The following is a 48,538-nucleotide window of genomic DNA, read 5'->3' on the forward strand; positions in this document are numbered from 1 at the left end:
AGATATCCGAGCGCGGCTACGTTCATGCCGAAGTTGCAAGTCCATACTACGCCGGAGTCGACGAACATGGCCTCGTACAAGACTTCGGTAGGTACGTCGTGGAATATGTTGCAGCTGCTTTCGGCAGTGTCCCTCTGGTCTTGCCAGTTGTACATCACTTCCTTGCGCTTGCCTACCGATACCTTCGGCTCCTTGCTGTCAAGCACCGCCATGTGGGACTTTATCAAGTCTGGCTCCGGTATGCAGTCGCCATCTATGAACACGACGGCGTCGATGTCGCCGTGCTTGATGATGTAGTCAACGGCGCAGTTCCTCACATGTCCGGTGAGGAACCAATCGACTCCGTGGGTCATCGTCGGACGGCCTACATAGTCTGGTTTCTGGCAGATTGGATAGTATTCGATAAGCGGGTCGTGACCGATAATCGTCCGCGCTTCCACGATTTCCTTAACAGTCGGTCGATCGGCCATGTACAGTACGTGACACGGCTTCACCGACATCGCATGTATAGCGGCCTTCATTTCGGCCAGATACTTATTCTGACCTCTTGCTGGTATCGCTAGTAGCAGATTCATCGTTTACCTCGTTGGATGAAATATCCTCGACTGGGTATTCGTCGTCGGCCAGTGACGGCCCACGGAAGAACGACCAGTCGTTCGGATCACGAGGCAAATTTAGCAAAATGTTCATCATATTGCAAACAATATATACTATTCACCTCGTTTTGTCAAGAGGGAAATAGCTATTTGTGGCTATTTTCCTCTTCCAAGTCCATCTTCGCCGTATTCATAAGGATTGAATACAGCTGTTCGTCGAGGCAGAACTTGTCCTTGTTCAGTTCAACGGACTTGACGATGTTGCCGTCCTTGTTGCGCTTACCAGCGGCCTTCCAGTCCTCGTACATTTCCACGAGGGCGTAGAGGTTCATCCCGGCCACGCCGTTCTTGTAGAACTGCGGATGGTGGTCGTTGTGGGCGTAATGGTGCTCAAGGGTCTCCGACAGCTCTTCGAGAGACTTGGCGTACTCTGGGGAGCCGTAGGTCATGTCCTTGAGTTTCAGCGTGGCACGGTCAAATCCAGCCTTCTCTGGCTGTTGGAGCTTCGACAAGTCGTGTGCCGCCGCCCTGAAGGTAATCTTGTTGCAGAAGTGCTGGATGTTCCTGGCTACTTGCTGGCGGTGTTCTTCGGTTGCTGCTGTAGAGTCGATCACGTCGTCCTCGGTTGTAGGCTGATTGCTAATGTTTATACAATCCTCGTACACGCCGAAGCAGTAAATCGAGATAGAGTTTTCCGGAAGTACGGCTTGTTCACCAGCTCGGTTGGTAATGGTGAAGGTCTTCGCGTCGTTTCTGATGTACAGATAGTCGGAGAACCAGAATTTGAAGTAGGTGTCGCGAGTCAGGTCGATCTTGTTGTCGCCGACATGGATGAAGCGCACTTCGTCTGCATCGTATTTATGGATAGGAGACTGGAGCTTGTACAACCACGACGACATTGCGGCGATGCCCAAGTGGTGCGGCATCTTCTCGAAGGCTTTCGCGTAGGTCTGGCCTATGCTTCCTTTTTCATAGTACATGTCGCCGTTGAATTCGTTGGAGACGAATACGTTGCCTTCTTCGTCTATGTACACAAGTTTTCCACGTGTCATTTGTTATCTCTCTGGTTGTTTTCTGATTGTTCAAAGTTATCGCAAAGGTCGTTTAACATGTCTTTAATAACGTCATTCACGATCTTTGGGATATCGATGCCAAACACGCGCTTTGCGACCAAGTGTATCAGCAACACTTCAGCCGAAAGTCCTACTGCATATAGGATAAATAACAATATCAGCATCGATTCCTCTAGTAATACCAGACGGCATAACAGCTCGTCTTGCCGTCCTTCTCGGTCGGAGGCTCGCTGTCGTAGTCGTCGAATCCGTGCTCAAAATTACTTGTTTCTTCAACGAGTGTCGCATAGGAGATCGGAGCATCCTCCTGTTCCATCCAGCAGATGAGGTTGGATACGCCCCAGTAGTTGGATTCACACTCATCCTTGACGCGCTGCGGCATTTCGTCCACGACGTACTTGCCGTCGAGAGAACCGTCGTAGAACGGCTCGATCTCCTTCGGATGGCGAAGGAACCAGAGCACGGTCTCCTTGCTCAGTTCTACGGAGTCTTTCTGACAACCTAGTACATGGTTGAGGAAGTACTTGTCGTATCCGATGTACGCCGTATCTGCGTCGATCAGCGTCGCGTCATGTCGGCCCTTGTAGCCGAATCCGTCGGCAAACAGCTCGCCATTGACAAAACGGGCGAACGCCTCGTTGTCGGCGCACACAAAGCAGTGTGCCGACGAGGAGTTCGTCTCGAAGGTATTTGGTCTTACAGTGCGCATTATTGGTTTCCGAAGTATCCGAACGCCACTACGCCGTTCAGCGAGTCATAGAATGTCTCGTAGTGGTAATGGTCAGAAATGTAGTAGTTATGCACGTTGCCGATGGAGTCGCTGATGAACGACTGGCGGATGTTGGCAATGACCCATTCCTCGTCAGTGTAATCAGCACGGCAATCCTCGTCTACATAGCTCCATTCGCCAGTACCCATAAGAGCTTTCTTGTAAGTCTCGAACGAAGGAATCTGCCCACAGAGCTTCTTGTTGAAGTAGTTCTCCAGAGCCGCGCCCCAAGTAGAACGGTCTCTCTGATAGATCGAGATGAACTGTTCATAGAGTTCTTCCGCAGTCTGCAAGGTTTCCCAATGCAAGAACAGCTCCATGTTCTGGAACTTCTCGTAGTCAGCTACGGTACACATGCACATCGCATGGGTAGACGAGGAGTTCGTCTCGAAAGTACCAAGTCGTACAGTCTTCATACAAACCCCTTAGCATCCGCCATAGTAGCCGAACGCGACGACTTCGGTGCCCTTGATGGTAGTGCGCTTCTCGAAAGTCTCGTACTCGTCGAAGCCAAGACGGTTGAACGGCTGGAAGCTTTCGTCGCGGAGCCAGTCGGACACGTAGTCGGTCTCTTCGCTCTTCTTGTCCCAGTCGTCGGTAGCGATGATGCGGATAACTTCAGAGAAGGCGGCAACGTCCATCGGCTGACGGTTGTGCTCTTCGCACCATTGAAGGTAGTCGCTCCAGGTAGAATAGCTGTCGTCGCGGAACTTTTCGAACAGTTCTTCTGCCGAAATGAGCTTTCCGCCACTGTACACGTATTTGCCAGCCTTGTAGGCTTCGTAGGTCTCCGGATCCGTGATGCAGATCGCGTGGGTCGCGGAAGAGTTTGTCTCGAATACATTCGTTCTGATGGTTTTCATGTTAACCCCAACCATATTTGCCGAAGGCTACGACATTCACGCCTTCGATCGTTTGTTCATAGGAGAACCATTCCTTCTCGTCATCGTCCTTCCATTCATCGCAAGTCTGCATTCCGTTGTCGGACAGCCATTGACCAATAAGTTCGAACACTTCGCGATTGAGGTGAGTGTTCTCGCCAAACTTGTCTGTAATCTCTTTTTTGAAGCTTTCAGTAAGCTGGTATCGGTCGTGTGAGTAGCATTGCCGCGCTACCTTGTAATTCTGGATAACGAACTCGAATTCCTCGGCAGTCAGCTTTTCGGTGTGGTTCTCCGCGAGGTACTTCTCGTACTCTTCACTGTTGAAATCGCCGTCTTGGTCGCCTTCGAGGAACATCTTGTACAGATCGGACGCGGAGAACAAGTCCTCGTGTTCAGTGCTGTACATGCCTTTGCCGTTCTCGAAGTCATCCCATCGAGATGCGGCAACCATGGTTAATGAGTGTGTCGATGACGAGTTCGTCTCGAACACACACGGTCTGACAGTTTTCATCGCTAGTCCTCCAGCCAGTCGTTGAAGCTCGCGTCGCTTGGCATGCGCCAGTCGGCACGAGGAGAAAGGGACAGAGTACCAACCTTCGGGCCGTCAGGTACGCAGCTGCGCTTGAACTGCTGCGTGAAGAAGCGGCGGAGGAAGGTCTTGAGGGCCGTCGTCAGCTCGTCTTCGCTGAAGTCGTCCTTGAAAGCATACTTGGCGAGGTAGAGGATCTTGTCCGGCGTCGCACCGTACTTTACGAAGTGGTACAGATAGAAGTCGTGAAGGATGTAGTCGCCGAGGATGGATTCGGTCTTCTGCGTGACGTTTCCGTCCTTGTCGGTCGGAAGAAGCTCTGGGGAGACCGGAGTATCGAGGATGTCCCTGAGCACTTTGGTCAGTTCGGCATTGTCGCATACCAAATCGGCATAGAATCTGACCAAGTAACGGACAAGCGTCTTGGGGATGTCGCAGTTGACGGAATACATGGACATGTGGTCGGCATTGTAGGTACACCAGCCGAGTGCGATTTCAGACAAGTCGCCAGTGCCGATGACGATGCCGTGTTCCTTGTTGGCCACGTCCATCAAGATCTGCGTACGTTCACGCGCTTGCACGTTTTCGTAGGTCACGTCGGCAATGTTGGGATCGTGTCCGATGTCCTTGAAGTGCTGGAAGCAAGCGTCCGTAATGTCGATGGTACGGAGTTCCACGCCGAGATATTCGGCCATTTTTTCCGCATTGCCCTTGGTGCGCTTGGTAGTTCCGAAACCGGGCATGGTGATGGCGAGAATGTCCTTCACTGGACGGTTCAAGAGCTTGTAAGTCTGGTAGATCACCAGCAATGCCAACGTTGAATCAAGACCGCCAGAGAGTCCAATGACGGCTCGTTTGGTGTTGGATGCCTCAAGGCGCTTGGCAAGGGCAGCGCACTGGATGTTAAAGATTTCGCAGCACACTTCGTTGCGGTGGTCACGAGTACTCGGTACGAACGGAGTCTTGGCAACGTAACGATGCTTGAGTTCGTCAGACGTCATGATGAACGGAGCTCTGGCTGCACGGATGTCATACGGAGTAGAAATGAAGTCCTGGAAGTCGCCTTCGGAGATGCGCTGCATGGTGAGGCGCTTCACGTCGATATCGGCGTAGATGATTTCGCTATCGCGAGAGAAGCGGTTTTCTTCGGCGAGCTTGCTGCCGTTTTCGGCGATGATCAAGTGGCCGCTGCAGACCATGTCGGTCGTGGATTCGTGGACACCAGCGGATGCGTACACGTAGCCAGCCATGCAACGTGCGGACTGGTTGAGTACAAGGTTACGACGGTAGTCGGCCTTGCCTACGAGTGCGTCGCTTGCGGACAAGTTCACGATGACTTGTGCGCCAGACAGAGCAAGGTAGCCACTGGGCGGATTCGGCACCCAGAGGTCTTCGCAGAGTTCACAGCCGATGACGAGGTCTTCGTCGGTCTTGATGAGGTTGGTGACCGGGACTTTAGCCCATCCGCAAAGCTTGCACACCTTCGGAATGCCACGGAGGAGTTCACGACCGCTGCTGAAGTAGCGCTTCTCGTAGAACTCGCGCTGGTTCGGAAGGTAGACCTTCGGAGTCACGGCGACGATAGCGCCGCTTTCGATGAACACCGCGCAGTTGTAGAGACGGCCTTCGATGCGTACGGGTGCGCCGACGGCAACGATGATCTTCTGGCATTCGTTCATGGTGAACACTTTGATGCGTTCGAGCGCTTCCTCGGCCTTATTGAGGAGCTGTTCTTGATGGAACAAGTCGTTGCAAGTGTAGCCAGTGATGCACAGCTCAGGGAACACGATCATGGTGGCTTGCTCGTTGTACGCCTTGTTGATGCATTCGAGAATCTGGTCGGTGTTGTACTTTGTGTCGGCCACCTTCATCTTTGGGCAAGCTGCAGCAAAGCGGTAAAAGCCGTGTTTGTTCATGGGGATAGTTTCGTTCATGTGTGTACCTTAGTAGAAAAACACGTACGGACGACCGCCGATTACGGTCGGGTGCGCGGATGGTTTGTGGGTGGAACGAGGCTCGCTGCACTCGTTCTTCTTTTCAAGTTCGATCTTGGAACGGTATTTCTCGATACAAGCGTCATCGAGGAGGCAAGAATGCGCACGGTCGGCCTCGGCAGCAAGCCATAGGGACAGACCGATGAACACTACCAGCACAATCAAGAAGACAATATTGAGTTTCCAGAAATCTCGATCCATATTGAATCCTAATCGTGGTTGTCGTTGTCGAGAATGACTTCACCGCCGCCGAACACGAAGCCGTAGAGTTCTTCCGGATCGTCACGCACCATCTTTGCGAGGTACATGCAGTCGTCGGATTCGTGAGGTGCGCTCTGGTGGTCGATGTATCCGGATACGTGCGCCGTAGGGAGCTTGCTGCTGTCTCCTCTGTCCCACGGATCCACTTCAAACCAGATGGCATGCTGATTGCATTCGGCATCCAGCTTGTAGTTGACGGTTACGCCGTGCGTGGCGAACACTCGCTTGACTTCTTCCAAGACACGTTCGCACTCGTCCTTGTCTGGACAGATGTCGGCATACGCGATGAGAGCATAGTCGAGAAGCTGTTCAGGCGTAACGAGGGCTTCGCCTACTGGGCCCCAGCCGTACTCACCGTCGCAGCCGACTTCGATGACGTAGTTGTCCTTGTTGCCGGGTGTGATAGTGTTGAACGTGATGGTGTGCATCGACGATGAATTTGTCTCGAATACTTTGTTACGGATAGTCTTCATATTGACCTACGTATGGAAGAAAGAAAGTGTACTCTTGTTGACGAGCAAGTCCTTGCCGTCGTAATCTTTATCGTCGCCCAGATCGGTAGAGTACATGCCTTCGGTCGACTTCTTGTAGTCATCCCAGATAAGGTTGCAAGCAAGACCGACTTGACGGGAAATCACGACGACCTTCTCGTCAATGTAGCCTTGGTGGAGGCGGCAGAACTCCTTGAACTCGGACGGACGCCTGGTTTCGTAGTAATTGTTGAGACTACGGAAGCAGCATTCGTAGTTATTGTCCTCGTCCAAGACAACGTAATCGACTTCCTCGTTGACCAGCTGATGGTAAGGGATACGGTGTCCCTTGTCGTCTACGACATACACGTCGATACCCTTGGGCATCGTAAGCGCCATGTTGGCGTAGGCATATCTGAGGTCGTTGAGGACTTGCGTCATCGAGTCTGGAAACTTGCTTGCGCAGTGTACGGCCATCGTGCAGAGATATTCGATGATATCCTTCACGTCGCTCGTGCATGTGCCATTGCCACCGCAAGTCCAGTAGTGCTTGACCTCGACTTCGAGGATACCGTCGGCATTCAGCTTGGGAAATTCTTCCGGCGAGCGCAACTCTTCGGAGAAGGTGATGCTATGCTCGGAGCTGGAGTTCGTCTCAAAGACATGTTTTCTGATGGTATGCATTATTCACCCTTGTAGAAAGAAAGTGCCATGATTTCAGTGCCGTTTACCGTAGTAGTGGCAGTAGTCCAGTCGCAGCTGTAGCCAGCGGTGCAGTAGTCCCTTTCGAGAGTGTAGAGCATGCTATTGTACAGCATTTCGTCGATCTCCGTGGTCAACGTAGGAATGTGGTGCCAGTCCTCGACCCACTTGCAGAAATCTTCACAAGACGGCATGCGCTTGGCGACTTCTTGTTCGTCGAGAACCAAGTCCTTGGTTTGCTCCTTGACACGTTCAGTGAAGAACGAGTAAAGGTCAGCGATGGGAACCATCTTCTTGTCCTTGACGTTGTACACTGTACGGCGCTTGACGAAGTCCTCGTATTCCTTCGGCGTGACGAAGGTGACGCAATGCGTCGACGAGGAGTTCGTCTCGAACACGGATTGACGGATAGTACGCATTATCAGTTTTCCCTATAGAGCGACAGAGCGAACAAGTCTTCGTCGCCCTTCTGTTTGACTTGGTCTTCGCAGAATCCGGACACCAGGAATTCCGCCTCGGAATGCAGATAGCGGAGGTTCCGACGGATGCAACTTACGGCAGCATCGTCGGCTTGCATGACACTAACGCCCTTCAGCACGTTGTCCCAGCTGTTGATCCAAGTGACGAACACCTCTTGGGTAGGCGTCAGCGCACGTACTTCGTCTTCTGGAGCCTCGCCCTTGAGGACAGAATCGTTGACCATTTCCATGAAGCGAGGATACATTTCCGACGCCGGAACGAGTTTTTCCTCGTACATGTCGTACACCAAGGAACGGTCACGGAACGCATCGAGTTCCTTCTTGTTCAAGAAGGTGACGCAATGCGCCGATGACGAATTCGTCTCGAATACAGTTGGACGGACGGTACGCATGGCCTACTCCGCTACGTATGCGGAAACCGCATGGAACTTCTGGTCGCCGATAGTGCGTTCACTCTCTTCGATGTCGGCAACGCCGCCATAGGTATAGATGCCGGAACGGCGGCACGTTTCCCAGATAGCGTTATTCGCGTCGTCGTTGTCGTCGAACGGTTCCCAGTCGTTGTCAATGAACTTCTTGGCCGCTTCGATGAACTCTTCGAGCGTAGGAATTTTGTCCATGTGACGATGCTTGCAGTCGAGCTGGAAGGATACATAGAAGTCTTCCCAAGTGGCCGGACAGTTCGTGAAGAAGTTGAACAGACCTTCATTGTTCTTGAAGTTCTGGAATTCTTCGTCCGTCATCAAGGTCACGCAATGCATGGAGCTGGAATTTGTTTCGAATACCGATGTTCTGATAGTCTTCATAATGCCCTCAATATAGCAAAATTAGATGGGGTTGTCAATGTCGACGAACTCGGCCTCGACTCCCCAGCTAGCGACCAGCTTGGCGATGTTACGCACACCGAACACTTCGGAACGGTGATGGCCAGCGGCGATAACTGCGATGCCGTATTCCTTGGCGAGGATCGGCGTGGACTCGCGGATTTCGCCAGTCACGAGCATGTCGTAGCCGTGCTTGATGACTTCATCGAACTCAGAAGCAGCGCTTCCAGTGCAGACGGCGACATTGTATTTCTTGCCGGACTCGAAGTTGAAGGACTGGTAGCCCTTGGGGAATACCTTGTCCAGAAGTTCGGTCGTGATGACGCCAGTTCCACCATAGCCGATGTTGTTGTACATGAAGCGTTCCGCGTCGAGCCAAGATACATACGAGTCGCACTTGGTTTCATGTCTCTCCACGCTCTTTTCGAGTCCGAGGTGCATGAACACCGTGGCGTTGTTGCCGTAGGTTTCGTGCGCATCGAGCGGCAAGTGGTAGCCGAACAACGATATGCCGTTCTGGATAAGCATACGGACGTAGTTGCCGAACTGCGAGTTGTCGATGCACTTGTTCTTGTCGGAGTTCCAGAAGCCGTTGGGATGATGCACAAAGATGACGTCGGCACCACGCTTGATGGCTTCCTCGATGAGTTCCTTGCTAAGGCTTACACCAGTGACGACCTTCTTGACTTCGCGGGTCTTGTCGCCGACGGCGTCGACGATGAGTCCGTTAGGGCAGAAGTCCTTGAAGTCTTGGGGACAGAGACGGTTATTAAGATTGGTTTCGAGCGTAAGAAGGTTCATTACTTGGTTTCCTCGCGATACTTGTTGCAGAGAGTGTGGAGAAGACGGACGCTACGTTCTTCGTATGCGTCGATCGGCAAAGCGATCTTGCTGGCATCGTATTGCTGGTGAGTAGTCGATACGTGCTTGAGGAATTTTGCCAACGACTTTTCGCCAATAACCTTGTCCGAAATGGCGAAGTAGGCTTGGCCGTCCTTCCAGTACAAGGTGTGGAGCCAGTCACCATCTTCACCGACGCATTCGACGACACCGTCGTCGGATTCAAGGAAGACGACACTGGGGAAATATGCGCGGATGTTGATCTTGTAGGTCTCAAGACCCATCGTGGGTTCTTTAATCTGTCTTGTCATGTTGGCCTCCTTATTCTGCGATAATCTTCTTGTTTCTGTACCAGCTGCCAGCGATGAGGCCGTCAGGATGCACGACGATTTCACGGAGGATCTTGTCGTCCTCGGTGCCTTCGAGGTCGTGCAGCAGCTTCATGTTGGAATGGGACAGCGTAATGTTCAAGCCCTTGTAGTTCCATGTCTCGTAGACGTAGTAGTCCTTGAGCACTTGTTCGACGAGCGTGGAGTTGTCGTAGAGGAAGTGCTTGAGCTGCTGATACAAGTCATCCGTCGGCGCATTGTCGGTCACGTTGATGAGCCTACGGAAGCTGAGGTCGTCGATGTGTCCGATGTAATGGTCGATGTATGCCTTGATCTCGTCGATGGACTGGAGTCCGTGCGGATGAAGGACGCACTGGAGACGGATCTTGGTCTTCGGATGGTCTGCACGGTACTGGTCGAGCATGTCGAGGTCGAGAGCGCCGATGCCAGTATAGTCGTCGGCACCTACCTTGTGACGGGAGATGTTGACCCAGTCCGGATCGAGCTGGCTGTCGATTGTCTTGCTGAAGTTGGTGTTGATGTTGAGGAACACATTGTAGTTGCCCTTCAAGAAGTCCACGACCTCGGCAGCGATGGGGCTGAGGGACGGTTCGCCGCCAGTGATGCTAACCGTGGCCAGATGGCCTTGGCTATCGAGTTCGGCGATAAGTCTCTGAAGGTTGGCGCTCAGCTTGTCGGGGTTGTCCTTGAGGTGGCTTTCCTTCTCGATGCAGAACGGACAACGAGCGTTGCAGCGGTCGGTGATCTTGATATGGACATGCTTCATCCAGAAGTCGTCCATGATACGCCACTGCTTGCCGAACAGCGTGATCGGGGTATCATACAGCTTTTCGTTGCTTTCCAGAACTGGGTTGAACGAGTAGTTCTTGATGTCGTGAATTTCCTGAATCATAGCATCTCCTATTCTTCGCCGTTGGCCCATGCGTGACCGAAGGCAACAATGGTAGTGTGACGGCTTACCTTGACTTCCTTCTCGATGTAGGTGCAGTCGTCGTTGCCTTCATGTGAACGGTAGAACCCTTCGTAGAGGCAATAGCTCTTTTCGCGCAAGAACTTATGGACAAGGTCGATCAGATCCTTGTCAACATGGTACTGGGTAATCTTGCCCTTCTTGAGTTTCTTGAGAATGTAATCGGTACTCCAGTAGTAGATTTCGGAAGCAATCTTCAAGAAAGTGTCGGTGTTGATTACGCGGCACTGGTTTCTGGTGACAAATTCAGTGTAACGCTTGTCTTCCTTGAACTCGGAGACCACGCGCTTGACGGACACGGTCTTCTCAAGAGTCGTGTCGAAGAAAGCCTTTCCGGCCTTAAACTGGTCATACTGCGCCTTCGGCAGTGCGTAGATTTCTTCGCCGACGGTGGCGGAATGTTCTGAGCTGGAGTTGGTTTCAAATACTCCACGGCGTATGGTTTTCATTTGTTACTCCTTTATATGCAATTCCACTGCGAGGGTTTCTCGATCAGTGATCCAGTAGTTGTGAGTCGGGTCGCCTTTGTGCATTGCTTCGGACAAGGTCTTGGCGACACCCTTCGGCAACTGAATAGCGGCTCGGAAGCCGACATCCCAGATGCCCCAAGTGGTCGTTTCAACGCTGAACCCAGTGAAGAACGATTGGATGGTTCTCGGAAAATTTTCACCGGGCCTCGCGACGGCGCTTCTGCAGATAATGTACTTTTTCGGCATGCTAATCTCCTTAATTTGGTTTAATCGACCACTCGCTTGAATCTGTAGCCAGCATCGCGTTTAAGCTCTTCAATGCGGCGTTCCTTTTCTTTCTTCGCATCAGCAAGCGTATTGTAGTGATGGGGGCCGAACGGCGCTTCCCATTCATTTTTCCACTTCTGCCAGACTTGGATGATGAAGATTCCGTTTTCAAGTTCGACGATACGGACTTGGTGTTCGAAGTCGTTATCGGATGGATGATCCGCCGTCTGTTTCTTGTGGTCAATGATGACAAACACAAGAACCGCGACGAAAATGAAGAAAATCGCAATGCATGCGCTAAACGCAGCTACATCACCATTGGTCATTTTGATTTCTCCTTTGAATGCTGCATACGCATTGATTCGATACAGCTATGGTAGACTACCGCAATGTACGTGATAATTCGATTCTCGACTGGATCAAGCCGAACAATCGAGTCGTCACGACTAGTGTCGATGATCAGCGTGGGAGTCTTCGCTCGTGTACGCTTGATTTTCACGAACACGGAGTTTCCCAAGCTGTCTTCGAGCTGGTTGACGAAGTGCCTACGCGCTGGTTCCGATACGAACTTGAACACGAAACGCATCTTACCATCCTTGCGTGGTGATCTTCAGAAGCTCGGCGATGTTCTCCTTGCCAGTGAAGTCGTAACGCTTGTCGAGCGCGGCGGTGCTCATACGGGCAACCTTCATGTTCGGCACGTCGATATACATGGTGCAGCAAGTGATGTTGCCTTCTCCGTCGGTGACGTCGGTGTCGCTGCCCTGGAAGAGAGTGTTGAATTCCTTGTCGGAAATGTTCAGCACGGTCTTGGGGTCGACTTGTTCGAGGCCGAGGCAGTCGAAGGAGATGCACTTGCACTGCTTCTTGAGTTCCGGCAAGTAGGCGACGAGCCACTGGATCTTCGTCTTGATCTTGTCGGACTGGTTTTCGAACAAGATGTGACCACGGCGCAAGTCCTTGTAGCCGAGCACGAGGATCTTGTGGCCCTTGACGAACTCGACGTCGTCTTGGGAGAAGATGCCAGCGATTACGTGGATGACAACGTTGTTGCCCAGTTCGTTGATGATGGACAGGTCGTCCTTGTTGGTGGAGTCCGTGAGCGACACGCCGATTCCGTGGACGAGTTCTTCCTTGACGTACTTCAAGAGCTTGGCCTTGTAGCGCTGGAGGTGCTGCTGGTTCACGGTGATGTTGGCGATGACGCCTTGTTCCTTCAAGACCTTGAGCATCCATTCCAAGTCAGGGTGCGCGAGGGCGTTGCCGCCGCCGATAGCACATTCGGTGCCAGCGTGGAGCGAACGGAACACGGGTTCCATGCCGACGAGGTCGCCGTGGGCTCCCTTGATGGTGGAGTTTTCGTGACAGTAGATGCAGCCGCCGTCGCAGTAGTCCGTGATCTTGATGTCGAAGTTTTCGGGGAAGCTGTAGGTGAAGTGGTCTTGGTCGTCTTCGACCCAGACGTTGGCACCGTTCTTGGGATTCTTTTCCCAGTGTCCGGTGGACTTGACCTTGGTTCCGTCCTCGAAGATTACAACGGAATGGTTGCCGTTGATGTAGTTTCCGAGGATTTTCTTAGAGATAAGCATAGTGAGTTTTTTGTTTTCCATGTCCAAAATATAGCACAAATCGGCGTATGTGTCAATACCATACGCCGATTATTTAAGAAAAATATGTAAAATTACGTTAACGTAATTACCATTCGGTCTGCCAAGACCCTCGTCGTGCAGAGACCAGTGACTCGTTCGCTGGTGGCGACATAGGTCGAACCCTTGAACTCGAAACCACCGATGTCGTTGGGTTTCTTCAGCCGTTCGATCGGCGTCACGTCGCTGCCCACAATCTTGAACGCATCCGTCTTGCCGATATCCAGCGTGATTACCGCGCTAGAATACACCTTGGCCGTAGTGAAGATGGCATCCGTATTCTTGGGGTCGTAGTGTTCGATAATCCCAGAGACTCGGATATCCGCCTTGATGATGGCAGACATGTCCACGCAGACGCCAGAATCGTCGGTGAAACTGAATGTCATGTGGCCAGCCGGAACCTTGGACACTTCGAGCGTCTTGGGCGCTTCGTTCGGCTTGGGCGGCGGAAACGAGAGCGCAGTGTAGTCGTATCTGAACCCGCTGGATTCGTTGTTCTTGACATACCAGTTGATGACCTCGTTAACAAATTCATCCAAGCACTGGTTGTACTCGTCAGGAGTAAGCTGTGACCGATTCGTCGGGCAGATGTTTCCGACAAATGCCTCGCTGAAATTTGACTTGAACGCGAAATGCACATCGAACGTGATGTAGTTGTAATAGCCACGGAATGACAGATATTTAATCTTGCTGCCAGATACGTTCGGATCATCCCATTCATCCAGTCGGATCGTCCAACCACCGGGAAGATTATATCCATGCTCGGAGAACGTTTTAAAGAAGTCGTAGAACCTCTTGATACCGTCCGTAATTCGGAATGAACTATACTTTGGAACCATATTTACCACCACTTTGAATGACAAAAGAACTCGAACGGATGAAGGCTGATCGAGCCTTCATGGCGCTTCTGCAGCGCATACGTTCCATCTTTCCTCAGATACATGTTTTGACAATCCCACTTAACGACCTTCGCCGTAAAGCCAGAGTTGTAGTAGCAGTCGCCGTCTTGCGTCGTCTTGTCAGACGGGTTGCGCTTGAAGTGGAACAGCGTGTCGTTCTTCGTAGGGTTCCATACGATGAACTCCTTGCAATTCCCTTCGGCGGCGTACGCGCTAGTTATTGCCAGCGCTAGAAGCAATGCAATCAGCAGTCGCATTATCTGTTCCTTGTTTGCGTTTCCAGTCCGCGAGAATCTTGCCGTACTGCGGCGGGATGTCCGATTCTTGGCACTTGCCCTCTACCAGCTTCTTGCGCCAGTAGTTCCAAGCGGTGAACCAGACTCCGTACTTCTCGTGGAACTCGTTCTTGTAGTTGACGACGTACTGTTGGCACTGCTTCCGATGGGACTGGAAGTACTTCTTGCACTTCCGCGAGTTTGTTCGCTTTCCCTTCTCGGTCTGTCTGTACCGACGGTTCGCCTCGTTGTTCAGTCGGCGCTTCCTAGAGATCGGATCCTCGTCGACCAGTGTGTTGTTTTCGGTTTCAATCCTCTGTCCTTCGTTCGTTTTCATCTTTCACCTCATTCTTTGGCAGAGTGTACTGTTCTGGATGAAGGAACGCCGGGTCTACCTCTATGCCAGCCTTCTTCATCTTCTCAATCATGTTTTTCAATACAATTTGGCTTCCAGACAGATCGTCGTACGAATTGTCTTCGAATCGTGCTTCTTCCGCAGTCGCGTCTTCTCGTTCACAGAACGCATGTACGCTCTTCGGTATGGACGAAAGGATTTCGATGCATCCCTTCAAGTACCACGCATATTCGCGGTCGGTAAGCTCGCCTCGGCCATGACGGCACAGCGGACATGTGCAAGTGAGTCCCATGGGCGTACCTACCGTTTGATGTCCGCTTTCAGCTTTTCAAAATGACGTTTGTACGTACCAGCCGCATCGATAGAATCTTCAAGGTACGACTTGTATACGCGCAAGCACTCCATCGACGCGCTGTCGAGACCCTTGTCGACTTCCTCCGCGCATGCCGGACGGTTTTTCAAGATGTCGTCGTACTTCGTGACAATCATCTTCTCTTGGGTCGGCGTGATGAGACAGAAGGTCACGGTTATCACCGCAAATACGAGGCTAGTCCACAGCAGCTTTGGCGTCGGTGGGGTGCATACACCCAAACCAAACGTAAGCAGCGTGATCGCGGTAAAGGCCATAAACCAACCGACGAATGTATTAAGATACATGTCAATCATATCACTTCTCCAAGTATTCAAGCGTGGCGTGTTTGACGTTGCGGTACTCTATCCAGTCGTCGTCATCCTTGTTGTAAATGCGGTAACGATTTCCACTATCGTCCACCAGATAGCGCTCGGTCTTGTACTCAATCACAGTACCGTCGTCTTCGGTGATAGTCACCTTCACCGGGTCGTGCATATTGAGCAGACACACGACCAGCGGAATACCGAAACCAAACATTCCGAGCGTAATCACCGAAATGCAGCATGCGTCGCCAGTGTCAATCGATTTGTAATGGACGCAGTGGTAGATCATGAAAATCAGTACCAGAGCACAGACGAGCGTGAAAAATCCGAGCCAGTACATAGCTCCCAACATAGTCATTCTCCTTTCATGTCTTGCATGAACTGTTGTTTGAACACTTCTTTCGGAACCGTCTCCGCATGGTCTCGTTCGAGCCATCCGTCTTCGGTTTCCCTGTAAATTACCTTGAGGTCGCCTTCTCGGCTGAAGCGCGTGTAGCCGAAAGGCTTCTCCTTGACAGTCTTCATGTTGTCGAGCTGGTCTTCCTCGGACGTGCGAACACCACGGCCTAGCGCCTTTCTTGCGCATTCCTCGCAGAGGTTGGTGATCCATCCGCCAGTAGTCCAGATGACACGCTTGCCGTCTGCCGTACGAGGTTCCTTGCCGCAGTCGTAGCAGATCCAGCTAGACAGCGACTCGGCTATGCCGTTGAGCGAGTCCTCGCCAGTGGATACCGACGTGTAGACACGGAGTTCTCCGTACTTCTCCTTGACATCCATGAACTCGAACCTGGCCTTGGTCTCGTCATCCCAAGAATCGTACAGCTTGAACAGACGAGGAAGGTAGCGGTTCTTCCACAAGTCTTCCCAGCCATTGCCGTCCCAGTACTTGTAGTAGTTGTTCTCGATATTCTCGGCATCGGTCTCGTATGCCTTGCGGAACTTCAAGAACGGATACTTGTTGAGCAAGTCCAGCATGGCCTCGTCGGAGATCGGATATTTAGGTGTAAATGCGCCCATTAGTCATCCTCATTTATGTCGTCAGATCGCCATAGCTCATCGTCAATGCACGTCTCGCCTCCACCGATACCGCTGTCACTGAACTTGTCGGAAGCCAGCAAGAACAGACGGTTATCTGAACGGTAGACTTGGAACACACCACTCCAGCCGCCGGGATAGTCGACGAACACTTCGTCGGTGTTTTGCAGTTCCTTGTTCCTCAGCAGCTTTTTAAGCTTACCTACGGTAAGCTTTTCCATTTTAGCTTGCTTGTGGCCCGTTATAGATTCGCCGTTAGTCATTCGGAACCTCGAATAGCCAGTTCGGCTTGTCAAGCGAGACATACATCGTTCCAGACAGCGGAGTCGCCGTACAGTCGCGCTCGCGGCACATCTGCATGAGGATGTAGAAGAAGTCGATATCCGGAATCTTCACGCGGCGCTCGGTACAGAACTCTTCCACGTTCTTTTGCCACCAGTTGTGGTTGATTACCACATGGCTAGGGACTACTGCGGCTTTCCAGTCGGCATGTAGCGGCTTTGCGCCGTTGAACTGGTCGAAGAACGGATCGTGTTCCGACGGCAGCATATCCGGAATGAATGTCTGGTCGAACACGACCTTCTGCAGAAATTCACGGACGGACTTGATACGGTCTTGCGTGAACTTGATGCGGTCTTCCTCGGTCACCTTCTTGTTGGTGGCTGGCATGTAGAAATATTCAGAGATCATTGCGGCTCCATCTAAGCATTAGTCAAAAGGTGCGCAGAAACCGCCATAGCATTGGCGATAGGGCCAACGTCTTGCGACAAGACACGAGTCTTCCAGTTTTCATCTTGGCGATGTCCACCCAAGGTGTTGTTTTGGTGTGTTTTATGGCTGCTAATTGAACCAGACTACGCCTATTGTTAAATATAGAACATAAATCCACTCTTGGCAACATCAAAATAGACTCAGCATCTTCATAGCTTTTAGCCATGTTATTTTGCCTCGTTGGTTTGTTAGGTTTGGTTGTTCATTTTGAGTACTCGGTCGATGTAGGAGACCAAGCACTTCGCATAGGTTTTCACGTCGCTGGTCATCATGTCGAAGGCTTCGACGATGTTCTTGACGGTATTTTCATTCGCCAAATCCACGCAGCCGTTAGATTTCTTGATATGACGTTCGTCCAAGCCATAGTTTTCAATGGTCTGCACGATGTCAGAAAGTTCAACCGCCACAGTTTCGGTTTCGTGAAAATAATGGTCAAAACAGTCTTTGAGAACGTCGGTCAATACATAGAATTTTCCGTCGCCGTCCATCGACACCGTGGCTGCAGTGTCGCTACAGAGGACATACTTTACACTTCCGACGGAGTCGACGTGGTATTTGACACAAGTAGTCATGCCTTCTGGCAAGATAAATTCCTTGGAATGGTCGATGACGACGCCGTACTTTTTGTCAGCATCGATATTGATACCAGCTTGTTCAAGCCGTCTGTGGATCTCGAAAATCTCGTTGATCTGGGCGAGAGAGGAGTGCAGCCTTACGGCGGCAGTGCGCATCTTGTCGATATAGCTCTGGCGTTGCCAGTCGTCGCCCTTCTTAGTAATGTCGATGAGTTCGTCCAGCTTCTTGAACACGCTTCCGCTGTCAATAGAGAAAAGGGAGTTCGGATTGGGTGCGCCAACGTACACAGCGGTATTGACCGACTCGCCAAGCTTGTGCGTAATCTCGCAGCGTCGAGATTCCTCGATTAGCGTCGTGAAGATTCGCTGCATGGACTCCTTCATCGCATCCCTGGTATCGTCGGTCACGAGGCCATCGGTGAAGTCACGAGCCATGTCGATTACTTGTCTTTCGCGAACCTCGTCAACAATAGGAAGGTCGTCGAGCTTCTTGTACTCGGCGATCTGTTTGACCACGCACATTCGGCGCACGATGTTCTGTACGATTTCCTTGTCGATGCCGTTGATTTCTTGACGGCAGCCTTCGATAAGCTCTTCGTTATGGTACATTAGCGTTCTCCCTTGCCGTGTTCATAGGTGTCACGATCGATTTCCTTCAAGACATGGGAATAGTCTTCGGTATTATGCGTATAGAAGTGGAAGAAACGGTTGACCGGATGGACGATGATGTCGGGGTCGACGACCGAGATGACATGGATGTACCAGTTGTCGCTGCTCATGTTGCCGAAATCCTTTATGGCCACGTTGAACACGAGCTTGAAGATGTTATTGAAGTGGTAAGGGAACGAGATGGGGAACATTTCGTCAGCGACGTCGTTCAAGAGGCGCTGCAAGCAATGCGGCTTGTCTTCCTTGGTCACGTTCGTCAGATCGGTTTCGGACTTGACAACGACGAACCTCACTCGGCGGTCGTCGTCGAAGAACGTGGTTCCGTCCGGCTTGGTGATGCGGTAGAAACTCAACGGCAAGTCCTTAAATGTCTCGAACTTCCAGCCCACGTACTTGTCGATCATGTATCGAGCAGGGTATTCGGACGGCTTCTTCAGTTCGGACTCCTCGATGGGCGCGAGGCGGTCTCCCCACAAAGCCTGACACAGCACGTTCGACGCAAAGTTCCACGATGCGCCGGAATGGTTGTCCGATTCCATGGCCTTGTAAGCCTTCTGTGCGGATTTCACGCAGCCGGAGAAGTATCCGCCCCAGCCGTCGCCATGTTCCTTTTCCAGAAATTCCGCAAAGCGGTCAAATTCTTTATCGTACATTTGTCTACCTCATTAGTTATGGTACAAATATAGCAACAACACTCATGCTTGTCAAGCTGTATTCGTAAAAAAGGCTAATTTCGGCATAGAAATGATAAACTAGGGGCATGATGTACGACTTTCATTCCTACCTTTGCTCGCTCCCCAGCTCGCCGCTCGTAGAGGCCGTCCGTGCCTTGTACGAGGCTTCCGAGGGCGACGCCAGAAAATACATGAAGAAGATGCTCCAGTCCTTGGGGCTAGAACAGGAACTCGCCCAAGGATACGGCGACAACTGGGCGGAAACCGCGTTCAACAAGATTAGGAACGCCTTCGTCCACCAAGGATGCGACGTCTACTTCGTGCCCGGTATCGCCAGAATAGCCTACGGCGACCTACACTTCGACAGCGAGGATGAGGACACGCAGAAGCTGGCGCTTCTGAGGAACTTGGTGAAGTTCATCACGATAGCCCACAAGGCGCAGTTCACGAGGAACTTGGAAAAGATCGACGTGGTTCAGGAAGGGCCGCAGAAGGGAATGAAGGTCAAGTCCAAGCCTCTTACGCTAGACCAGCTGTCCACGATGTTCTCTAGGGAGCAGAAGGAAGTGACTGGCAAGGCCCGTGAGCAGTTCGCCAAGGAGCATGCGAACTCCGAAGGCAACGGATACAAGATAATCGAATTGAAGAATTTTGAACAAGCGCACCAGTTCCTACCGTACTGCACGGCGGACAAGTGGTGCTACTTGCAGAACGAGAGTACGTTCGACTCGTACGCTGGCGGAGGCAACAAGCTCTACTTGGCGCTAGCCCCAGGCTTCGAGAAGCTGAAGCCCGGTGACCCAGGGTACGGACGTTCCATGATCGGTTTCGACATGGGCCCAGTTGACGAGAACGGCAAGTCGGAGTTGTGCGTCTGCACCAACCGATACAACCACGCTGAGAACTTGGAGCACGAGGAAGGCGCTGGCTCCGGCGACGCCGCCTATGACGAAATTCAGTTGTCCAAGATTCTCGGATTCCCAGTGTGGGAACGTTGTCCGGGATACACGGTCGACGAAATGCTTGCCAACGGCCTCATGAACATGGAGACGATGAAGACTATCGTCACCACGGACGACGAACTGACGAAGCTCGCCAGAGACAAAAAGTATCAGATGGAATTCTTGAAGAAATACCGTGTGGAAGCTAGGGAAGAATGGCGAGCGCCTGGGTTCTGTGTCAGCTTCTGCAAGATAAACAAGCGTGGATTCCATACGACGGAATGGTTCGCGATGTTGACCGACGATCCGGATCACTTGATATGGTTCAAGGGTTTCAACCGACTGAACGCCGATGTATACTCACTTGAGCTCGGTTCGCATAAATTCATGGTCGTGTTCCAGACTGGCAAACCGCTTTCAACTGACGTGTTCTACAAGGTCGGCGGCGACCACTTCCCGATTGCCGTATGCAAGATGATCGACGGCGAGAAGCGCTACAACTATCTCGACCTAGCCGGACGGTATGTCAGCAAAGACTGGTTCGCCCACGTAGGGACGTTCGACGCATACACCAATTTTGCTTGCGTCCAGCGCGACGATGGCAAGGAGAATGTAATCGACAAGTCTGGCAAGCTCATGTTGAGCGAATGGTACGACAGCATCAAGAGAGAGTACGACAAGGGATTCTACTTCGTTGCGGATGATAAGGATGTTGGGAAGAAATTGCTTTACACATGGGAGATGAAGCCGTTCTGTGGCTACGTCGACGAAATGGAATCATTATCTGGTGTCGGCGTCCTCGTCAAGTCCAACGGAAAGTACAACGTGGCCATTCCGAAGGAGTGCGGCATGCTGTGCGACCTCTGGTTCGACGCTATCGACGAAAGGGTATACACCGCACAAAACGGTTCGTATGTCATTCTAGTGTTCGATAAGGATCAAGGATACAACTTCATCGACCTCGGAACGCACAAGCAAGTTCTCGACAGATGGTATCAGTCCATAAAGTACATGGAGCATGGATTCTTCTTGGTAAAGGAAGGCGGCAAGCTGAACATTTACGAACCGATCCAGAACCGCTTCGTGCTTCCGCAGTGGTTCGATGACCATGGAGTTCCACAGATTCTCGACGAAAATAAGTTCGCTGGTCTGTGGTTTGGCGGCAAGCCAGTGCAAGTCATCGACGGCAAGATTGTTCCATCATCTAGTGAAGTTTAATACAAAGGAAAAGGAAATGAGTATTTACGTTGTTGGTTCAAAGAGCAAGAAGTTCCTACCGCTTGACGGCTTCCACAAGAAGTTCATCGTGGACGAGAAGCACGAAGGCGACAACATCGACTATCTGAACCCTTGGTACTGCGAGCTGACTGGCTTGTATTACCTATGGAAGCACGACGAGGACGACATCGTCGGCCTTGAGCACTACAGAAGGTATCTGACGGTAGACGGCTGGCATCCAATCAAGCGCACCGAGGCGGAGAACTACTTGAAGAAGTACGACGTGCTCTGCGTGAAGGTCGGCTATCCGTACACTGGCATCAAGGATTACCTTATCAAGAACCGCAAGGCCGAGGCGACCAATTCCTACATCGCCTTGCTGGCATCCATGTACGGACGCGGATACGCAGACCACTGCATACGTTATCTGAACGGACACGAGCACGTCCTTGGCAACATGTTCGTCGCCAAGCGAGAGACCGCCAACAAGTATTGCGAGTTCCTGTTCAAGTCGATGTACACATGGTTCCGTCTGCAGCAGAAGATGGGCATACCAGTCGAAGGACGTATCTGCGGTTACATTTCGGAGTTCTTGTTCGGAGCTTGGCTCGAAGCCAACGGCAAGAAGGTAAAAACAATTCACTTGAGGATGACGTAATGAACTTTAACGAATACTTGCATTCTCGCCCATGCACACCGCTTACCGAAGCCGTGATGGCCTTGTACGAAGGCTACACGAAGTCGGACATGGCCTTGGGCAAGCACCTAAAATCACTTGACGGCGGCGCGACGATACAGAAGCCATCACAACCATTAGAAGGCGATGCCCAGCACCATTATGTCGGTCTTGCCAGATCACCGAAAGTGATTGCATCCATACTAGCCGCTGGCGCAAATATTAACGAGTCTCCCACCGAGGAGGATTTGGGCAAAATCGCCGACGCGATGCGCCAGCTTAATCCAAAGGCAGACGAACAGAAGATTACTGGATATGCTAAAGCGATAGGCAACCGCATGGCCAGTATCGTGGACAAGGACAAACTGATGGCAGCCGCAAAAGAATACGCGGCAAATAATACAGATGCCGGGTATACCACGCTCACTCAGATAGACGGGTTTAATATCGATCTGTTCCTTCAGCACATACGCAATGGAATAGAACAATCGAAATTTGACGGAGACCGGGCGTATATGTCACTGAACCCAGACCCAAAGAAAAGCCGCGTCATGAACAAATGGCTATTTCATGGGACGTCGCCACAAAGCGGCGTGAACATTGCGCTTCATGGGTTCGACCGTGGAAACCTTATGGGCGACCTAGCCTACAATAACAGTGAAGGGGCGAACGGCCAAAGGCACAATTATTCCGGAGACTATCTGTTCGCATTTGACGCGGACGACATTACTGACGACCGTGACGATTATGAGAAAGGTCATGTCTATCGAGTGGCGAAATACGGCTCGGCAATAATAATGTTCAAGGGATCCGGCTACAAGATCTATCACCACGGCGATGCCGAGAATCAAGTCATATTCGACTACCATGAACCTAAAGGCTGCTTCCTCATTATGAAGAAGAACGAAGCCAAAAGAGAGTCGCTACCGGAGAAGCAGTCCAATCGTGACAAATGGGCTGAGGACTACCAAGTTCTCGGACAAGGTAAGGACGGCAAGCCGAAAATACTTTATGCTGGTGACGGCGCGAAATCGTGCATAGCTTGGGTAAAGAACAACGGCGACACCTACGCCAGATACATGTTCAAGTGGAACACTGCCAAATAAATTAAAAAGCCACCGAAACTCGGTGGCCTTTCTTTTAGTCCTTGAAGTGGCAGTCCTTGAGGAACTGCTGGTTGTCCTTCTCGATGTTGAGGAGAACTTCCTCGATCCGCTTCAGGTCGCTAGCCTTGAGTTTGCATGCCCAGTGGCCGTAATGGTCGCCTTCCTCCAGCTCGTACACGCAACGGTTGGAACCGACGTTGAGCGAACCGCCGTAACGGATGTTGCTCCCTGCTTTGATGGCCTCCGCCCAAGAAGGGAAGCGTCCCTTGTCCGTAGCGTAGTGGAACGGAAGATTGATCTTGATTTCGTCTCCGTGTTCACCGCCGAGCTCGTCCTTGTAGTAACCTTGAATTGCGCCGTAGATTTCCACGGTCTTCTTGGTGAGCGTACGATCCTTCTTGGGAACTTCGAGAGTCACGTTGCACTTGAAGCTGATGTCATGGCACTCGCCGTACTGCCACCCATGCGTCTTGTTCACAGTGCCGTGTTCCTTGAAGAACTTGTACACAGTGCTGAACGGGCTCTTGCTGAAGAACTCGTCGTAAGCGTCCGCTACCTTGGCCTTGGTGGCTTCGACGGCGGCGTCGATGCGCTTGCGCTCGGCTTCCGGCAGCTGCTTGTAGTCACGAGGCTTCTCGAACTTGTTGAGGCCGTCGCCGAAATGGATGCCGCGCCAAGTGAGACCGCCATGCTGTTCGGAAATGGTGTCAAGACGATCCGTGTTGTGCTTGATTACCTTCTTGACGAAGTCGAGGAACACGTCGGCCTTCACACCGTACGGATGCTTGGGATGGTCGTAGTCCCATTCGGAAACTAATTCCTTCGGGTAACTGATCTTGTGATCCTTGGCATACTTGAGGAACGGAGAGCCGCTATCAAAATAGAACAGAGCAGTCGTATGTTCCGTCTTGGCTCGCATGCTAATGTCGTTTCCACGCCAAGTGTTGTAGAAGTGGTCGATGTTCTGGCTGTATTCCAGCATCGGAAGCACCGTCTGCACGTCCGTATTGGGACACGGTGAATCGTAGAAGTACTGGTTGCCTTGATTAACACGGAAACCGAGTCCGGACAGTTCCTCAAAGAACTTCTTGCCTTCTTCGGTATCGGCCCAGAATTCGAGCGGAAGGTCAGTACCTTCTGGAATATCGTGACCCTTCTTGAATGGGCCCATGCACTTGACGATGTCCATGTAGTGCTTGAAGCCACAATGCAGCGTACATGTGTTGGATTCCAGTGTCTGCACTTGGTCGCCGACAGTAGCCTTCACGAAAACATGCTGGTCGACTCGGCAGCTTTTCTTGAGGTCGGTCATGTTGATGTCGATGGTCAGCTCGTCGCCGTCGATCTCGCCGACGAACTTGAGCGAACCCTTCGAGCTGTACACGATGGCTTCGCGGAGCTTCGCTACTTCCTCGATCATCTTGAGTACGTTTTCCTCTGGGTGATAGTCATCGCCTTCGAGGATCTGGAGCAGCGGAGCTGCCTTGTAGAGTTCATTCTCTGCTAGAGGTTTCTTAGTCATGGTTATTCCTTTGTATTTGATTACTTTACGAGTTTGCGCTGTTCGCGGACGAACTTGATGAACTGTCCGACGGTGATATCGGACATGTTGGTAGTAATAAAGCGCGACGCGATGACCCTGCTAGACAGCGGATCCATGTACAGAACCTTGTGGGACAGATCGTTGCACTTACGTTCAAACACGATGCAGTTGTTAGCCTTTTTCCACTGTACGCTTACGTTGTTGACAATCTGCCCTTGCAAGTCTTCGGTCGGCGCATAGGAGTCGCAGAAGTTCGGCCCGGCAGAAAGATATTCGATAGGCCAGAACTGGTTGAGCACCGACAGCGCAGTGTCGAACGAAAGCGGTTCGTCCTCACGCTTGTACAGCTCCTCCGCATTGATTATCTTGGCTCGCTGCTGGTCAATATCTTCCTTATGTTCTTTACTGCGGCGATCCATCTCGTCCTTGCACATCTTGCACAGTCCGTGGTCTACCTCGCCAGACGGCTGAACCTCTTTACCGTCCTCGGCATAGCGGATGACGCCAGCCGGACAGCAATAGGCTGCGTCGCGGATGTCGGTTTCATACTTGGCGTAGTCGGTGCCGACAATCTCGCACTTATGGGGAACACGGAAAATCGCGTCACAACCCGCTTCGCAAGCGCCACAGCCGACACAGTCATCGGTGGTCTCGTCAATCCATACTTTAGTAATCATAGTAGTCTCCTAGTAGCGGATAAGTCCCGGCATGCACTCGTCGAATTCTTGGTGGTACTTGCCGTTGTCGCCAGCCTTCATGGCCTTCTTGATAAATTCAATGGCGGTTTCCTCGGTTTCGAACAACGGATCGCGAACCAGCGGACTGTACATCGTCATGGGCCCCATGACGACTTCGGCGTACCAGTAGTCATACGGCCTCCAGAGGAACCAGCCGGGCTTCCACTGGGGAAGGTAGCCGTCCTTGGTCTTCTTGACTCGGTGCCTCTTGTCGATGTATGTCGGCATCAGTCGTCGTCTCTCTCTTCGAAGCGGATGCAGAACGGCTCGTCGTAATCGTCGCACCATTCGGTGTCCAAGTCGAAAAGGCCAGTCTCCTTGACTTCCTTGATGACGATCTCGAACACTTCGTCCATCGTGGCGTCCTTGCTGAGGTGTTCGGCGTAGTCGTGCGGAACGCACTTGATGCTTCCGCCAGTAATCTCGTCGAACTTCTTGCGGAACTTCGCCTTGGCCTTCTCGAAATCCTGGCCAGCGTAAATGATCTTGGGGACTGGCAAGCCAGCCCAGTATTCTACGTCTGCAATAACATAAGTACTCATAGGTGTTTCACTCCTGATAATTTGTTTGATACATTTCTTTCATGGGCTATCCTTTCAAGAACATGTCAGAAAGAATCTTCCCAAGCGCAGCTTCCTCGGTTATGGTCTCGTGAAGAACATCGCTGATGTATGTCTTGGCTCGCATGTGGGCACCGATTCGGTATGTCGTGCCATAGTCTACGGGCAGCGTGAAACCGTCGTCGTCATTGCGGAACTCAACCACATTTCCCTTGAACATGACGTCCATGTGTACCCAGTCGTCATACGTGTCTTTTAAACGCCATAGTTCTATCTTGCGGCTGCCGCACCATAGAGTGACCAAGTTTCGCGTAGGCGAGTATTCGACTGAGTCGAAATCTCCGGTGAACGTGTCACCGTGCATGTATCGGATACTAATCTTCATTGTTCGATGCCCTTATACTTGGCGAACTGCTGAATATCGTCCAGCCGTTCCTTCAAGTGCTTGATGCCGCTGAAGCCCACTTCCTTCTGTCTTGCTCGGCCACCTTGAATGATCATCTGCTTCTCGTCATCGTGCTTCTGGGCCTCGTGGAACCATTCGTACGTGCCACACATGACGGTGAACTTGGCCGGAACAACGTATTCTAACAGCAAGCGGTCGTTGTGCCCGGTGTAGTAGATGCGCACCTTGACGGACTTCTTCGCCCAAGTGACCTTCGACCCCTTGACCTTGGGGAACTTGTACGGAATGCTGAGGAACGCGAGGTAGTGGTCGATGTGCGGATACTCGACGCACCAGTCCTCCGTCTCGTGGAGGAATTCTGCGCCTTCGAAGTATTCCGGAAGCTTCGTGTTGTAACGGCGCTCGAACAGACTGATAAGGTTCTTGGTGTGGCGTTCGATGACCTCGTCCTTACGTGCCGCAAGAATGCCGTCGACGTTCTTGGCCTCGGCAGAACCCTTCGGATAGACGGGGCCGTCCTTCGTCCAGCTTGTGGCCGTACGCCAGCTGTCTGGCATGCCGTGGCGCTTGGCTTCCTCGCCGTACACGTCGAGCATGCGGTTCCACGAGGAGCTGACGATACCGACTGCGGTCTCCAAGTCCGTCTCGATGTAGAAGTAGGTGTTGATGGAGCCCTTGAGGCAACCAGTGAACTCAGGGAACATCCGCTGCATCAATTCGTTCTGGCGAGAATGGTGCTCGTACACGCAGTAATTGACGAGTACGGTACGGCGGGAAGTGATGCAGAAGCCGTAATGCATTTCGTCAATGTCCTTGCTCAGCGAGAAGTCGTTGATGTATGAGTTGTACACAAGCACCGGATGATCCTTCGATAAGGCACTGCATAGGGACATTTTGTCTTGCGGCATGGCGACGAATCGGTCAGCGTCCAAGTGTATGTCGGTGAACGCATAGGGAAGCAATGCGGCTCTCGCCTTCTCGTAGAACTCCTTGTTGCCTGGGATGGTCAGCCATTCCTCGACCAGCATCGGCAGCGTACCAGCCTTCGCTTCGTCGGTATCGAGCTTCGTCACGGAGTTGAGCCAGAGGTCGAAGTATTCTCGGTCGAAATACTTGCTGAAGTCGAACGTCCGAGTCTTTCCGCCGTAGGTGCAAGAAATGCCAAGCTCTTGCTTGTTCTTCTTGACCGGAATGTCGAAGGAGATCGGCGAGCCTTCCCTCGCGCCCTCGTAGTGGAACGTTGCGATGTTGTCGTCCACGGTGACTTGGATGAGCTTCACGTCGCCTTCTTTCTCCATGCGGTTAAGGAATCCTAACGCGCACTGTCTGTACTTGGCGGCCTTAATAATCTCGTTGTCCTTGTAAACCTTCATTACTTTATCTTCCTTTTTGGTGCCTTGGCTGGGTTTCTGCTGAAGTCCTCCATACACATGAGGAATCCGTACTGATCCGTCACGACCTTCTGTCCGGCGGCCCTAATTCTTGCAATTTCGATTGCGCTCATTTCTCGGTCTCCTTGTCCCAGTCCACCCATTCGCCTTCTTCGCGTTCATACAGATTGTTCCACCAGCTATGACGGATACTGATGTTGTAGTTGACCTTGTCCTTACTGGCCTCGACTGCGGCGGCAATAGCCTTGTCCTTGTCGGTGAAAGTCTCTTCGTAGTCGCCGACAAGCCCATGGGCGTCTGGGTACTCGTACCGCAGTTGGTACTTGTGCTGCGATCGCTTCCTCGCTTCCATCATTTCGGTATACGCCTTGTACTGCGTCACGATGTCTGGATGGTTCGCCTTGAGCCACATGTCGAAGTCCATCTCCTTGTAGTTCGGATTTCCGTACGGCTCGTAGTATTGACCGCATGCCAGCTTGTTCGCCTGTTCGGCACTGAACAAATAGATTCCACACTGGTTCGGTTTTATTTCGTCGGACGGAGAACGGTGACAGCAGAATGTAGTCTCGTTGACCCATCGTCCGTACAAGCAAGTGGAGCAGCATCTTTTCTTTTTCATGGCAACCTCTATTTGTCTGTGTACGAAGACAAATCTAGCAATAATTTTTCGGACTTCGTGATCGCCGGAGTGCTGGTGACGCACGAATACACTTGGTAGTCCCTAGTGACATAGAGCCACAGAGCCTCGTTGTCTGCACACTTTTTGCGCTCTTTGTCGAGGTCGAATATCCCAGATATCCCAGAAAGGCGTTCGGAGACCATATAGTCCAGCTCTTCCTTCTCTCGGTCGAACTGGATGGACAGTGACGCATCGGTTGGATCGATGGCGTTCCACAGCTTGGAGGCTTCCGACCCCTTGAAGTAATAATAGTCCCATGTAAAGACCTTCCGCTCACCTTTGAAAAGGAGAATGGTCTTCTTGTCGGGGCCGTAGGTCTCGAATAAGCGGTCGATTTCTTTAGTGTACTCGTTGGTCATGCCGCCCTACTCTCTGTAGACATAGTTCTGTTGTTCTTTAGGAATCCACCTATCCACCCAAGCCTTGATGTCGTCGGTAACTGGCTGGTGGAGCTGGTCTCGCCAGTGCCAGATGAACTGGCGGACTTCGGTAGCCTTGTCGAAACGGTGGTCGAGCACGGTGTCGAGCAGTCCGTACTTGTAGAGGAGGACGTCCTCGGCAAGATGGCTGGCATACCTGATTTCGTCTGGAATCTTGTCGTCCATACGGTCGAATTCGTCTGCGGTGTACTTCTTGCCCTTGTAGTAGAGAGCGTCACGAGACACGGCGAAGTTGAGGTCAGGAAGCGCACTGCAGAAGTCACTCGCGTCCTTGTAGGCGTCGATGAACCCTTGGCGGAACTTGCAGTTCTTCCGCTTGCCGACAGTGTCGTAGAGGATGTAGCACTTGACGATACCGAGCTGGTCTCTCTTGTCCTTGTAGGACGCAATGTCCGGATAAGTGTCGTAGGGACGCAAGTCCGTCTTGAGCAGCGGTTCGCTCTTGAAGGTCTCCATTTCGGCTTGCAGATCCTTGGCGTACTGGACGAACTCGTCGTAGAAGCCGTTGTCGCCGTACGTAGTCACCTTGCACTTGTAGTTGATGCCGCGCTTGTGGCTTGGGATGCCGAACTCGATCGAGAGGTTGATCGTGCGGGACACCTTCTTTCCGTAACCGAGGTTGCGCTCGACCGTAATCCACGAGAAACGCGATATCAGACTGCACGGCGTCTTCTTCAGCGTCGGATGGCCTTCAATAACCATTTCGCGGAGCTTGTCGAAGGCGACATCGAGGTAGCCGTACGGATGCCAGCAGTACTGGGCCGGGGAGCTGTTGCCAGTGTTGAAGTCGGTCGAGACGACGTGGAGCATCTGCATGCCCTTGATCCAGCTACGCAAGTACTCGCGCAAGACGTCCTTCCAGTCCATGTCGCGGAGACGCTTCATGATTTCCTTTCCGCGCTTGGTAAGCATCTCCCCAGTATGGAAATCGTGGAGATCCAGTATCTTCGGAGAGTAGTAGGCCGGATCCTCCGGCGTCCTTGTATCGAAGAACTCCCTACGCAATTCTTCTTCGGTCTTGCACTGGTCTTTACTTCTTATCATACAGTCTCCTATTCGTTATATGGAATCTTGTACGGTTCTTCGACAGTTATATCTTCCACTTCATACAAGATCGCTACACGAAGGTTTCCTTTATGATTAGCTACCAGCAAAACACAATCGGTTTCGCTCTCGTCATACTCTTCGTCAGTATGCGGAAGTCCGACCTGTTCATGCCAGCCAGCAATCCAGATAAGATGATCGCAACGGATACCAAAAATGTATTCGTCTGGCATTAGAACACACCCAGAACATCCATTCGGATGAAATGAACCTTCTCCGAGAAGACCGCGTGTAGAAACATCTTCACCTTTAAGCAGATCTTCAACGACAACATTCTTTAAATTGGTTGGTTTCCATGGGCAACCAGTGGCCCGTAATTTCCAATAGTCGGGTTCTCGAAGTACTCGTCGACTAGCATAACTATCATCTGGTAATGACATATTTAATCTCCTTTTTTAAGAGTCGTGCTCGATGATGTAGCTCAGAATCGCCCACGAAATGAACAGTAGGACGAACGTGGACGTGATGCCGATGAACGTCGCAGTCGTGAACTCGTCGCTCGGCATCGAGAACACCCACAGAATGTCGATAACCATGCCCACCATGCTGATGAAGCACACCACCGAGCGCAGCAGCTCGTTACCCGGCTTGAGGAACCAATGTTTAAGTTTCTTGATCATTTCTTCTCCGTCGCGCTTTCGTCCCAGCTGTACTCCACCAGCGCCATTTTGGACTTGTCGAGTAGACTGACTTGGTGGACGACGACCGCTTGCTTAGTGATGATGGGAGACCGATAGTCAAAAGTGTCGCCGTCGTCATAGATACGTATCGGTTCGACGTCCGCCCTTGACCGCATGTGCTTGTTCAAGAAAGGTCTCTCGTAGAACAGCCCCAGCCATACTTGGTCGCCGACCTTGCAGTGTACGATTAAGCTATTCTTCTGTTCACGGCTCAGCCTCAGGACTTGCGCCCTCGCCTCGTGATGGATTTCTACGTCGTTGTCGACGTCTACCCTAGTGTGGTTGTCAAACATAGTTGTGTCCTTTGTGTGACCCGAAATATAGCAAATACGCCTATGCCAGTCAACTGATAAACTACCGAGCATGAAGGATTTCGCCGATTATCTCAGCTCTCTGCCAAGGACTCCGGTCACGGAGGCCGTCACGGCCCTGTATGAGAACACGCATACAGACCGTGCGGTGAGAGTCAACAAACTGCTAACCGCGTTTTTAAACGACTTCCGAGTCGAAGTCGAAAAGTTCATACGTTCAAAGCTAGAGGAAGAGATTCAACGTATAATTGAACGCCGTGTACTGAATAACCGACACTTGACCGATAAAGAACGCGACCAGCAGATCAACGAGATTCGTACATACGAAGTCGTAGCATTTTCTACCATAACATTAACATGCGCTGGCATGAAATGTGTACTATTGTTCAATGGTCAAGATGAAAGATATAACGCATGCTGCACCCGTGACAGCGAGATCTACATCAACGTATACAAGTGCATCGACGACGCGGAAACCGAATACGCCAATTATGACTACGACGCTTTGTTCAGTGACCAGCAATATGAAGAAACTGACAACGATAGAATCTATGCGAACATGTGTGACAATCTATTGGAACAGTGCAAAAAGTGGAACAAGATCTTGGTCACTTCGCAAAATGTCGACGATGTCATCAAAGCGTTGATTGACTTGTCACGATCCGCGAGTCTGGTCGACACGCTCAGACACGAGCTTACACACGCAGACCAGCACAGCCATCCAGACCAAAACTCCTATAGCAATGACGAATTCGACTATGACCGTTATATGGCTAAACACATGCCGTCAGTAGACCGATCCAGTAATTCGTACATAGATAAGTACCATAGCATATTCCCGTGGGAAATCGATGCGAAAATCCAAGAGCGAGTAACCGACATTGTCAAGAAGAACGCTAACGCAAGCATTACGGATATAGCAAAGGAAATCTATGACTGGGCGGTGTACAAGATAAAAGATCTTGGACTAGATACTCCGGAACGACGCAAGCAGTGCTGGCAAACTGCCGTGGCACTGGCCAGATCGGCACGGTACGCCACCAAAGAACATGGCTCAGTGCCACAAGAATGGACTGGCCATAGCGAGGAGGAACAGCAGTCTATGAATAAAATAATAAGCCACTTGGGAGATTATCCGGTATGACGCAGAAACCAAATGATTTCGGTAGCTATCTAGCCTCGCTGCCGCGAACCCCATGTGTCGAAGCCATAATCGCTCTGTACGAGTCTGTGGACAACTCAACGTCAGTGTTCAAAACCCTTGAAGAACTTCGTGACTACCTCGACCGTGCCGCATACGGCACATTCGAGAGCAGCGAGTACGACCAGTACGAACAAGAACCGTACGGAAGTCTGGAGGATATCAAAGAAGTCGATATGGCGGACTTCGTCAAGGACATGTCTGGCATGAACCACGACATTCAGTCGCTAGTCGGACAGCCGATCGACGACAAGACTTTGGATCAGCTGGTGTACGACTGGTTCGTCTGCTTGCACACAAGAGGCGCAGTCGGCTGGCAGTACAACTGGAACTAAGGAATACTGACCTACTGGAAGCATAGGAATGTCGGTTTCTCGTTAGAGCTTGCTTTCCAGATGTGCCAGCATTGACCACCACACATATCGTTCGCCTCGTAACTGATGGAAAATCCGTTGTCGTTGAGCAACCTTGCCAATGTCGCCAGACGACCGTTCTGTGTGATCAAGTATAGGTCTCCGTAGATTGCGCAGTCCCAGTTCTGGAATTCGACGCAACGTGAGTGCTGTATTACGCTATGCGAGTGGTTAGGCGTGTTGAAGTACAGTTGCAATTCTGAAAGTACACGGAGTTCCATTTCGTCCGGCGTGGAAAGCTTGGTGACTAGTTCGGTAGAGTTTAACCGTTTCTTGAACGATTTCATCAGCTTGTCAAGATCCTTGCCGATGTAGTCAAGCCCTAATTCGTCCTTCATCAATCCGAACAAGCAGATGGCAAATAACGGCACGATAATCATGCCGAATGTCTGGAGTTTCGTAAATACTTCTATTGAATCATCCATTTTGTACCTCTGCTGTCGAATATAATAAAATGCAATGAAATTGTCACTAGTTAAACGGTTTACTATATTTCCAAATATGAAACTGAAGATATTGCGACTGTTCCAAGTAATCAAGTATTCGCTCAAGTACCGTAAACGCACGAAGAAACACATCGCCCGTGTGCAGCACTTCTATTACAAGCTGCTGGAAGGCGGATTGATACCGTCTCCAGACATCGACATCATCCGGCTACTGGATCACGACAAGGACAAGCTGAAGCTCAGAAACCTTGTCCGCCAGTCGTTCAGGTATCTGCCGGAACCGCTGTCATACCGAGAGAAGCTGGCTATCCATAACGTGGTCATGGAGCACATCAAGTCGAACCTACACCACTGCGAGTACTGGAACGACGGCGACTACGCGACCGACGGCAACGACTGCACCAAGATGGAAGATACTTATCTGTACGAAATGTGCGCCGACTGGGCCGCGACGTCGGAAGAGAACGGCAACGGCCTGATGGATTGGTACTGGAAGGTCGTCAACAAGAAGTTCTTGTTCTCTAGTAGACAAGTCGAAATCATCCGCCCGGTATGCGAGTACTTGTCCGAACTCGTCGATCCGAATATGAAGCGCGAGGACGAAATGACGCCAGTGAAGCTGTCGCAGCTTGGCGTGAGAAACCATTAACAGACATTGGCGTTGCTGTGTGTATAAACTGGGTGGTATGAGTATAACCACCAATGAACCGTATTCCGCAGTCGTGTCTTTAACGTCATGGCGCGGTAGAATCTATTCCGAGATCGTCCAGCTCGTGCTGTTCTCATTGCTCAAGCAGAAGACCAAGTACCGCTACAAGGTAGTGCTTGTGCTGTCTACTGACGAGTTCCCTAAGAAGGAAGCCGAACTCCCGGCCAACATCGTCAAGCTGGTCGAGAAGGTGGAGAACTTCGAGATACGCTGGTGCAAGAAGAACTCACGCGCATTGAAGAAGATATACTCGATGGACTACTATCCGGACTTGCCAGTCATCACCACCGACGACGACATCATCGTGAAGGACGACTTCGTGGAATCGTTCATGAATGCGCATACTCGTTATCCGAAGGAGATAATCTATGCACATGTATGGGACTTTCCAGCCAATCATGAAATCAAGATAAGCGGCTGGGCTAGGCTGTTTCCTCCGCATTCGCTGTATCCTCTGGACGAGAAGCTGTTCGACAAGTGCTTCTACGGCGTCGAGGACGATGTCTGGAACGGAATCCGTGTTTGGCTCGCCGGGACTAAGGTTAGGAAGCTTGGCGTGTGGCCGTTCGTAGAACAGATTCCTATTGGGGATACCGCGTTCTTTAGGGTGTACTCGAAGATTAACGCCGAGGAGTGCTATAAACGGTTGATGAAGGAGCTGAATAAATTTGTGAGGAAGAACTAATAGACATACGGTTATCCAGTCAATCATCTAATCGATTTAAATCATTCGCATAGTTTCTGTACAAAACACGGACTTATGTGTTAATTCTTTTATACGAGTCGCTTCTGATAATGACGACTCAATAAAAAGAATATAATCTGGATTACTGTATTCTATAGACTTATATTCGCCATATTTCCCCCACGCTCGACGAGCCGCCGCAGATGGCATATTCATAAGCACTAACTTATCGTATTGAATATTATGCTTAACTAGCCATTCTTCAGTCAGCGTACGATATTTCTCAAGTCGGCACGACACTAATGTCTTAATTGGGACGGTTGGTATAAATTTGGGCGTGGCCGATTTTAAAAACTGGATATAGTTCTTGCCGTCATCATTTTGCGACGGCAATGGATCTGCACACAAAACACCATCAATATCGACACATGACCGAGACAAAATGTGCTTATGGTGAAATAAATTCCACTCAAATACACGAGTTTTATCAATGCATTCTAACCACACATCTACATTATGCGAAGTATCGGTACGAGCATATACCACACCGTAGCGGATGTTATATTGTGTAGATGCCCCCGACGACTGAATCTTCGCTTTAGCTTTTGACATAGCATTCCCTGAACAAATACTATCATCGACGATAAGTACATTTTTTATTCCGTGTTGTTGTATATAAGAACCTCTATAACCACACCCATAAATACGACCGTCGATAAAAGAGTCAATATCGGTATACGGTTTATTGAGATATAAAGCAATTAAATTTGCTGGCAACATACCACTTCGAGGTATTCCAACCACCAAGTCAATATTATGCGGAATTCTATCGATATTTTTCAGTATGATATCATTTAAGTTAGCTACACTTCGGTATACGCATGTTTCTGCCATAATTCAGCCATCCTGTTATCTATTGCAATATCATCATAATCATACAGTTGTTTATATTTTTCTGGATGATTTTTCCAATTAAGTGTCGACGCAGCCGATCTACGCTTTATGCATTTATATACCCACTCTTGATTAGACTTGAATTGGTAATGATATAAAATCAACGGCTCATCACCTCGCGTTGGTGAAGCTTGTAAGTTGTCGGACAACATTTCATTGTTTAGAGTGAACGCATCATTATCCTTACCTATCGTAATTGGATTATGTGTGCGTATAACACCATTATAAGTACCATGTAAATATTGATACGTCGTATTAAGAATACTTTTGACAGGCCGATTGCCACATTGCCAAATATTCGATGCAGTATTCGACCATCCAGTTGAATTTAATAACAAATGTTTGTTAGTTCGGCTTTCTATATACTTTGCGGGAAACATATTACGCCACCCAACACAAATTTTATTATAATCTGGGTGCGCTTTACTATATGCAAACATAAAATAGTTAATATCGTGTTGATACGCTTCATCGATATACAAGAATTCGTCATCATCAATCGGAAAACACCACCAAGCCTTGGATCGGTGGTTAATATAGTCGTTGTACAACGCATATTGATTCGGCCAACCTACAATTTTTTCATACGAACACCGATCACCATACGCATTACATATAGGTTCAATAGAAACCACCGATTCATTATCAAATACATGCACATGATTAAACTTCAATACATTTAAGTACCAATGCATCCAATCAATAAAATCGGTAATCAAATACACTTTGGTTACCAATACGACTTCGGTAAACAACGTTTTATACAGATGATTATTTTCCATACGCAAACAATCTCACATATTTAGCTTTAATTTGTGGGAACGCATCAAGCACAGCAGCTAACCAATTATCTCGTCGTTCGAGACCATTAGTTTCTACTTTGTGTGTTTGTGACACCAGACCGTTACTCATCTTTACATGAACTGGGTCAATTTCAGTACCCCAACCAAAATTCAACCACATAATGGGTACATCATAATACACTAACCATGGAGTAATCCAGCTTTCATCGCAGATCGGTGTACACTTATCTCGGATTGGCTCATTTTCGATAGCATAAATTTCCTTCGGCACAACCTTTACAGGAAACATACTATTACCGTTAATTCGACCGACATTGATATACGGCCCACCAGACGGACTAATTGGATAAAGCATGTGCTTGCCTTTATAACAATGCTTTGATGCTCGGTTATAGCTGATAATCGCCTTCGGATATTGCTTATGCTTTGCTACGACGGTTTCAATCAGCTTGCTGTCGTAATAAGTGTCATCATCAATGACGAACACCAGATCCTCTGGGTCAGCAATGTGAAATATGCCATGCCTTTTATGACAGTAAGTATCTTTTTCAGTCCAGTGTAAAACCACTTTTGGTGACTTGAGGATACGTTGCAAGTCTGTTGGCAATGAATGCTCGCCGCCAGGAAATTGCGTCTTCGCCAACCATAAATGAACTTCGTCTGGCGGAAGCGTTTGCTTCGTCAGTACCATGAAAATCGCCATACCCACATTCTTGATACGACCGGGGTACGAGGTCATAGAAACTAAAATCTTACCAGTATTCGACATACCGATAAGTTTATCATTACTATCGTCGGCGAGAACGACGCCGTTTAGGTGGTTTATAGTCATCTAATGATGAATAAATCTCTTTATGTTTGTTGAACTTGAATAACCATTCGTTACATTTTTTATCGACGGTTCCTTTGCTTTCAGATTCTAGCTTTTCAAACAAGTATCGCACATATTCATGCGTGAGTGTAATGTCAGTGCCGTTATAAAGCGCAATTACAGCGGATTCAGAAAGCGAGCCTCCAATATGAAATGGGCGACCTCGACCACCAATAGGATCGTGTGGAATAGACCAATCAGCATCAGCTCGAATTTCCATTTGGAATTCCACCTCAGCGTCATATTTCTTTAATTCTTCTAACGACATATAAAACTCCTTTAGGTATAATATAGTAATACGAAATTATATTTCCCACATCGCCGCATTCCGAACCAGCCCAAATTGGACTAATTTCTCTACAAAAGGAGTCCGAATGACAGAAGCACAGCTATGCAGAACCGCCGACGGCAAGATACACTTGACATCTTCAGCAGCCGGACAAGGCGACCTCACTAAATTTCACACATACTGCGGCGAACAAGTCGTGTCAGTCCCGCACGACTCTATCACTCTCCAGTGGAAATATGGCGGAAACTACAACGAAGAGGAGAAGAAACACTTGGCAAACCTCGAAAAGATCCAAGAAGACTGGATCAATGGCGAGATTTGCCCAAAATGCAAGCAGATCCGCGAAAAGGCGGAAAGGGAATGTTTCGGTCTAGGCTGGTTGTAAATAGCGCAACCTATTTCACTTCTACGCACTGATAGTGGTAGTAGACTGGCCGTGATCGGGTCGCACCGTCCGCCCTATTAAGTTCAATTTCCTTACCAGCGTCCTTGATATATTGCTGACCAGCTTGTACGCACGTCAGCTTGGAGCTGAAACCGGGCACAGTTACCGAAGTGGCGGCATCGCTCGACTGCGGCATCCACCAAAATGCTAAAATGACTAAAGTCCACATCCGTTTTATCTCCTTGGATCAGTGAGTTTCATGCGATAAATATAGCAAAAAAGACGCCGAAGTCGGCGTCCTTTTTAGCAATTCGAAAGGTTCTTACAAGAGACAACGACGTTATGATGAACATCGAGGTCTCCTAATTGAAATATAGTACACTCGGTTGCCGATGTCAAGACATTTTGCTATATTCTTCACCATGGAACCACGCAAGCGAATATGCTACGACATGTCCGAACCGATATCCGAGGACGACCCACCGAAGATCAAGCGTCTGAAGCAGTCCTACAAGACTGAATCCGAAGGCGACGCGATGCTCGGACTGGGCATACTGGGGTTCGCCGTCGTATTGTTGCTGAAGGCGATATGGGGTTAACATGAGCAGAAAGAAGAAACAGTGGAAAGACCCATTCGATAAGTGGAAAAGCGCCGACGTCGACTATCACCGCATAGCCAGACGGATAGCCGAGGACTTCGACCCGGAACTCAAGAGGCTCCACGAGGAACGAGGGGCAGACTGCGAACTTTCGAGGAACTGGTAACATGAACGTATACGATAGATGGAACAAGCTCATCGCAGAGACCGGACTGGTCGAACGCGAGGATGACAAGGGAATGAAGTGGGAAGTGCCGCAAGGGTTCTACAAGGGAATACTGCTGGCTACGATGAACGGCCACATACATCCGTTCTTCGAGGTGAACTCGTTGGAGGAAAAGTCGCCGTGCAGCCAGCGAACTGACTTCCGTTTTTGGAAAAGCCGTGCATTCCGCAGCAGGGACAAGGTTGAAGTAGCCATCGAGCTGGTCAAGAAGTCCATGCAGCAGATCGACGAACTGCTTGCGCAAGGATACAAGCAAGCTTGCTGGTATTCCCTAGATGTTCCGGAGAACTGCCATTACGATCCAGAAACCTACGAATCCACATTGAAGAAGGAGACCACATGAAAACCGCAGTCAGATGGTTCATTACCGGGCTCTACGTAGTATGCTTGGTAGTCTTTATGCCGATATTAGCCGTATTCAACTTCCTCATCGCAATCTGCTTCTGGTGCTCACCGGACGAGAATAGGTCGATATTCGCGATCTGGAAGGAGATCATGAAGGACAACAGCATGGACAACCCTAAAGATCTATGGAAGTATTGATATGCAGAAGTATCTAGTAGCAAGCGTTTATCGCGACCAAGGCGACGAAGGAGTCCCGACCTTTTTCGATCCGCAAATCGTGTGGGGAAAGTCCGCCGAAGATGCGTGTAAGGCTGGACGCTATCCGAACAGCACCGACAAGGAAGGACGGATCTGGGGAAAGCCGACTGCGCTCGCCATCGTTTGTCCGGACGGTAGCCTTTCATACTTGACCCATTACGCCTACAGAATGGTTGACGAAACATGCAACACGGCAATCGACTACACCAAGGAACCTATGCCTCGATGGGACATCCAGAAGTTCATCGAACGCATTTCGAAAGAGCCAGCTCCGAGAGGGCCGTGGTTGCGCAAGACAATGAAAGTACACGGTAACTCGTTCGTGAAGACTAATTTCCACCAGCCCGGCGTAACGGAATCGATCATCGCTGACGGAAACTGGCTGTACTGCGGAGAACCGCTTGCCGTAGAACCGACGCAGTTGCAAGGAGTAGCATGGGAAGATGTCACCGACGAAATGGTCGACAAGCTGTTCGACCAGCTGATCAATTCGTTCTCCGCAATCGAATCCAACAAGGCGCTTCATTGGCTCGCTTCAGTAAAGTACGACGACACCAGTCCGGAACGTAAGAAGGCCATTATGGACTGCATGGAGAAGCTGCTTCCAGACTCCGTGGAAGCGTTCACTGAAGGCCCGGTGGTCAACATTCCTATAGAGGAACGGCTGATGCTCATGAAGAGCCTAATGCTGGAACACATTGCCAATTTGTAAGGACTGATATGGACGAACAACAATTAAAGAAGATAGTCGCCGAGTACGACTGCATCACCGACATCGATCCCAAGCTCGACTTGAGTCTGAACGATTTTTACCTCAAGGGTTTCAAGCATTCCATTCTCTGCCTTACCGTCGGCGGCGTATGGTTCGGGCCGTGTGGATCCAGGAATGGATACACCGAATGGGAACACTTGACCGAGGAGAAACTGCGCGACTATCTGGAGAAACAGAAGGAACGCTACGAGAAGCGCCAGAAGCAGCTGGCCAAGGCCGAGCCGACGGAAGTGAAGACGTTAGAGGCCCCGTTACACACCGAGGAGACGAAGTTCTACGTCGTGGCGGCCATCATCACGGAGGATCCGTCGAAGCCGACGTTGAAGTACTGGAAGACGAAGAACAGCTCTGGGGAATGGACTAACAGCATCGCTGATGCGACCCACTACCAGTCCGCCGGAGTCGCCAAGTCGAAGTTCAGCGGCGACCGAGGATATCTCAACAACAGCGGCATACCGTTCCTCCAGTGGTACTACGGCAATAACTTTGAGGTCTGTGCGCTTGAGGCTACGGCAACGGTAGCGTTCAGGAAAGTATGACATTAAACAAGGAGAATAACATGGCAAAAAAGAAGACTACACCACAAAAACAGACTGCCGACAATGTCGACTTGGTCAAAGAGGCTACTCGACTCAATGCAAGCGAAAAGAGGCGCTTGATGAAAGCGGCAAGGACGTTGGTCGGCAAGTGGAGCACCAGCGGCGACGGCATGTATTACCACATCGACAAGATTATGAGAATCTTGGACGACGACGTGACCAACAAGTTTGATTCCAAGGTCACGTTCGTTGTCAGAAGCGATGAATGTATCTGCATGGACAGTGGCATGATTGCTATCGACCCAGGTCTGAAGCAGAAGCTCAACATTGAGCTGTTTGCAACAAACGAATCGCAGCTTACTACGGACGAAGTAATGAAGATGCTGGACACCAATCTGGCTAGCGTGATCGAAGGCTACCATCAAGCATGCGAACGCCACAATCACAAGCCGATCAAGGTAAAGGTCGGAAAGAAGGCGTAATGGCGGCTCGTAACCAGATTAACTTCTCGTTCAATGACGGCAAGGTGACGGCGAAGTTCCTCATGCCGTCCATCGTGCCGTGCATCGACCTATACCTCGGCAAGCGGTTCATCAGCAACCACAGCATCGACGCGGTGCAAGACTGGTGCGACCGTCACAAGGACGAGTTCTTGCCGTACGGAAACGGAGAGAGCTACAAGGTTCCTGAGTCGAAGGAGACCATCGACGAGCTGGACGCAATACTCCAGAGGTTCGGGTTCCGACTTCGACGAGATCCGTTCTGGTGGTGCATGCTGAAGGGCGGCGATACAGCGATTATACTGGAAGCATAAAAGGACGGTCATTGACCGTCCTTTCTGTTATTCATTTTCGTGATCGGCGATTTGCCCTAGCACCTTCTTGACCGCCTTGATGATTCCGCTCTTGGTGTACGAATACTTGCGGTCTGGGTCATTGCAACACATTTCTTTATGTTCGTTGCTCCGCTTGAAAAAATCAACCCAGTATGTGAAGTGCGGTCTAAGTCCGCCTTCGATGCAAGTGTGGTCATAGACGAATGCCAGTTCGCCTTTGTAGTAGTAACCGATCATGTCCTTGTACCGAGGGTTGTAGGCCGTCTGCGTGAATTCATATTCAGACGCATTGACAATGGCGTCAATTTCCTTCTTGACGTCGAAATATGCTTGACTCGGTGGTACGTCCGAGAAGTCATTCTTCTTGGAAGTCTTAAATTCATCGAGGATTTCTGGGTGTACCATTTCGAGCCATCCAGCAAGTTCTTGACAATCTGAAGCGTTCATTTCTGTTCTCCTTCGGTTATCTTGTTTGCATCGTTCACGCTTTCTACGATGAACTGTCCGATCGCGTCCTGGATAGCGGCGGCTTCCTTTGGAGGCATATTCTTGGGGCCAGTGAGCAGACCCCAGCCACGCACTTCTATCGACATCTTGTCGCCGTACGCGGTGAAGTAGACGGTGGCGGAATCCTTGGATCCCTCGTACCTTATGTCCTCAAGCTTCATTGGGCACTTGGGCTCGCGGCCTTCGCACTTGGCGTTCATGGCCTCTACGATGGTTTCCATGGCGCGTTCGGCACCGAAGACGTAGTTGTCTGCTGCGATATCCATCAAGTTCGTTGGCGTAGTGACCATCTCGAAGTTGGACGCCCAGATCGTCCCCGGATTGTACTCGTCCGTCGTGAACGGCGGAGTGAAGATTTCTTTCCAGTCCATCATCAGTACAGTGCCTCGGATATCTTGTCTGCGAGCTTATACAAGTTGTTCAGCTCTTGTTCTGTCATAGCGGCAAGCTCGCCCTCGGTGAACACTTCCTTCATGGCGAAGTACGGATCGTACCATGACTCATTACAACCCATACTGTTACGAGCCGTAGTCGGAACGGCCTTCTTTACATTGTTCAAGATTTCTTCTTTTGTCATAATTTCCTCACTAGATGTCCAGTTCTATCTCGTGGAGTTCCTTGTGGCAAACTCGCCTTCTTTCTTCCGACATACGGTCGAAAGTCTCGTTCAAGTCCTGTTCAGCAATGTCTTTGTTCAGCTTGATGCCGTAGTCGTATACAATACCGTCAGTGTTGACGATCAGCTGTATGTAGAATTTCTTTTTCATCACTGTACCTCTTTGGCGAGGAAGCTCTCGTCGTAGTCGTTCGGCTCGTACACGTCGGCGATCCAAGCGTCCTCGTACTTAATTGCGGCCTCGCCATCCTCGTCGAAGAACTGCTGCTTGCCGGACATCATGTCTTGTTCGAGCTTCTTGTCGGACTTCTCCTTGGAGTTGAGAGGTTCCTTCTTGATGCCGACGTTGTCTCGGTAGAACTTGCGCTCCGGCACCGATCGAGAAAGTCGGCAAGCCTTGTGCCAGTCGTCCTCGGTGAATCCGTACTTCTTCATCACTTCGGTACGGTGCTTGAGGAACGAATCGACGTCTCCCTTGAAACTGTCGATTTCCTTGAGGAACTTGCGGAGCTTGTGCTCGTAACGGTCTTTAGGTGTTGTGTTCATTTATTTACCATTCAGTTTCTTGTTCAGTTCTGCCAGCTTGCTGGCGGTCTCGCCGTACAGCTTGGCGACTTCGAGGCAGTGCTTGATGTACTGCGCCACGCGGTCGATCGAGATACCTTCCTCGTACCAAGACGCCCTCTCTCCACAGATGGCGGCGAACTCGCCTCCAGTCTTCGCTACGTCGACCGTTATCCACAACTGTACGCAGAATTTGTCTCGCTTGGGCTTGTAGCTGATGTGGCACCCAGTATATGAGTCTGCGAGACCCGTGTTCAGTTTTGTGATGACATTCACCGGATACTTCTTGTGTGCATAGATGTGCCGTTCATATCCGTTGAAGATTTCGCTGCCGCCTACCATCGGTGCAAGCACGTCGAGGATATTGGGAAGCTGGTCTTCGGCGTCCTCGATCTTTTCATGCTTCTTGTCCAAGTTGGCATTGTTCTTCTCTCGGCGTACGTGCTTCGCCTCGCATTCGCGGAACGCGGCCATCATGCCTTCAAGCGCTCCTTCGGAACAGTGCTTCGCCCAGTCGTTATGGCACAGATTTCTGAAGTCTGGGTACTGGTCTTCGAGGTCGTGGCGAGCTCGGTTCACGCAATTGAATTCGCTAGCAAAGAATAGTTCGTGGTCGCCATCCTTTCCGTGATACCAACTAATACGCCCTTCTTCGTTGGCATACGTCTTCCAGTAATCGGTAGACAGCATACAGAACTCGAATCCGGGGCCATCGCTGTTGTAGATGATGACGTATTCCATGCCGTTAATCGCGGATACGATGCCGCTGAACAGAATGGCGTCCAGCTGCAGCACGTCCATCTCGTGAAGGTCTCCAAGATGATCCCACGACTTCTTATCGACATATTCTCGCTTGCCCAAGACCAGTCCGTGCTTGTTTGCGAACGCTTCCATGTCGGCGACGACGGATGCCGCGAAGTTGGCACGGTTGTCCTTGGTTGACTTGATTACTTTTTGTACCATTGCGGCCCTCGTCTTTCTTCCTTGAAATATTCTGCCAGCTTGTTCTGGAAGTTGTGCTGCGATAGGCGGACTTCGAAGTCGATTCTCTCATCCAGAAACTTCTTCAAGTCTTCTTCCTTTTCAGCTCGCTCGGCGGCATCCTTGGCGTGTTCACGGTTCTCGCTTTCGTCGCGCTTGGAGTCCTCGTCATTGACATGCATCAAGAACTCCTCGTTGTAGCCTTCCACGCACATCTTCGTCCAGCGGATGAAGTCCTCGTCGGTCTCGCGGTGGAACTTGTACTCGTCGTCGTGCATCTTGATGATGACGGTCTCTCCCTCGACGCGGATGTTGCCGACATATTTTTGGATGAAGTTGGGCGAATCACCGTTGTAGATCTTGAACTGGTCGTGCTTGTAGTCTGCGATGATTCCAGCGTACAGCTTGGTCTTCGTGTCCCATTCCGGCGAGTGGTTGCGGCCCTTGTAGTTGAAATACTCGTAGACGAGTTCCTTGTAGGACGGACAGTTGTCCTTGCTGAACCAGCCTCCGCCGTAGCCGAGCTTGTCATGGTATCCTTGCTTCTTGAGCCAATCGTAGGCGTCGGCGTACGGATCGATGTCCAGCTTGCGCCACTTGCCGTCGATGTACGCGACACGGGTGAGCTTGACGTCCTTGAGACAGCGTTCGTGGTCGCAGCATGTCCAGTAGGCGTCGGTTTCGTACCTATCGAACTCGATGTTGAGTCCGGTCACGTCGACTTCGAGTGCTATGTCGAAGATGCGGTGGATGTATCCGCGAGGTACGCGCCCAAGGCCGTACTTGGTAAAGTATCTGAAGTCGGAAAGATTGTCGTCCGGCGATAGTCCGCCAGACAGTACATACATCTTGTTTTGGATTTTGTAAGGCATGGTTTCAATATAGTAAAAAGGTGATCTCTTGACAAGATACTCATCAACTACTATATTTCTTTTCAACTATGACCAATGACACCTTATCAACTTGCGCAACAATCTGCACATCATGGAACCAAGGTGACATTCTATGGATATTCTTGGGAATGCTCGGACTTGTACTGATCGCCATACTGATAGCTTTCGTTGACGACCTCGGCTGGTTATATGGTCATACGTTTGATGAGTTTGATGAGTGATAGCCTATGACCCTTGACGATTTGAAGAAGATGTCTCTCCACGACATGAGAGAAACTGCGAACGCCATGTCCGACGAGGAACTTGACGCGCTCCATGACGAGGCGGAAAGCCTCTACTACCCAGACGTGCTGACCTATCCGGAATTCCGCGAGACCATGAAGGATAGTCACTATACTGGAAAGGACACTTGCTTCGTGGGCGGGTGCAACCAGCCAGCCTATTACGAAGGCGGCGACGCTCGTTACTGGTGCGGAATGTGCGAGAAACACGCGGACATCCGCTACAGGTACGTCTTCGGCCTCGTGTATGGGGAAGACTCCATCAGACGCAAGATCAAATTCAATCTAGGAGACCACCAATGTCAGAACTCGACGAAGTAAAGCAGCGTATCCTCGAAAGCTACCCAGACGCCTACGACATCATTCCGGAGCCAGATCCGGACTGGGTCAAGAACAACTACGAAGGCGGCTGTCTCTGGACTGGCTTCGACACATGGAAGTGCAAGCGCTATGGCGGCGTGTTCGCTCCCAAGCCGGAATACATGAGGGCGTACCGCTTCAAGTACAAGGAGAATCACGAGGAGCACGGTGGAGAGCTTATCGTGACTGAATGTCCGGATCCCAAGTGCAAGGACAATCCGCACAAGCTCTGCATCTTCTACTAGGAGATCGAAATGATCGAACGAATACTCAACGCATTCGGCTATGTCAAGAAGCCAAAGTACCGCGCTATCCTCGTCACATACCGCCATCTGGACGGCGCTAATGAAGTCTACGGCAATGTCTGGTACTCCACCGACAAGACTGGCAAGGATATGCTTGACGACGTATTCAAGCGAGTCAAGACCGCCTTCTTAAAGGAAAACCCAGGCATCAGCGAAGACCAATGTCCGACCATAATCATTTCCAGCATTTCAGACTTAGGATAGCTATGAAACTCACCGAACTCTCCAAGGAAATCTCCTACGCGCTGCGCCATGCGCCGCAAGAATACGAACTCGAACTGGACGAGGAAGGCTTCGTGCCTATCGACCAGCTCCTCCATGCGATCAACGAGGGCGGCAACTACGACCGAGCCGTCACCAAGGCCGACTTGGAAGAAATCATCCGCACTTCGGAAAAGAAGCGTCACGAGATCGTCGGCGACAAGATCCGCGCACTGTACGGACACAGCGTACCGCAGTTCATCAAGAAGGAAGAAGGCGTTCCGCCAAAGGTACTATACCACGGAACTACAAAGGAAGCGCTCGACGCCATCAAGAAGAACGGACTCGTTCCAATGCAGCGCCAGTACGTCCACTTGTCCGTCGACCGTGCAATGGCCGACAGCGTCGCCAGACGCAAGAAGAAGGACGTCGCTATCCTTCGCGTAGACACCGAGGCCGCCCAGAAGGACGGAATCAAGTTCTACGTCGGTAACGACAAGGTGTGGCTTGCGGACAACATCCCGTCGAAATACCTTGGCGTCGCGTTCTTCGGCCCCAAGACGACCGATTGCCACATCATCCAGCTCGACGACTATCCGACTGGCGATTACGCCAAAGTGTGGACAGTCGAAGAATTTGTCAATAAATTCCCAGACAAGTACAAGAAGGTATAGCATGAAGAAATACATCATGGTGGTAGAGTATACCGCGTACGAGTGCCGAACCTTTGTCTACCAGTCTACCCAGTTCGACCGTGTCACGAAGCGAGAAAACTTTACCACGACCGCCAGTAGCGTTGATCGGGCAATGACCAAAGCGAAAGAGTGGTGCATTGCAAACCGCCATCCTTGGCAGGGCGAAGTCACCGTGACCAATATCTATACAGAGGAGACTTCTCGATGAGACGAAGATACGCAATGGTCGCAGAATACCACGAATTTGTGGCCTATTCCCCGAAGCTCGTACGCGAGACTTTCACAAATGAAGCGGACAATGTCCGGGAAGCCATCAATAATGTCCAAGACTACGTTATGAAGAACCGTAGTGTCGTGAGTATCTATGATGAAAAGAACAAGGACAGGGACATCGTCATAACCAACATTTACAGCGAGGAAGTATAATGCTTGCATCCATGAACACCAACCTTTCTGTGTATATCATGCCGAACGAACAGACGTTCGACGTCATCGCGCAGAAGTACGAACCGAACGACAAAGCTGCATACATCGAAAGGCTCAAGAAGGACATCTTCTACGCCGAATACCTTGGTAAGCTCGTTCCGTTGTACGAGATGCAGATGCACCAGTTCATGTACGTATTCGGCGAATACATGAGTTTCGCCACCAGCGAAGTTCCGTTCGCCCACAACAAGGTGTTCTTTGAACTCGAACACATGTGCCCTGCATACAAGGAAACTCCGGCATTGCCGCCGCAGACAAAGTACGTACTTTCTCCGAAGGCGCACCTCACCATCGACACCGGGTTTCCAGACACTACCGCAGTCCGCATCAAGTACGAGGATTTCGACGAATCCGTGTTCGCCTACTGGGGAAACCACGACCTCGAAGCCGACGTACACCTTGACGAGCAGATCGTGGACGGCGTCGAAGACCATATCTTGCGCGGAGGCCGTGGCGTGATCCATCTGCTCAACAACACCGACAAGCAGCAGACATGCAGCCTCAGCTACGCAAGGTTCGTGAAATGAAATGGACTGACGCACGAAAGACCGTTGACGACATGGTCGCCAACGGAACCCCTATCAAGCTGTCCGACAAGGAACTCGACGCCGTTTACGCGATAGCGCGTACGGCGCAGAGCGTCATCTACTCGGTCGAGATCGAAAAGCTGACCGCCGACTTCCGTAAGAAGGAACGAAAAGTCAACAAGGAATTGATGAAAATTCTTGGTCAGTTCGTGTACATCGTCGACACTTCTTTGCGCAAAGAAGTCGGCACAGAAGACTATGACAAGGTATTGTCTCCGTTCTTCGTCACGTCGATCCGCGTCTCTAACGGTCATGACCATGTCAGAATCCACGGCGAATTTGTCTGCCCTGACAACAGCGCCATGCACGAAATCGAAACTTTTGAGCTGCACGAGATCAAGAAGAACAAGATAATCTTCCGTCCGTGTCAAGTCAGCCAGACAACCGAGAATTTGTTCCGCAAGAAGTACACCGTAGGGACAATGTCCGTACTTCCGTGGGCGTGGTCATGATATGCTCCGCACAAGGCATACTCTGCCGACACAACCCCTTGATATTTCATGCAAACTTTGCTATATTTTACCACGTAACCGACGAGGTTGACGATGAGTGATCCGAACAACGTTGATATGCTTAACAAATATTTGCGAAGAATCTACACGGTACTTGCAGATTCGTTCAACGTCGACGTCCATAAGTTAAATCTCAGTGAAGTATCCCATTTCGCCACCGACTACTTGAGAAAGGATACAATGCCATCTACATGCGCGTTGGATTACTACAACAAGTACCTCGCCAAGAGCACCGAAGACCTCAGATATTCGAACGACGAGAAGTACGACAAATTCTTGCACGAGGTAGCCGACTGCTTGGAGGCTGAGTACCATATCGACAAGCGAAAGTTAGCCGAATTCACTAGCTTTCCTCAAACGTGCTGGAAGTATTACG

At 50.6% G+C, this 48,538-nt stretch carries 83 protein-coding genes and 1 pseudogene (2 of these 84 only partly in view); 25 read left to right on the forward strand and 59 right to left on the reverse strand.

The genetic code is table 11. The annotated features are described in order from the left end of the window. The 20 genes from ACJMM9_RS08410 to ACJMM9_RS08505 form a co-directional block, all read right to left on the reverse strand. Positions 1 to 575, reverse strand: partial view of a hypothetical protein gene (locus ACJMM9_RS08410; RefSeq protein WP_405325705.1) — the 5' portion only. Its footprint begins 343 nt before the window's first position; the window shows 575 of its 918 coding nt (coding positions 1-575); its start codon is at positions 573 to 575; its stop codon lies off the left edge, out of view. Then, on the reverse strand, positions 535 to 693 hold the full coding sequence (locus ACJMM9_RS08415; protein ID WP_405325707.1) for a hypothetical protein: 159 nt from the start codon (positions 691 to 693) through the stop codon (positions 535 to 537). Before ACJMM9_RS08415 ends, ACJMM9_RS08410 begins: the two co-directional genes overlap by 41 nt. A 49-nt stretch (positions 694 to 742) precedes the next feature. Continuing rightward, a complete protein-coding gene (locus ACJMM9_RS08420; RefSeq protein WP_405325709.1) occupies positions 743 to 1,648 on the reverse strand; it encodes a DUF5662 family protein in 906 nt (301 codons plus the stop codon). Positions 1,649 to 1,841: 193 nt separating this feature from the next. Continuing rightward, positions 1,842 to 2,378 carry a hypothetical protein gene (locus ACJMM9_RS08425; protein WP_405325711.1) on the reverse strand — a complete coding sequence of 179 codons (537 nt, stop codon included), beginning with the start codon at positions 2,376 to 2,378 and terminating at the stop codon, positions 1,842 to 1,844. Next, a complete protein-coding gene (locus tag ACJMM9_RS08430; protein ID WP_405325713.1) occupies positions 2,378 to 2,854 on the reverse strand; it encodes a hypothetical protein in 477 nt (158 codons plus the stop codon). Before ACJMM9_RS08430 ends, ACJMM9_RS08425 begins: the two co-directional genes overlap by 1 nt. Positions 2,855 to 2,863: 9 nt before the next feature. Beyond that, the gene (locus ACJMM9_RS08435; RefSeq protein ID WP_405325715.1) at positions 2,864 to 3,301 is read right to left on the reverse strand and encodes a hypothetical protein; all 438 of its coding nucleotides are present in this window, start codon (positions 3,299 to 3,301) and stop codon (positions 2,864 to 2,866) included. A 1-nt stretch (position 3,302) separates the two neighbouring features. Further along, on the reverse strand, positions 3,303 to 3,833 hold the full coding sequence (locus ACJMM9_RS08440; RefSeq protein ID WP_405325717.1) for a hypothetical protein: 531 nt from the start codon (positions 3,831 to 3,833) through the stop codon (positions 3,303 to 3,305). 2 nt (positions 3,834 to 3,835) lie between these two features. After that, entirely contained in the window at positions 3,836 to 5,767 is a 1,932-nt protein-coding gene (locus tag ACJMM9_RS08445) for an NAD(+) synthase (RefSeq protein ID WP_405325932.1), read from the reverse strand. Positions 5,768 to 5,794: 27 nt separating this feature from the next. Continuing rightward, positions 5,795 to 6,046 carry a hypothetical protein gene (locus tag ACJMM9_RS08450; protein ID WP_405325719.1) on the reverse strand — a complete coding sequence of 84 codons (252 nt, stop codon included), beginning with the start codon at positions 6,044 to 6,046 and terminating at the stop codon, positions 5,795 to 5,797. Between the two features lie 8 nt (positions 6,047 to 6,054). Then, positions 6,055 to 6,579, reverse strand: a complete 525-nt coding sequence (locus ACJMM9_RS08455) for a hypothetical protein (protein ID WP_405325721.1) — start codon at positions 6,577 to 6,579, stop codon at positions 6,055 to 6,057. A 6-nt stretch (positions 6,580 to 6,585) separates the two neighbouring features. Further along, on the reverse strand, positions 6,586 to 7,260 hold the full coding sequence (locus tag ACJMM9_RS08460; protein ID WP_405325723.1) for a hypothetical protein: 675 nt from the start codon (positions 7,258 to 7,260) through the stop codon (positions 6,586 to 6,588). Beyond that, positions 7,260 to 7,697: a hypothetical protein gene (locus ACJMM9_RS08465; protein ID WP_405325725.1), complete on the reverse strand. Its 438-nt coding sequence runs from the start codon at positions 7,695 to 7,697 to the stop codon at positions 7,260 to 7,262. Before ACJMM9_RS08465 ends, ACJMM9_RS08460 begins: the two co-directional genes overlap by 1 nt. A gap of 2 nt (positions 7,698 to 7,699) precedes the next feature. Further along, on the reverse strand, positions 7,700 to 8,149 hold the full coding sequence (locus tag ACJMM9_RS08470; RefSeq protein WP_405325727.1) for a hypothetical protein: 450 nt from the start codon (positions 8,147 to 8,149) through the stop codon (positions 7,700 to 7,702). A 3-nt stretch (positions 8,150 to 8,152) separates the two neighbouring features. Further along, entirely contained in the window at positions 8,153 to 8,563 is a 411-nt protein-coding gene (locus ACJMM9_RS08475; RefSeq protein ID WP_405325729.1) for a hypothetical protein, read from the reverse strand. A 21-nt stretch (positions 8,564 to 8,584) separates the two neighbouring features. After that, positions 8,585 to 9,382 (reverse strand): Nif3-like dinuclear metal center hexameric protein, encoded by a 798-nt coding sequence (locus ACJMM9_RS08480; RefSeq protein WP_405325731.1) that lies wholly within the window; start codon positions 9,380 to 9,382, stop codon positions 8,585 to 8,587. After that, a complete protein-coding gene (locus ACJMM9_RS08485) occupies positions 9,382 to 9,732 on the reverse strand; it encodes a hypothetical protein (RefSeq protein WP_405325733.1) in 351 nt (116 codons plus the stop codon). Before ACJMM9_RS08485 ends, ACJMM9_RS08480 begins: the two co-directional genes overlap by 1 nt. Before the next feature lie 10 nt (positions 9,733 to 9,742). After that, complete coding sequence (locus ACJMM9_RS08490) at positions 9,743 to 10,663, reverse strand: radical SAM protein (RefSeq protein ID WP_405325735.1); 921 nt, start codon at positions 10,661 to 10,663, stop codon at positions 9,743 to 9,745. A gap of 8 nt (positions 10,664 to 10,671) precedes the next feature. Then, complete coding sequence (locus tag ACJMM9_RS08495) at positions 10,672 to 11,190, reverse strand: hypothetical protein (protein WP_405325737.1); 519 nt, start codon at positions 11,188 to 11,190, stop codon at positions 10,672 to 10,674. A 3-nt stretch (positions 11,191 to 11,193) separates the two neighbouring features. Further along, complete coding sequence (locus ACJMM9_RS08500) at positions 11,194 to 11,457, reverse strand: hypothetical protein (protein ID WP_405325739.1); 264 nt, start codon at positions 11,455 to 11,457, stop codon at positions 11,194 to 11,196. A 20-nt stretch (positions 11,458 to 11,477) separates the two neighbouring features. Then, positions 11,478 to 11,804, reverse strand: a complete 327-nt coding sequence (locus tag ACJMM9_RS08505) for a hypothetical protein (protein ID WP_405325741.1) — start codon at positions 11,802 to 11,804, stop codon at positions 11,478 to 11,480. Positions 11,805 to 11,851: 47 nt separating this feature from the next. Here ACJMM9_RS08505 and ACJMM9_RS08510 point away from each other — a divergent pair, with 47 nt between their 5' ends. Next, positions 11,852 to 12,085: a hypothetical protein gene (locus tag ACJMM9_RS08510; RefSeq protein ID WP_405325742.1), complete on the forward strand. Its 234-nt coding sequence runs from the start codon at positions 11,852 to 11,854 to the stop codon at positions 12,083 to 12,085. Here ACJMM9_RS08510 and ACJMM9_RS08515 read toward each other — a convergent pair. From ACJMM9_RS08515 to ACJMM9_RS08570, 12 genes are all read right to left on the reverse strand, one after another. Further along, the gene (locus tag ACJMM9_RS08515; protein ID WP_405325744.1) at positions 12,066 to 13,067 is read right to left on the reverse strand and encodes a hypothetical protein; all 1,002 of its coding nucleotides are present in this window, start codon (positions 13,065 to 13,067) and stop codon (positions 12,066 to 12,068) included. The genes ACJMM9_RS08510 and ACJMM9_RS08515 overlap by 20 nt on opposite strands. 92 nt (positions 13,068 to 13,159) lie before the next feature. After that, complete coding sequence (locus tag ACJMM9_RS08520) at positions 13,160 to 13,963, reverse strand: hypothetical protein (RefSeq protein ID WP_405325746.1); 804 nt, start codon at positions 13,961 to 13,963, stop codon at positions 13,160 to 13,162. A 2-nt stretch (positions 13,964 to 13,965) separates the two neighbouring features. Further along, the gene (locus ACJMM9_RS08525) at positions 13,966 to 14,280 is read right to left on the reverse strand and encodes a hypothetical protein (RefSeq protein ID WP_405325748.1); all 315 of its coding nucleotides are present in this window, start codon (positions 14,278 to 14,280) and stop codon (positions 13,966 to 13,968) included. Next, positions 14,237 to 14,635 carry a hypothetical protein gene (locus ACJMM9_RS08530; RefSeq protein WP_405325750.1) on the reverse strand — a complete coding sequence of 133 codons (399 nt, stop codon included), beginning with the start codon at positions 14,633 to 14,635 and terminating at the stop codon, positions 14,237 to 14,239. Before ACJMM9_RS08530 ends, ACJMM9_RS08525 begins: the two co-directional genes overlap by 44 nt. After that, on the reverse strand, positions 14,607 to 14,945 hold the full coding sequence (locus ACJMM9_RS08535) for a hypothetical protein (protein ID WP_405325752.1): 339 nt from the start codon (positions 14,943 to 14,945) through the stop codon (positions 14,607 to 14,609). The genes ACJMM9_RS08530 and ACJMM9_RS08535 overlap by 29 nt, the downstream gene beginning before the upstream one ends. 8 nt (positions 14,946 to 14,953) lie before the next feature. Continuing rightward, a complete protein-coding gene (locus ACJMM9_RS08540) occupies positions 14,954 to 15,310 on the reverse strand; it encodes a hypothetical protein (protein ID WP_405325754.1) in 357 nt (118 codons plus the stop codon). 10 nt (positions 15,311 to 15,320) lie between these two features. Further along, the gene (locus ACJMM9_RS08545; RefSeq protein WP_405325756.1) at positions 15,321 to 15,680 is read right to left on the reverse strand and encodes a hypothetical protein; all 360 of its coding nucleotides are present in this window, start codon (positions 15,678 to 15,680) and stop codon (positions 15,321 to 15,323) included. A 2-nt stretch (positions 15,681 to 15,682) separates the two neighbouring features. After that, positions 15,683 to 16,345 (reverse strand): hypothetical protein, encoded by a 663-nt coding sequence (locus tag ACJMM9_RS08550; protein WP_405325758.1) that lies wholly within the window; start codon positions 16,343 to 16,345, stop codon positions 15,683 to 15,685. Beyond that, positions 16,345 to 16,626: a hypothetical protein gene (locus tag ACJMM9_RS08555; RefSeq protein ID WP_405325760.1), complete on the reverse strand. Its 282-nt coding sequence runs from the start codon at positions 16,624 to 16,626 to the stop codon at positions 16,345 to 16,347. The genes ACJMM9_RS08550 and ACJMM9_RS08555 overlap by 1 nt, the downstream gene beginning before the upstream one ends. Beyond that, positions 16,619 to 17,053 carry a hypothetical protein gene (locus ACJMM9_RS08560; protein WP_405325762.1) on the reverse strand — a complete coding sequence of 145 codons (435 nt, stop codon included), beginning with the start codon at positions 17,051 to 17,053 and terminating at the stop codon, positions 16,619 to 16,621. The genes ACJMM9_RS08555 and ACJMM9_RS08560 overlap by 8 nt, the downstream gene beginning before the upstream one ends. Positions 17,054 to 17,322: 269 nt before the next feature. Further along, positions 17,323 to 18,318, reverse strand: a complete 996-nt coding sequence (locus tag ACJMM9_RS08565; protein ID WP_405325764.1) for a chorismate mutase — start codon at positions 18,316 to 18,318, stop codon at positions 17,323 to 17,325. Beyond that, positions 18,318 to 19,031 carry a hypothetical protein gene (locus ACJMM9_RS08570; protein WP_405325766.1) on the reverse strand — a complete coding sequence of 238 codons (714 nt, stop codon included), beginning with the start codon at positions 19,029 to 19,031 and terminating at the stop codon, positions 18,318 to 18,320. Before ACJMM9_RS08570 ends, ACJMM9_RS08565 begins: the two co-directional genes overlap by 1 nt. Positions 19,032 to 19,138: 107 nt before the next feature. Between ACJMM9_RS08570 and ACJMM9_RS08575 the strand changes: the two genes are divergently transcribed. Genes ACJMM9_RS08575 through ACJMM9_RS08585 form a run of 3 tightly spaced genes read left to right on the forward strand, consistent with a single transcriptional unit; the run spans position 19,139 to position 22,993 of the window. Then, positions 19,139 to 21,211 carry a hypothetical protein gene (locus tag ACJMM9_RS08575; RefSeq protein ID WP_405325768.1) on the forward strand — a complete coding sequence of 691 codons (2,073 nt, stop codon included), beginning with the start codon at positions 19,139 to 19,141 and terminating at the stop codon, positions 21,209 to 21,211. Then, positions 21,102 to 21,869: a DUF4422 domain-containing protein gene (locus tag ACJMM9_RS08580; protein ID WP_405325770.1), complete on the forward strand. Its 768-nt coding sequence runs from the start codon at positions 21,102 to 21,104 to the stop codon at positions 21,867 to 21,869. The genes ACJMM9_RS08575 and ACJMM9_RS08580 overlap by 110 nt, the downstream gene beginning before the upstream one ends. Next, positions 21,869 to 22,993 (forward strand): hypothetical protein, encoded by a 1,125-nt coding sequence (locus tag ACJMM9_RS08585; protein ID WP_405325772.1) that lies wholly within the window; start codon positions 21,869 to 21,871, stop codon positions 22,991 to 22,993. Before ACJMM9_RS08580 ends, ACJMM9_RS08585 begins: the two co-directional genes overlap by 1 nt. 34 nt (positions 22,994 to 23,027) lie before the next feature. On the opposite strand, the gene ACJMM9_RS08590 is transcribed toward ACJMM9_RS08585, so the two are convergent. From ACJMM9_RS08590 to ACJMM9_RS08650, 13 genes are read right to left on the reverse strand one after another with little or no spacing between them, the layout of a single operon-like run. Further along, the gene (locus ACJMM9_RS08590; RefSeq protein ID WP_405325773.1) at positions 23,028 to 24,515 is read right to left on the reverse strand and encodes a hypothetical protein; all 1,488 of its coding nucleotides are present in this window, start codon (positions 24,513 to 24,515) and stop codon (positions 23,028 to 23,030) included. A gap of 20 nt (positions 24,516 to 24,535) precedes the next feature. Further along, positions 24,536 to 25,213 (reverse strand): ferredoxin, encoded by a 678-nt coding sequence (locus tag ACJMM9_RS08595; RefSeq protein WP_405325775.1) that lies wholly within the window; start codon positions 25,211 to 25,213, stop codon positions 24,536 to 24,538. 9 nt (positions 25,214 to 25,222) lie between these two features. Continuing rightward, entirely contained in the window at positions 25,223 to 25,501 is a 279-nt protein-coding gene (locus tag ACJMM9_RS08600; protein WP_405325777.1) for a hypothetical protein, read from the reverse strand. Beyond that, positions 25,501 to 25,815 (reverse strand): hypothetical protein, encoded by a 315-nt coding sequence (locus tag ACJMM9_RS08605; RefSeq protein ID WP_405325778.1) that lies wholly within the window; start codon positions 25,813 to 25,815, stop codon positions 25,501 to 25,503. The genes ACJMM9_RS08600 and ACJMM9_RS08605 overlap by 1 nt, the downstream gene beginning before the upstream one ends. A gap of 46 nt (positions 25,816 to 25,861) precedes the next feature. Next, the gene (locus ACJMM9_RS08610) at positions 25,862 to 26,218 is read right to left on the reverse strand and encodes a hypothetical protein (RefSeq protein ID WP_405325780.1); all 357 of its coding nucleotides are present in this window, start codon (positions 26,216 to 26,218) and stop codon (positions 25,862 to 25,864) included. After that, a complete protein-coding gene (locus ACJMM9_RS08615; RefSeq protein WP_405325782.1) occupies positions 26,215 to 27,612 on the reverse strand; it encodes a hypothetical protein in 1,398 nt (465 codons plus the stop codon). Before ACJMM9_RS08615 ends, ACJMM9_RS08610 begins: the two co-directional genes overlap by 4 nt. Next, the gene (locus ACJMM9_RS08620; protein ID WP_405325784.1) at positions 27,612 to 27,743 is read right to left on the reverse strand and encodes a hypothetical protein; all 132 of its coding nucleotides are present in this window, start codon (positions 27,741 to 27,743) and stop codon (positions 27,612 to 27,614) included. Before ACJMM9_RS08620 ends, ACJMM9_RS08615 begins: the two co-directional genes overlap by 1 nt. Then, complete coding sequence (locus ACJMM9_RS08625; RefSeq protein WP_405325786.1) at positions 27,740 to 28,249, reverse strand: hypothetical protein; 510 nt, start codon at positions 28,247 to 28,249, stop codon at positions 27,740 to 27,742. The genes ACJMM9_RS08620 and ACJMM9_RS08625 overlap by 4 nt, the downstream gene beginning before the upstream one ends. An 8-nt stretch (positions 28,250 to 28,257) precedes the next feature. Beyond that, positions 28,258 to 28,668 carry a hypothetical protein gene (locus tag ACJMM9_RS08630; RefSeq protein ID WP_405325788.1) on the reverse strand — a complete coding sequence of 137 codons (411 nt, stop codon included), beginning with the start codon at positions 28,666 to 28,668 and terminating at the stop codon, positions 28,258 to 28,260. 6 nt (positions 28,669 to 28,674) lie between these two features. Then, complete coding sequence (locus ACJMM9_RS08635) at positions 28,675 to 29,793, reverse strand: hypothetical protein (RefSeq protein ID WP_405325790.1); 1,119 nt, start codon at positions 29,791 to 29,793, stop codon at positions 28,675 to 28,677. Between the two features lie 8 nt (positions 29,794 to 29,801). After that, positions 29,802 to 30,233: a hypothetical protein gene (locus ACJMM9_RS08640; RefSeq protein WP_405325792.1), complete on the reverse strand. Its 432-nt coding sequence runs from the start codon at positions 30,231 to 30,233 to the stop codon at positions 29,802 to 29,804. 15 nt (positions 30,234 to 30,248) lie between these two features. Next, positions 30,249 to 30,473: a hypothetical protein gene (locus tag ACJMM9_RS08645; RefSeq protein ID WP_405325793.1), complete on the reverse strand. Its 225-nt coding sequence runs from the start codon at positions 30,471 to 30,473 to the stop codon at positions 30,249 to 30,251. Beyond that, positions 30,470 to 30,898, reverse strand: coding sequence for a hypothetical protein (locus tag ACJMM9_RS08650; RefSeq protein WP_405325795.1), 429 nt, complete (start codon positions 30,896 to 30,898; stop codon positions 30,470 to 30,472). Before ACJMM9_RS08650 ends, ACJMM9_RS08645 begins: the two co-directional genes overlap by 4 nt. On the opposite strand from ACJMM9_RS08650, the gene ACJMM9_RS08655 reads away from it, so the two are divergent. Together ACJMM9_RS08655 and ACJMM9_RS08660 are read left to right on the forward strand one after the other, a co-directional pair. Continuing rightward, entirely contained in the window at positions 30,897 to 31,988 is a 1,092-nt protein-coding gene (locus tag ACJMM9_RS08655; protein WP_405325797.1) for a hypothetical protein, read from the forward strand. The genes ACJMM9_RS08650 and ACJMM9_RS08655 overlap by 2 nt on opposite strands. Next, on the forward strand, positions 31,985 to 32,380 hold the full coding sequence (locus ACJMM9_RS08660) for a hypothetical protein (RefSeq protein WP_405325799.1): 396 nt from the start codon (positions 31,985 to 31,987) through the stop codon (positions 32,378 to 32,380). The genes ACJMM9_RS08655 and ACJMM9_RS08660 overlap by 4 nt, the downstream gene beginning before the upstream one ends. An 11-nt stretch (positions 32,381 to 32,391) precedes the next feature. Here ACJMM9_RS08660 and ACJMM9_RS08665 read toward each other — a convergent pair whose 3' ends face one another. Then, positions 32,392 to 32,883, reverse strand: a complete 492-nt coding sequence (locus ACJMM9_RS08665; protein ID WP_405325800.1) for a hypothetical protein — start codon at positions 32,881 to 32,883, stop codon at positions 32,392 to 32,394. 76 nt (positions 32,884 to 32,959) lie between these two features. Here ACJMM9_RS08665 and ACJMM9_RS08670 point away from each other — a divergent pair, with 76 nt between their 5' ends. Together ACJMM9_RS08670 and ACJMM9_RS08675 are read left to right on the forward strand one after the other, a co-directional pair. Further along, positions 32,960 to 33,553 (forward strand): DUF5662 family protein, encoded by a 594-nt coding sequence (locus ACJMM9_RS08670; RefSeq protein WP_405325802.1) that lies wholly within the window; start codon positions 32,960 to 32,962, stop codon positions 33,551 to 33,553. 37 nt (positions 33,554 to 33,590) lie between these two features. Continuing rightward, entirely contained in the window at positions 33,591 to 34,298 is a 708-nt protein-coding gene (locus ACJMM9_RS08675) for a hypothetical protein (protein ID WP_405325803.1), read from the forward strand. 36 nt (positions 34,299 to 34,334) lie between these two features. On the opposite strand, the gene ACJMM9_RS08680 is transcribed toward ACJMM9_RS08675, so the two are convergent. The 4 genes from ACJMM9_RS08680 to ACJMM9_RS08695 form a co-directional block, all read right to left on the reverse strand. After that, positions 34,335 to 35,192: a phosphoribosyltransferase gene (locus ACJMM9_RS08680; protein WP_405325804.1), complete on the reverse strand. Its 858-nt coding sequence runs from the start codon at positions 35,190 to 35,192 to the stop codon at positions 34,335 to 34,337. Next, positions 35,162 to 36,034, reverse strand: a complete 873-nt coding sequence (locus ACJMM9_RS08685) for a glycosyltransferase family 2 protein (protein ID WP_405325805.1) — start codon at positions 36,032 to 36,034, stop codon at positions 35,162 to 35,164. The genes ACJMM9_RS08680 and ACJMM9_RS08685 overlap by 31 nt, the downstream gene beginning before the upstream one ends. Further along, positions 36,024 to 36,758 (reverse strand): hypothetical protein, encoded by a 735-nt coding sequence (locus tag ACJMM9_RS08690; RefSeq protein WP_405325806.1) that lies wholly within the window; start codon positions 36,756 to 36,758, stop codon positions 36,024 to 36,026. Before ACJMM9_RS08690 ends, ACJMM9_RS08685 begins: the two co-directional genes overlap by 11 nt. An 85-nt stretch (positions 36,759 to 36,843) precedes the next feature. Continuing rightward, complete coding sequence (locus tag ACJMM9_RS08695; RefSeq protein WP_405325808.1) at positions 36,844 to 37,194, reverse strand: hypothetical protein; 351 nt, start codon at positions 37,192 to 37,194, stop codon at positions 36,844 to 36,846. 106 nt (positions 37,195 to 37,300) lie between these two features. Here ACJMM9_RS08695 and ACJMM9_RS08700 point away from each other — a divergent pair, with 106 nt between their 5' ends. After that, the gene (locus tag ACJMM9_RS08700; RefSeq protein ID WP_405325810.1) at positions 37,301 to 37,600 is read left to right on the forward strand and encodes a hypothetical protein; all 300 of its coding nucleotides are present in this window, start codon (positions 37,301 to 37,303) and stop codon (positions 37,598 to 37,600) included. 10 nt (positions 37,601 to 37,610) lie between these two features. Here ACJMM9_RS08700 and ACJMM9_RS08705 read toward each other — a convergent pair whose 3' ends face one another. Beyond that, positions 37,611 to 37,829: a hypothetical protein gene (locus ACJMM9_RS08705; protein WP_405325811.1), complete on the reverse strand. Its 219-nt coding sequence runs from the start codon at positions 37,827 to 37,829 to the stop codon at positions 37,611 to 37,613. A 163-nt stretch (positions 37,830 to 37,992) separates the two neighbouring features. On the opposite strand from ACJMM9_RS08705, the gene ACJMM9_RS08710 reads away from it, so the two are divergent. Genes ACJMM9_RS08710 through ACJMM9_RS08720 form a run of 3 tightly spaced genes read left to right on the forward strand, consistent with a single transcriptional unit; the run spans position 37,993 to position 38,768 of the window. After that, positions 37,993 to 38,199, forward strand: coding sequence for a hypothetical protein (locus ACJMM9_RS08710; protein ID WP_405325813.1), 207 nt, complete (start codon positions 37,993 to 37,995; stop codon positions 38,197 to 38,199). Position 38,200: 1 nt separating this feature from the next. Next, positions 38,201 to 38,365, forward strand: coding sequence for a hypothetical protein (locus tag ACJMM9_RS08715; protein ID WP_405325814.1), 165 nt, complete (start codon positions 38,201 to 38,203; stop codon positions 38,363 to 38,365). A 1-nt stretch (position 38,366) separates the two neighbouring features. Beyond that, positions 38,367 to 38,768 carry a hypothetical protein gene (locus tag ACJMM9_RS08720; RefSeq protein ID WP_405325816.1) on the forward strand — a complete coding sequence of 134 codons (402 nt, stop codon included), beginning with the start codon at positions 38,367 to 38,369 and terminating at the stop codon, positions 38,766 to 38,768. 31 nt (positions 38,769 to 38,799) lie between these two features. On the opposite strand, the gene ACJMM9_RS08725 is transcribed toward ACJMM9_RS08720, so the two are convergent. Continuing rightward, positions 38,800 to 38,937: a hypothetical protein gene (locus ACJMM9_RS08725; RefSeq protein ID WP_405325818.1), complete on the reverse strand. Its 138-nt coding sequence runs from the start codon at positions 38,935 to 38,937 to the stop codon at positions 38,800 to 38,802. Positions 38,938 to 38,969: 32 nt separating this feature from the next. On the opposite strand from ACJMM9_RS08725, the gene ACJMM9_RS08730 reads away from it, so the two are divergent. The 4 genes from ACJMM9_RS08730 to ACJMM9_RS08745 all read left to right on the forward strand — a co-directional run bounded on the left by ACJMM9_RS08730 (position 38,970) and on the right by ACJMM9_RS08745 (position 41,153). Beyond that, positions 38,970 to 39,740, forward strand: a complete 771-nt coding sequence (locus ACJMM9_RS08730; RefSeq protein WP_405325820.1) for a hypothetical protein — start codon at positions 38,970 to 38,972, stop codon at positions 39,738 to 39,740. Positions 39,741 to 39,820: 80 nt separating this feature from the next. Further along, positions 39,821 to 40,339: a hypothetical protein gene (locus tag ACJMM9_RS08735; protein WP_405325822.1), complete on the forward strand. Its 519-nt coding sequence runs from the start codon at positions 39,821 to 39,823 to the stop codon at positions 40,337 to 40,339. A 20-nt stretch (positions 40,340 to 40,359) separates the two neighbouring features. Further along, positions 40,360 to 40,821, forward strand: a complete 462-nt coding sequence (locus tag ACJMM9_RS08740) for a hypothetical protein (protein WP_405325824.1) — start codon at positions 40,360 to 40,362, stop codon at positions 40,819 to 40,821. Beyond that, the gene (locus tag ACJMM9_RS08745; RefSeq protein WP_405325826.1) at positions 40,821 to 41,153 is read left to right on the forward strand and encodes a hypothetical protein; all 333 of its coding nucleotides are present in this window, start codon (positions 40,821 to 40,823) and stop codon (positions 41,151 to 41,153) included. The genes ACJMM9_RS08740 and ACJMM9_RS08745 overlap by 1 nt, the downstream gene beginning before the upstream one ends. Positions 41,154 to 41,180: 27 nt before the next feature. Here ACJMM9_RS08745 and ACJMM9_RS08750 read toward each other — a convergent pair whose 3' ends face one another. From ACJMM9_RS08750 to ACJMM9_RS08780, 7 genes are read right to left on the reverse strand one after another with little or no spacing between them, the layout of a single operon-like run. Continuing rightward, positions 41,181 to 41,621 carry a hypothetical protein gene (locus tag ACJMM9_RS08750; RefSeq protein WP_405325828.1) on the reverse strand — a complete coding sequence of 147 codons (441 nt, stop codon included), beginning with the start codon at positions 41,619 to 41,621 and terminating at the stop codon, positions 41,181 to 41,183. Continuing rightward, on the reverse strand, positions 41,618 to 42,055 hold the full coding sequence (locus ACJMM9_RS08755; protein ID WP_405325830.1) for a hypothetical protein: 438 nt from the start codon (positions 42,053 to 42,055) through the stop codon (positions 41,618 to 41,620). Before ACJMM9_RS08755 ends, ACJMM9_RS08750 begins: the two co-directional genes overlap by 4 nt. Next, positions 42,055 to 42,258, reverse strand: coding sequence for a hypothetical protein (locus tag ACJMM9_RS08760; protein ID WP_405325832.1), 204 nt, complete (start codon positions 42,256 to 42,258; stop codon positions 42,055 to 42,057). Before ACJMM9_RS08760 ends, ACJMM9_RS08755 begins: the two co-directional genes overlap by 1 nt. Before the next feature lie 10 nt (positions 42,259 to 42,268). Further along, a complete protein-coding gene (locus tag ACJMM9_RS08765) occupies positions 42,269 to 42,448 on the reverse strand; it encodes a hypothetical protein (protein WP_405325834.1) in 180 nt (59 codons plus the stop codon). After that, positions 42,448 to 42,843, reverse strand: a complete 396-nt coding sequence (locus tag ACJMM9_RS08770; protein WP_405325836.1) for a hypothetical protein — start codon at positions 42,841 to 42,843, stop codon at positions 42,448 to 42,450. The genes ACJMM9_RS08765 and ACJMM9_RS08770 overlap by 1 nt, the downstream gene beginning before the upstream one ends. After that, positions 42,844 to 43,824: a hypothetical protein gene (locus tag ACJMM9_RS08775; RefSeq protein WP_405325838.1), complete on the reverse strand. Its 981-nt coding sequence runs from the start codon at positions 43,822 to 43,824 to the stop codon at positions 42,844 to 42,846. Further along, positions 43,809 to 44,714 (reverse strand): hypothetical protein, encoded by a 906-nt coding sequence (locus ACJMM9_RS08780; RefSeq protein ID WP_405325840.1) that lies wholly within the window; start codon positions 44,712 to 44,714, stop codon positions 43,809 to 43,811. Before ACJMM9_RS08780 ends, ACJMM9_RS08775 begins: the two co-directional genes overlap by 16 nt. 248 nt (positions 44,715 to 44,962) lie before the next feature. Here ACJMM9_RS08780 and ACJMM9_RS08785 point away from each other — a divergent pair, with 248 nt between their 5' ends. From ACJMM9_RS08785 to ACJMM9_RS08825, 9 genes and pseudogenes are all read left to right on the forward strand, one after another. Next, on the forward strand, positions 44,963 to 45,337 hold the full coding sequence (locus tag ACJMM9_RS08785; protein WP_405325842.1) for a hypothetical protein: 375 nt from the start codon (positions 44,963 to 44,965) through the stop codon (positions 45,335 to 45,337). Then, complete coding sequence (locus ACJMM9_RS08790; protein WP_405325844.1) at positions 45,316 to 45,621, forward strand: hypothetical protein; 306 nt, start codon at positions 45,316 to 45,318, stop codon at positions 45,619 to 45,621. The genes ACJMM9_RS08785 and ACJMM9_RS08790 overlap by 22 nt, the downstream gene beginning before the upstream one ends. A gap of 9 nt (positions 45,622 to 45,630) precedes the next feature. Continuing rightward, positions 45,631 to 45,885 (forward strand): hypothetical protein, encoded by a 255-nt coding sequence (locus ACJMM9_RS08795; RefSeq protein WP_405325846.1) that lies wholly within the window; start codon positions 45,631 to 45,633, stop codon positions 45,883 to 45,885. Positions 45,886 to 45,887: 2 nt separating this feature from the next. Next, positions 45,888 to 46,424, forward strand: a pseudogene (locus ACJMM9_RS08800) (RNA 2'-phosphotransferase); the annotation flags it as partial. 133 nt (positions 46,425 to 46,557) lie between these two features. After that, positions 46,558 to 46,785 carry a hypothetical protein gene (locus ACJMM9_RS08805; protein WP_405325848.1) on the forward strand — a complete coding sequence of 76 codons (228 nt, stop codon included), beginning with the start codon at positions 46,558 to 46,560 and terminating at the stop codon, positions 46,783 to 46,785. Further along, positions 46,782 to 47,003 carry a hypothetical protein gene (locus ACJMM9_RS08810; protein WP_405325850.1) on the forward strand — a complete coding sequence of 74 codons (222 nt, stop codon included), beginning with the start codon at positions 46,782 to 46,784 and terminating at the stop codon, positions 47,001 to 47,003. Before ACJMM9_RS08805 ends, ACJMM9_RS08810 begins: the two co-directional genes overlap by 4 nt. Continuing rightward, the gene (locus ACJMM9_RS08815) at positions 47,003 to 47,590 is read left to right on the forward strand and encodes a hypothetical protein (RefSeq protein WP_405325852.1); all 588 of its coding nucleotides are present in this window, start codon (positions 47,003 to 47,005) and stop codon (positions 47,588 to 47,590) included. The genes ACJMM9_RS08810 and ACJMM9_RS08815 overlap by 1 nt, the downstream gene beginning before the upstream one ends. Then, entirely contained in the window at positions 47,587 to 48,102 is a 516-nt protein-coding gene (locus ACJMM9_RS08820) for a hypothetical protein (protein ID WP_405325853.1), read from the forward strand. Before ACJMM9_RS08815 ends, ACJMM9_RS08820 begins: the two co-directional genes overlap by 4 nt. A 93-nt stretch (positions 48,103 to 48,195) precedes the next feature. Next, on the forward strand, positions 48,196 to 48,538 hold the beginning of the coding sequence (locus ACJMM9_RS08825) for a hypothetical protein (RefSeq protein ID WP_405325855.1). The gene runs 1,055 nt beyond the window's last position; the window shows 343 of its 1,398 coding nt (coding positions 1-343); its start codon is at positions 48,196 to 48,198; its stop codon lies off the right edge, out of view.

The sequence above is a fragment of the Fibrobacter sp. genome (assembly GCF_045112255.1).
GTDB lineage: Bacteria > Fibrobacterota > Fibrobacteria > Fibrobacterales > Fibrobacteraceae > Fibrobacter.

Bases quoted from the DNA above. Each gene is read 5' to 3' on its own strand.
- ACJMM9_RS08415 (WP_405325707.1), bottom strand. From the start codon at position 693: ATGATGAACATTTTGCTAAATTTGCCTCGTGATCCGAACGACTGGTCG.
- ACJMM9_RS08420 (WP_405325709.1), bottom strand. From the start codon at position 1,648: ATGACACGTGGAAAACTTGTGTACATAGACGAAGAAGGCAACGTATTC.
- ACJMM9_RS08425 (WP_405325711.1), bottom strand. From the start codon at position 2,378: ATGCGCACTGTAAGACCAAATACCTTCGAGACGAACTCCTCGTCGGCA.
- ACJMM9_RS08430 (WP_405325713.1), bottom strand. From the start codon at position 2,854: ATGAAGACTGTACGACTTGGTACTTTCGAGACGAACTCCTCGTCTACC.
- ACJMM9_RS08435 (WP_405325715.1), bottom strand. From the start codon at position 3,301: ATGAAAACCATCAGAACGAATGTATTCGAGACAAACTCTTCCGCGACC.
- ACJMM9_RS08440 (WP_405325717.1), bottom strand. From the start codon at position 3,833: ATGAAAACTGTCAGACCGTGTGTGTTCGAGACGAACTCGTCATCGACA.
- ACJMM9_RS08445 (WP_405325932.1), bottom strand. From the start codon at position 5,767: ATGAACAAACACGGCTTTTACCGCTTTGCTGCAGCTTGCCCAAAGATG.
- ACJMM9_RS08450 (WP_405325719.1), bottom strand. From the start codon at position 6,046: ATGGATCGAGATTTCTGGAAACTCAATATTGTCTTCTTGATTGTGCTG.
- ACJMM9_RS08455 (WP_405325721.1), bottom strand. From the start codon at position 6,579: ATGAAGACTATCCGTAACAAAGTATTCGAGACAAATTCATCGTCGATG.
- ACJMM9_RS08460 (WP_405325723.1), bottom strand. From the start codon at position 7,260: ATGCATACCATCAGAAAACATGTCTTTGAGACGAACTCCAGCTCCGAG.
- ACJMM9_RS08465 (WP_405325725.1), bottom strand. From the start codon at position 7,697: ATGCGTACTATCCGTCAATCCGTGTTCGAGACGAACTCCTCGTCGACG.
- ACJMM9_RS08470 (WP_405325727.1), bottom strand. From the start codon at position 8,149: ATGCGTACCGTCCGTCCAACTGTATTCGAGACGAATTCGTCATCGGCG.
- ACJMM9_RS08475 (WP_405325729.1), bottom strand. From the start codon at position 8,563: ATGAAGACTATCAGAACATCGGTATTCGAAACAAATTCCAGCTCCATG.
- ACJMM9_RS08480 (WP_405325731.1), bottom strand. From the start codon at position 9,382: ATGAACCTTCTTACGCTCGAAACCAATCTTAATAACCGTCTCTGTCCC.
- ACJMM9_RS08485 (WP_405325733.1), bottom strand. From the start codon at position 9,732: ATGACAAGACAGATTAAAGAACCCACGATGGGTCTTGAGACCTACAAG.
- ACJMM9_RS08490 (WP_405325735.1), bottom strand. From the start codon at position 10,663: ATGATTCAGGAAATTCACGACATCAAGAACTACTCGTTCAACCCAGTT.
- ACJMM9_RS08495 (WP_405325737.1), bottom strand. From the start codon at position 11,190: ATGAAAACCATACGCCGTGGAGTATTTGAAACCAACTCCAGCTCAGAA.
- ACJMM9_RS08500 (WP_405325739.1), bottom strand. From the start codon at position 11,457: ATGCCGAAAAAGTACATTATCTGCAGAAGCGCCGTCGCGAGGCCCGGT.
- ACJMM9_RS08505 (WP_405325741.1), bottom strand. From the start codon at position 11,804: ATGACCAATGGTGATGTAGCTGCGTTTAGCGCATGCATTGCGATTTTC.
- ACJMM9_RS08510 (WP_405325742.1), top strand. From the start codon at position 11,852: ATGGTAGACTACCGCAATGTACGTGATAATTCGATTCTCGACTGGATC.
- ACJMM9_RS08515 (WP_405325744.1), bottom strand. From the start codon at position 13,067: ATGCTTATCTCTAAGAAAATCCTCGGAAACTACATCAACGGCAACCAT.
- ACJMM9_RS08520 (WP_405325746.1), bottom strand. From the start codon at position 13,963: ATGGTTCCAAAGTATAGTTCATTCCGAATTACGGACGGTATCAAGAGG.
- ACJMM9_RS08525 (WP_405325748.1), bottom strand. From the start codon at position 14,280: ATGCGACTGCTGATTGCATTGCTTCTAGCGCTGGCAATAACTAGCGCG.
- ACJMM9_RS08530 (WP_405325750.1), bottom strand. From the start codon at position 14,635: ATGAAAACGAACGAAGGACAGAGGATTGAAACCGAAAACAACACACTG.
- ACJMM9_RS08535 (WP_405325752.1), bottom strand. From the start codon at position 14,945: ATGGGACTCACTTGCACATGTCCGCTGTGCCGTCATGGCCGAGGCGAG.
- ACJMM9_RS08540 (WP_405325754.1), bottom strand. From the start codon at position 15,310: ATGTATCTTAATACATTCGTCGGTTGGTTTATGGCCTTTACCGCGATC.
- ACJMM9_RS08545 (WP_405325756.1), bottom strand. From the start codon at position 15,680: ATGTTGGGAGCTATGTACTGGCTCGGATTTTTCACGCTCGTCTGTGCT.
- ACJMM9_RS08550 (WP_405325758.1), bottom strand. From the start codon at position 16,345: ATGGGCGCATTTACACCTAAATATCCGATCTCCGACGAGGCCATGCTG.
- ACJMM9_RS08555 (WP_405325760.1), bottom strand. From the start codon at position 16,626: ATGACTAACGGCGAATCTATAACGGGCCACAAGCAAGCTAAAATGGAA.
- ACJMM9_RS08560 (WP_405325762.1), bottom strand. From the start codon at position 17,053: ATGATCTCTGAATATTTCTACATGCCAGCCACCAACAAGAAGGTGACC.
- ACJMM9_RS08565 (WP_405325764.1), bottom strand. From the start codon at position 18,318: ATGTACCATAACGAAGAGCTTATCGAAGGCTGCCGTCAAGAAATCAAC.
- ACJMM9_RS08570 (WP_405325766.1), bottom strand. From the start codon at position 19,031: ATGTACGATAAAGAATTTGACCGCTTTGCGGAATTTCTGGAAAAGGAA.
- ACJMM9_RS08575 (WP_405325768.1), top strand. From the start codon at position 19,139: ATGATGTACGACTTTCATTCCTACCTTTGCTCGCTCCCCAGCTCGCCG.
- ACJMM9_RS08580 (WP_405325770.1), top strand. From the start codon at position 21,102: ATGGAGTTCCACAGATTCTCGACGAAAATAAGTTCGCTGGTCTGTGGT.
- ACJMM9_RS08585 (WP_405325772.1), top strand. From the start codon at position 21,869: ATGAACTTTAACGAATACTTGCATTCTCGCCCATGCACACCGCTTACC.
- ACJMM9_RS08590 (WP_405325773.1), bottom strand. From the start codon at position 24,515: ATGACTAAGAAACCTCTAGCAGAGAATGAACTCTACAAGGCAGCTCCG.
- ACJMM9_RS08595 (WP_405325775.1), bottom strand. From the start codon at position 25,213: ATGATTACTAAAGTATGGATTGACGAGACCACCGATGACTGTGTCGGC.
- ACJMM9_RS08600 (WP_405325777.1), bottom strand. From the start codon at position 25,501: ATGCCGACATACATCGACAAGAGGCACCGAGTCAAGAAGACCAAGGAC.
- ACJMM9_RS08605 (WP_405325778.1), bottom strand. From the start codon at position 25,815: ATGAGTACTTATGTTATTGCAGACGTAGAATACTGGGCTGGCTTGCCA.
- ACJMM9_RS08610 (WP_405325780.1), bottom strand. From the start codon at position 26,218: ATGAAGATTAGTATCCGATACATGCACGGTGACACGTTCACCGGAGAT.
- ACJMM9_RS08615 (WP_405325782.1), bottom strand. From the start codon at position 27,612: ATGAAGGTTTACAAGGACAACGAGATTATTAAGGCCGCCAAGTACAGA.
- ACJMM9_RS08620 (WP_405325784.1), bottom strand. From the start codon at position 27,743: ATGAGCGCAATCGAAATTGCAAGAATTAGGGCCGCCGGACAGAAGGTC.
- ACJMM9_RS08625 (WP_405325786.1), bottom strand. From the start codon at position 28,249: ATGAAAAAGAAAAGATGCTGCTCCACTTGCTTGTACGGACGATGGGTC.
- ACJMM9_RS08630 (WP_405325788.1), bottom strand. From the start codon at position 28,668: ATGACCAACGAGTACACTAAAGAAATCGACCGCTTATTCGAGACCTAC.
- ACJMM9_RS08635 (WP_405325790.1), bottom strand. From the start codon at position 29,793: ATGATAAGAAGTAAAGACCAGTGCAAGACCGAAGAAGAATTGCGTAGG.
- ACJMM9_RS08640 (WP_405325792.1), bottom strand. From the start codon at position 30,233: ATGTCATTACCAGATGATAGTTATGCTAGTCGACGAGTACTTCGAGAA.
- ACJMM9_RS08645 (WP_405325793.1), bottom strand. From the start codon at position 30,473: ATGATCAAGAAACTTAAACATTGGTTCCTCAAGCCGGGTAACGAGCTG.
- ACJMM9_RS08655 (WP_405325797.1), top strand. From the start codon at position 30,897: ATGAAGGATTTCGCCGATTATCTCAGCTCTCTGCCAAGGACTCCGGTC.
- ACJMM9_RS08650 (WP_405325795.1), bottom strand. From the start codon at position 30,898: ATGCTCGGTAGTTTATCAGTTGACTGGCATAGGCGTATTTGCTATATT.
- ACJMM9_RS08660 (WP_405325799.1), top strand. From the start codon at position 31,985: ATGACGCAGAAACCAAATGATTTCGGTAGCTATCTAGCCTCGCTGCCG.
- ACJMM9_RS08665 (WP_405325800.1), bottom strand. From the start codon at position 32,883: ATGGATGATTCAATAGAAGTATTTACGAAACTCCAGACATTCGGCATG.
- ACJMM9_RS08670 (WP_405325802.1), top strand. From the start codon at position 32,960: ATGAAACTGAAGATATTGCGACTGTTCCAAGTAATCAAGTATTCGCTC.
- ACJMM9_RS08675 (WP_405325803.1), top strand. From the start codon at position 33,591: ATGAGTATAACCACCAATGAACCGTATTCCGCAGTCGTGTCTTTAACG.
- ACJMM9_RS08680 (WP_405325804.1), bottom strand. From the start codon at position 35,192: ATGGCAGAAACATGCGTATACCGAAGTGTAGCTAACTTAAATGATATC.
- ACJMM9_RS08685 (WP_405325805.1), bottom strand. From the start codon at position 36,034: ATGGAAAATAATCATCTGTATAAAACGTTGTTTACCGAAGTCGTATTG.
- ACJMM9_RS08690 (WP_405325806.1), bottom strand. From the start codon at position 36,758: ATGGCGATTTTCATGGTACTGACGAAGCAAACGCTTCCGCCAGACGAA.
- ACJMM9_RS08695 (WP_405325808.1), bottom strand. From the start codon at position 37,194: ATGTCGTTAGAAGAATTAAAGAAATATGACGCTGAGGTGGAATTCCAA.
- ACJMM9_RS08700 (WP_405325810.1), top strand. From the start codon at position 37,301: ATGACAGAAGCACAGCTATGCAGAACCGCCGACGGCAAGATACACTTG.
- ACJMM9_RS08705 (WP_405325811.1), bottom strand. From the start codon at position 37,829: ATGTGGACTTTAGTCATTTTAGCATTTTGGTGGATGCCGCAGTCGAGC.
- ACJMM9_RS08710 (WP_405325813.1), top strand. From the start codon at position 37,993: ATGTCAAGACATTTTGCTATATTCTTCACCATGGAACCACGCAAGCGA.
- ACJMM9_RS08715 (WP_405325814.1), top strand. From the start codon at position 38,201: ATGAGCAGAAAGAAGAAACAGTGGAAAGACCCATTCGATAAGTGGAAA.
- ACJMM9_RS08720 (WP_405325816.1), top strand. From the start codon at position 38,367: ATGAACGTATACGATAGATGGAACAAGCTCATCGCAGAGACCGGACTG.
- ACJMM9_RS08725 (WP_405325818.1), bottom strand. From the start codon at position 38,937: ATGCTGTTGTCCTTCATGATCTCCTTCCAGATCGCGAATATCGACCTA.
- ACJMM9_RS08730 (WP_405325820.1), top strand. From the start codon at position 38,970: ATGCAGAAGTATCTAGTAGCAAGCGTTTATCGCGACCAAGGCGACGAA.
- ACJMM9_RS08740 (WP_405325824.1), top strand. From the start codon at position 40,360: ATGGCAAAAAAGAAGACTACACCACAAAAACAGACTGCCGACAATGTC.
- ACJMM9_RS08745 (WP_405325826.1), top strand. From the start codon at position 40,821: ATGGCGGCTCGTAACCAGATTAACTTCTCGTTCAATGACGGCAAGGTG.
- ACJMM9_RS08750 (WP_405325828.1), bottom strand. From the start codon at position 41,621: ATGAACGCTTCAGATTGTCAAGAACTTGCTGGATGGCTCGAAATGGTA.
- ACJMM9_RS08755 (WP_405325830.1), bottom strand. From the start codon at position 42,055: ATGATGGACTGGAAAGAAATCTTCACTCCGCCGTTCACGACGGACGAG.
- ACJMM9_RS08760 (WP_405325832.1), bottom strand. From the start codon at position 42,258: ATGACAAAAGAAGAAATCTTGAACAATGTAAAGAAGGCCGTTCCGACT.
- ACJMM9_RS08765 (WP_405325834.1), bottom strand. From the start codon at position 42,448: ATGAAAAAGAAATTCTACATACAGCTGATCGTCAACACTGACGGTATT.
- ACJMM9_RS08770 (WP_405325836.1), bottom strand. From the start codon at position 42,843: ATGAACACAACACCTAAAGACCGTTACGAGCACAAGCTCCGCAAGTTC.
- ACJMM9_RS08775 (WP_405325838.1), bottom strand. From the start codon at position 43,824: ATGGTACAAAAAGTAATCAAGTCAACCAAGGACAACCGTGCCAACTTC.
- ACJMM9_RS08780 (WP_405325840.1), bottom strand. From the start codon at position 44,714: ATGCCTTACAAAATCCAAAACAAGATGTATGTACTGTCTGGCGGACTA.
- ACJMM9_RS08785 (WP_405325842.1), top strand. From the start codon at position 44,963: ATGACCCTTGACGATTTGAAGAAGATGTCTCTCCACGACATGAGAGAA.
- ACJMM9_RS08790 (WP_405325844.1), top strand. From the start codon at position 45,316: ATGTCAGAACTCGACGAAGTAAAGCAGCGTATCCTCGAAAGCTACCCA.
- ACJMM9_RS08795 (WP_405325846.1), top strand. From the start codon at position 45,631: ATGATCGAACGAATACTCAACGCATTCGGCTATGTCAAGAAGCCAAAG.
- ACJMM9_RS08805 (WP_405325848.1), top strand. From the start codon at position 46,558: ATGAAGAAATACATCATGGTGGTAGAGTATACCGCGTACGAGTGCCGA.
- ACJMM9_RS08810 (WP_405325850.1), top strand. From the start codon at position 46,782: ATGAGACGAAGATACGCAATGGTCGCAGAATACCACGAATTTGTGGCC.
- ACJMM9_RS08815 (WP_405325852.1), top strand. From the start codon at position 47,003: ATGCTTGCATCCATGAACACCAACCTTTCTGTGTATATCATGCCGAAC.
- ACJMM9_RS08820 (WP_405325853.1), top strand. From the start codon at position 47,587: ATGAAATGGACTGACGCACGAAAGACCGTTGACGACATGGTCGCCAAC.